Here is a 50,198-nt window from a genome sequence, read left to right on the forward strand (position 1 = left end):
GAAGCTCACCAAACCCCCTGTCCCGTGGCGCGACTATGCGTGGTTCGTGGAACCCTCCGCCGAAGAACGTGATGCGGGCACGCTCACCCATTCTCTGGAGAAGCTTCGCGCACTTCATGCCATCGTGCAGCTGGAGGCGGCCCGGTTATCGGGGGCCACCTTTGCTGGGCTTGCTGTGATAGACGATGATCCCCACCTAGCAAGCGATCCGCTCACGATCATCGCGGACTACCCGGATCTTGCGCCGTACCAACCCGTCGTCGTCGCCCCTCATACCGTGATCACACTTCAAAGTGACACGGAAACGTCCGAACTCCTGGCGAGGCTCGGGCTTACTCCCGGCTCCGAATCCGCCGGCTCCACCCTCCGTTTTTCGACGGACGCGGTGGAACCCGGCAGGATCATCAATGCGCTCTTTGCCGGTCAACGCCACCGGCTCGTATTTGCCACCGTCAGCGCCGCCAGCAACACGCCCATGCCGGCAGTCAATACCGTCATGGACCTCTCCTCAGCCACGGGGCCCGCCTATGAAGGATTGCGCGCAGATGCGCTAGCCCAACAGGACAGCGTAGTGCCCGTACACTTCTGGACAATCACGGCACTATACGACGCCATGGTCACGGATGCTCGCGTCTTGGAGGCCAAGCACGCCACCGTGTGGGGGCTCACCCGAGAAGGGGATTCCCATCTGGTGCGCGGGCTCGATCACGTGCTGGATTACCGCCAACGCAAACACATGGCTGAGGTGGGCCAAGGGGTGGCCGCCACGTCCCTTTCGGAGATCAACACAAGCACGCTCAACGCGCTGCAGGACAGAGCAACCACCGCTCGGATCTGGCGGAACTACACGCCATTACCTGACGTCACTCCGCAACTCCTGATCGAGGAGCCTCAGGAGATCCGTGGCGTCAAACTCAATCAGAGCGTGAACTTCGCCGTCACCGTCCTCTTCGTGATTCTCGCGGCCCTCGTGGTTCGCTTTGCGGCGCTACTTTCCCACGAAGGCCTGACAACCGGCAACATGCTGGGCGCCGGCATACCCTTGATCATCATCGTGGTGAACTACCGCATCATATCGGACATCGTGCAGACGGTGAGAACGTCCGCATCCCCCACCGCCCCGTTCGTGGCAATGTTTCGAGCGCTCGAAGAAAACGCTGGCAACCTTGGCCGCGCCTTCGCTCTGCCCTTCACCCACCAGCTCCGGATCCACTCGATCACGTGGGTGAAAGGCGAATCGGAGAAAATCGAGGTCACTATTTCCGATCGAGAGACTGCCGATTGCTCACAGATCCTCGCCACGATGAACGAGGTACTCGCCCCTCCCAGCCCATCTACACGCTGGGTGCTCGAAGCGGGGCGCGCAGATTTCACCGTGGGCCGGAGCCTCGTCTGGCTAGCAACGCTGTTCTTTTCCCGAAGCGCGCCCCAATACTTCGCCGTACCCGATGCGCTCACCAGACCCGAGGAGGCGGAGCAATTCGCTCAATCGTGGCGCGAACTCGTTGGACCCTGCCGCCTCAAGGAAGCGCCAGAAGTGCTCACTGGAAGTGCTCCGCTGGCGGCGCGCCTGCGAGAGCTGGCCTAGGAACTACCGCAAGATCGCGATACTGAACGGGTAGCGATAGGGTTCACCGCGCGAATGCCCGATAGCGGCGCGGATGGGGTGATAGATCGAGAAGATGAACACCCCGATCCAGATCACCACGGACACTGGAATCAGCACCAGCGTGAGGACAAGCACCCACGCAATAATGCTCATGATGGTCATGCCAAGCTGGAAGTTGAACGCACGCGCTGACTGTTCGCGAAGGAACGGGCTTCGGTTCCTGTAGATCAGCCACACGATGAGCGGGCCAGCGAAGCCGAGCCACCCGGCGGAGAACAGCATGCCTGCAGGTCCTGAGAGAGCCCCCACCATGGCAAACGTGCGATCGTCAGACGCAGAAATCTCTCCCTGTCCCGGGTAGGCGTCGAAAGCGCCCCGGGGAGGCACACCGGAATTGTCCTCAGGAAATCCCCATGCGTTACCAGAATCGTTGTATGCCATGGCTCGATTATGCCCCAGGGCACTGCTCGATCTCCAGCGTGTCACCTATGAGCTAACGTGCCTGACCGCATTCGCCGGGCCTGACCAATTCTCACGATCGCCCGCTCAAGGGCAAAACCGGCGCTGCGCGAACCACCTTTGACATCCGCATCAGCTGCCGCAATGGCCAATATCGCTTGGGCGAGCCCCTCTTGGCTCCATTGCCGGACGTCATCACGGGCCCGCCGCATTTGCCACGGCGCCAACTTGATCTCCTTGGGATCCACGTTGCCCCGCGACGCTAGTGCCAGCCCCATGGCCCTCAGCTTGGACGCGATGGCAGCCACGATGGGAACGGCCTGCGTTCCCGTGGCCATGGCGTGGCGCGCCAACGTGACGGCTTCGGCGGTTCGCCCGGCAACAACGGCGTCCGCTACGGCGAACGGCGTTGCCTCGTTCCGCCCGGCATAGTACGTGTGCACGGCTTTCGCATCGATGGTTCCCTCGATATCGTCCAGCAGCTGATTGACGGCCGAGAGCAGCTCGCGCACGTCGTTTCCCAAACCGTCTACCAGATCCTGCACCGCATCTCTGGTCATCGAACGCTTTCGTGCCTTGACGTGGGCGGCCACCAGATCCGCTTTTTCGCTATCGCGCTTAATCGCGGGGATCTCCGTGCACTGAAAACCACCGGCAACGATCGTATCGTAGAGCTTCTTACCGCGCGGCTTAGATGTTGAATGGCGCACTACCAGCACCACATCCGGTTCCGGGGCAGCTACATACGCCAGCGCATCGGCAAGGAACGCATCATTCATTGATTCAGCGCGGGGCACAACGATCATTCGAGCTTCACCAAACAACGAGGGACTGGCCAGCATAGGCAGCCTCCCAGCAGTGTATGTGGCCGCGTCGAGGCGCGTGATCTCGGTACTCGGATCGCGTTCCTGAGCCAGAGCAACGAGGCGATGCTCTGCCTGATCTCCCAACACGTCTTCACCCGACCTGATGAGGATAACTGGAGCCAGTTCCAGCCGATCCCACGCCACGGTGGTTTTTCCTCGCGCCACGAGTTTCCTTCCGGTTGCGATGTCCGTTGATCCGGTAGCGATGTCCGTTTTTTCGACGACGACGAACGCCCCGCGACCTCATTGTCTCACGGCTCTCCACCGGGCCCGCACGCTGAGCTCGCAGCACCGCTGCCGTCAATTGAGATAGTCCCGCACTCTTGCGTATCAAAGATCTGAGAGTCCCCGTAGATCTTCAGGGCTGAGGGGTCCGGGTGCCCGTATGTATTCTCGCCCACAGATATCAGGGTGAGAACTGGATGAAGCTTCTGTGCCAGACGCGCAGATTGGTCCCCGCTGCCGTGGTGAGCCATGATGACGATTCGTGCAGTCTGGGCGTGGGCGACAAGGCGCTCTTGCGAGGTTGCGGGCAAATCAGCCAGAGCTACCACTCCCCCAGCAACGTCTAGGTGGACAGCGAGGGATTGAGCATTTGCCTCGCCCTCTCGTTGGTTGGGCACCGTGGGCCACAGCAGCCGGACGAATCCAGCGCTCTGGCCGGCCTCCGCAGTACTCCATGGGACGTCCTTCTGGGTAAGGGTGGCATGGATCCATTCGGTATTGGCCACAGGGTCGGGATTGGGAGATAGCCATACCTGTTCCACCGAAACGGCATCCAACACCTCTGGTAGCCCGCCAATGTGGTCAGAATGCCCGTGGGAAAGGATGAGGAGATCTAGGCGGTCTATACCGGCGCCCTTCACGCACTGAGCGGCGGCGTCGCCTTCCGGGCCCACATCAATCATGACGGTCTGCCCGTCTTTTCGGGCGATCAGAGCAGATCCTTGACCCACATCGCACTGAACAACAGCCCAATCTTCTGGCACTTCTGCCTGCGGGCCGGAGGAGCGCGAGACAATAAGGAGCATGAGGCAAACCGCGCACGTTCCGATGGCGAGCATCGGCCAACGTGGAGCCATGAGAGCTAGCGCGAGCATGGCAAGGCATGCCACGCCAGCCCATACAAGGGGAATGCCAGAACCCGGTGCTCGCGCCAATGCCAGCGCCACCGCGTCAATCCACCACGTACACATCACAGCTGGTAAAACCGCGCACAGTGCCAGCGGCGCACAGATGGGACCGAATAGGGCAACGATCAACCCCGTGACCGTCAGCGGCGCAACGATGGGCGCTACGAGGGCATTCGCCACCACAGCCCACACCGAACCGTCCTCGCTGAACAGCATGAGAATGGGGATACAGGAGATCTGGGCCGCCAGTGGAATGGCAATCGCCTGCGCGAGCATATCGGGCATGATACGGCTCAGGTGCTCGGTTAGAGGTGTTCCCATCGTGACAATTCCAGCCGTGGCAGCTGCTGAGAGCCAGAACCCGTAGCCCATGGCAATCCATGGGAACGCCCAACACGTTGCCATCACGGCGATACTGAGTGCAGGGACGGCGCCGGTGCCCCGTCCACATGCCATCGCGGCAAGAACAACTACGCTCATCCCCACCGCTCTGATGACAGAGGCGTGGGGGCCCACCAGCAGGACCAGCCCGATCAGGGAAACAGCGCACAGACCTGCCGCCACGAGGTTTGAACGCCGGCCAACAATCGTCACGACAATCGCCACGACTATCGAAATATGCCCACCAGAAACCGCGATCAAGTGAGTTAAGCCAGTGATTCTCATGGCATCGGATAGCTCGGGTGACACCCGCGAATCATCGCCCAGTGCCACCCCTGGAATGAGTCCCTGAGCGTGTTCAGGCAGATCATTCAAGAGGTCGGATAGCGAGCGATCGATGCGGTCAACAACCCGCTCGCTCGCCGTGCCACGGCCGGCTACGTCGATGGAGGCCGGGACAACCCGTAGCACCGAACGCTCACGAGCCCGCGTTTCACGCGCTTTCCCCTCCAGCGCAACATGTTGGCCGGGAAGAGTGTCACACGGGATGTCCAACACCGTCACGATCACGAGTGCGTACTCCCGCGACGTCCCGTCAACAGTAGCCCCCGAGAGCCGCACATCCGCGTTGCAGGTGGGTTCGCCCCACGGTGCCACGCGCGGGCTGACGCGTGAGGAGATCGTCCCCTCCGCAGCGATCCGATCCCCCTTGAGCGCGGCAGCAGCCAGCTCCGCCGGGTGCGTGATGGCTCCATGGCACAATCCGAGGCCAATGCTTGCGAGCAGCATCGCTCCTACGGCGATCAGATGGCTCCGCCTTCGGAGCGCCGCGAATCCCAGCAGGATCGCCACCGCAATGCTGAGAGTCCCCGGAAAGAAGCTCTCGGATCCGCCACCGAGTCCCAGCCACGTTCCGATCACGGCAGTTCCTGTCAGTGGCACAAGCCGGAAGTCTTGACGAGGAACGGGGAGCTTATATCGTGGCGAAATCTCGGAGCTGCTCAAGCTTGCCATTCCCAATGCCCGATACGTCCAGAAGATCGTCAACGCTGGAAAAGCTGCCGTTGGCGTCCCGCCATTCCACAACAGCCTGAGCAAGCTTTGGTCCGATACCCGGCAGCTGCTGAAGTTCCTCCACACCCGCTGAGTTGATGTTGATCAGCCCCGAACCCGCACTATCAGTTTCCCCGGCGCCGCCAAGTCCCCCGCCAGAGTCCGGCTGTTCTCCGGGAGCTGGCACATGCACGTGTAGGCCGTCCTCAAGGGGCGAGGCGAGGTTAATTGAGGCGCTATCCGCTTCCTTGGTCAGGCCACCAGCTGCATCCACGGCATCGTTGACACGAGAGGAGGACGCGAGCGTATACACACCCGGTTCCTTGACATGCCCAGAGACGTACACCACGATCTCCGTGGTTCCGTCCGTCTCAGCCGGCGTCATCTCTGCTGCGCCCCCAGTGCCTTCATCCGCCTCACCGCTCATCTGGATCGATTCTGCGGCTGCCACCGAGTGTTCATCGGTGAGCTGGTGTGGAGTGGCAAATGCGAGGGAGGCCCACACAGCTCCAATAAGCGCCAGACAGGCAATGATCACGGCACGCAGGGCCGGTCCATCGAGCCGAAACCTAGGACGGGGCCCGCGATGCTCAAGCGCAGCAACGTCCTCTCCGGTACCAGAGGCCAAAGCTAGCGAGGCGAAGCTGCGGGGTTCTGCCCGTGGGCGAGTGCCAGTATGCGGGAGCTTCGAACGTGGAGGAGGAACAGACATAGCACCATGATGTGCCCGCCTGAACGGCATCCGCACGCCGCGATTTCCTCCTGTGGATGAGTTCTACACGAACCAGTTTGGGGAAACGCCCAGAACTTAGCCGCGGTAGCTCAACGTGAGCGTCAGCCCCTTCTCGTGACCAGGTGCCAACTTGATCGCGTTGGCGGAATCGGCCCGATTAAAGGCGTCCGATAGCGCAGAGGTAGGCTCAAAAGCAATCGCTTTACGAGAATCGCGCTCCAAGAAGTCGCCTGTATACACGTGCAAAGCGGGAGCCTCCGTCGGCTCCTGCGTGAGGAGGATCTCGCGCCCGCTTGCCGGATCAACCAACCGAGAAACCACAACCCCATCCTCGCTGGGAACGAGTTCCGTGTACGTGCGATCGATGCGTTGTTGTCCCACATAATCCACCCGTGCCGGTGCATTGATTCCGGCCATGGCGGCGTCACCGGGTAGCGGGATGAGGTTGGGATCGGACAGAATCTTCCCGCGGGCCGGTACGGTGAGCGAGAGATTGGAAACGCCCTCCATACCCGGCATCGTGAGGTAGGGATGCCAGCCGATCGAAACCGGGACATCTTCTTGCGAAGCATTCACAACGGTGATGGAGACGGACAGATGCTCGAGCCCCGATGCCCCGCTTTCTAGTGAGAACACCACGGAGATGTCAAGCTGCCATGGGTAACCGGAGCTTGGAGCCAGCGTGCCCGCCAACACCAGCGCATCTCCGGCCTTCTTGCGGGAGAAGTCAACGCGTCCCGCCTTACCGCCGTGCTCAAGAAGATCCTCGTCCTGTTCCGACGTCAGGTGCTTGCTGCCGAAGGAGTATTGTCCCCCAGCGATCCTTCCGCACCACGGGACCATGACAAGCGAACGCTTACCATCTTGGGCCTGAAGCTCTGCGGCATCCCGGTATCCGGCGATGAGTTCCTTCCCTCCCGCAGGTTGCCACGAGAGCAGAGTTGCTCCACGAGCGGCGATAAAAGCGGTTGAACCATCAGGCCCTGTCATGCGCCACGCGGGCTGACCGTCAAAGTCCTCGTCTTCGATGAGAGTTACGCTTGCCATCCTCCATACCTTTCTACGGAACGATGTTCACGAGCTTCGGAGCGCGCACGATAACCTTTCGTGGTTCTCCGTCCACGTACTTTGCCACCTTGGGAGATGCCAGAGCCAAGGCGCTCAGATCCGCCTCGGAAATATCGGCGGGCACCTCCAACCGGTCGCGCAGCTTGCCCTTCACCTGCACAACACAGGTGACCGTATCGTCCACGAGAAGTGATTCGTCCGTGACAACCGGGAACGGCTCACGTGCCAAGCTTTCGGCGTGTCCCAGCTTTTCCCAGAGCTCTTCGGCAATGTGGGGGGCAACGGGAGCCGTCATGAGAATCAGGTCCTCAATCGCCTTGCGCGGCACCCGGTCCAACCCCGTCAGATGGTTATTCAGCACGGTCATCTTAGAGATGGCCGTATTGATCCGCATCCCGTCATAATCCGATGTCACATCGGCAATGGTGCGCGCCAGCACCTTAGCTGTTTCGGTATCGGGCTCATCATCGGAAACGGTCACCTGCCCCGTGGCCTCGTCGATCACGTTGCGCCACAAGCGCTGCAGGAATCGCTGAGAACCAACCACTGCGCGGGTTTCCCATGGCCGGGACACATCCAGAGGTCCCATGGACATTTCGTACAGACGGAACGTATCCGCACCGTACTCCTCGCACATGGCGTCAGGCGTCACGATATTCTTGAGCGATTTGCCCATCTTGCCGTACTCACGATTGACCGGTTGGCCATTCCATGTGAAGGCAACTTCACCGTCAGACCCAACGATTTCCTCCACATCGTCAGCAGGCACGTATTGCCCGCGTGCGTCAGTGAAGGCGTAGGCCTGAACGTAGCCCTGATTGAAGAGCTTGTGGAAGGGCTCGGAGGAGGACAGGTATCCCAGATCGAACAGAACCTTGTGCCAGAACCGGGCGTACAGCAGGTGCAGCACGGCATGCTCCACACCGCCCACGTACAGATCCGTTCCGCCAGATACATTGCCCTGATCGGGCCGCGGCCCCATCCAATACTCCTCATTTTCAGGGGAGCAGAAGGCATCGTTGTTCAGCGGATCCGCGTAGCGGAGTTCGTACCAGCACGAACCAGCCCACTGCGGCATCGTGTTGGTATCGCGCTTGTAGGACTTGAGCCCATCGCCCAGATCCAGCTCGACGTTCACCCATTCGGTGGCGCGCCCAAGTGGCGGCTCCGGGGAGGATGTCGCATCGTCCGATTCATACACCTTCGGCGAATAGTCGGACACCTCTGGAAGGTCGAGCGGCAGCGATTCCTCGGGAATCGAATGGGCCTCACCGTTCTCATCCCAAACAATCGGGAACGGTTCACCCCAGTAGCGCTGGCGTGAGAACAGCCAGTCACGCAACCGGTAGGTAACCTGTGCGTGGCCCTTACCGATGGATTCCAGCCACTGCGTCATCTTCGCCTTCGCGGCGTCCTTGGCCAGCCCGTCCAGCGCGATATCCGCGTTGGACGAATCCACCGCAACACCATCACCCACATAGGCTTCCACGCCCAAATCTGGACCGTATGGATCGTCCGCCGGGCCGATAGTGCGCACGATGTCCAGATCGTACTTGGTGGCGAACTCCCAATCGCGCTGATCGTGGGCGGGAACGGCCATGATGGCACCCGTTCCGTACCCTGTCAGCACGTAGTCAGCCACGAAGATCGGCACGCTGTTGCCGTTCACAGGATTAGTTCCGAAGTATCCGGAGAACACACCCGTCTTGGTGCGTGCTTCATCGGTGCGTTCGATTTCTGACTTGTGGGCGGCCTGTGCGCGGTAGGCCGCAACAGCTTCGGCCGGGCTTGCCGCCCCACCGGTCCACTGTTCGCGCGTACCTTCCGGCCACGTGTCCGGCACGGTCAGCGCGGCCTGATCGGCCTCCACGCCAGCATCGCTACCACCCAGAATCGGATGCTCTGGCGCAACAGCCATGAACGTGGCACCGAATAAGGTGTCCGGACGCGTGGTGTATACCTCCAGAGAGGCGGTTTCTCCGTCAGGGCCAACAGCTCCCGGAACGTCGAACGTCACGTTGGCGCCCTCGGAACGCCCGATCCAGTTGCGCTGCATAGAGCGCACCTTCTCCGGCCAATCGATCGTGTCCAGATCCTCGACCAGCCGATCAGCGTACGCGGTAATCCGCATCATCCACTGGCTCAAGCTGCGGCGGAACACGGGATAGTTTCCGCGTTCGGAACGGCCATCGGCCGTGACTTCCTCGTTGGCCAGCACGGTGCCAAGCCCGGGGCACCAGTTGACGGGCGCCTCACTGACGTACACGAGGCGGTAGCCGTCAATGACCTTCGCGCGTTCGGCCGCGCTCAGATCAGCCCATTGGCGCCCGTCACCAACGGCGCGCTTGCCAGATTCAAACTCAGCGCGCAGCTCAGTGATTGGACGCGCTGCGCCCAGTCCGCGCCCATCGCGTCGCTCAGCGGCTGGATCGAACCATGAGTTGAAGATTTGCAGGAAGATCCACTGTGTCCACTTGACGTAATCGGAATCCGTTGTGGAGAACGAGCGCCGCGAATCGTGAGACAGCCCGATTCGATGCAGCTGGCGGCGCATGTTTGCCACGTTTTCTTCTGTGGTGATCCGCGGATGCTGCCCGGTTTGCACTGCGTACTGTTCGGCCGGCAGGCCAAACGCATCGTAACCCATGGTATACAGGACGTTCTTGCCCTTCATCCGCTGGTAACGCGCCACGGTATCCGTGGCGATGTAGCCGAGCGGGTGGCCCACGTGCAGTCCCTTGCCGGAAGGGTACGGGAACATGTCCAGGAGGTAGAACTTCTCAGGGGGAACCTCGCCTGCAAGCGCACCAGCAGGATTGGGCGCGTTGAACGTGCCTTCCTCATCCCAGCGTTCCTGCCAAGATTCTTCGATCTGGTTCGCCAACTCCGCCGTGTAACGGTAGGTTGTAGCGCCCGGCTCCTGAGCTGTCATGACACTCCTTCACGTTAAGTCTGCGTTCAAGACTATCGCAGCCCTGCGGCTCCAGATCCCGTTGTCCAGTGTGAGACTCGGCCTAGAATAGGGCTATGAGCGTGTTTACAGAGATCATTGCAGGTAACATTCCGGGTCGCTTCGTCTGGCAGGACGATGTGTGCGTAGCATTCGGCACCCACGAACCTATGACAGACGGACACACACTGGTTGTGCCCCGGCGTGAAGTTTCCAAGTTCACCGATCTGGACGAGCAGACGTTCGCCCACTTGTCCACTGTTGCTCAGAGGATCGGCAGGGCACAGGAAGCCGCCTTTGGTGTACCGCGCGCCATGCTAATGATTGCCGGAATGGAAGTGCCTCACGTGCACCTTCACGTGATTCCAGCTACGTCCGAAGCCGATATCCGGTTTGAAAACGCCCGCTCGGGGCTCCCGGCCGATCAGCTGGATTCCTCCATTGAGAAGGTACGTCAGGGACTAGTAGATTTGGGCTTTGCGGAGTTTGTTCCGAGCGATATTCACGCGCTTTAACGACGACGAATCACGCATGCTTCCTAGAAGACCAGACCCCACTGGTCCCAGAAGGCAACAACAATAATCGCAATCAGTACCGTGTAAACGGCTGCCACGATGTACCACCGGGCCGCGGTCAGCCACCCGGCAAACGTGGTGGGAAGCGGCAGGTGGCCGGCCTGCGCTGAGCGCGCCCACGTGTTGACGATCAGCGGGATCGTGACAACCCAGATGACAAGGCAGTAGGGGCACAGTGAGCGTTCCACGGTGATCGAAGTCCACTGGAACCACACGAGCCACGCCGCTGCGGGGATCATCACGGCATCCAAGCATAGCCAGAGCCACCGTCCGAACCGTCCACCGGAGGCCAGCACCATGCCCAAGGCAAAGATCCCGGAGAAGAATGCCAGCCCAAACACTGAATTGGACGTGCCGAATAGTAGGGCGTTCTGCTCAGATGTGAGGAACTTACCGCAGCCAATCAGCGGGTTGAGATCGCAGGTCAGGCTCGCGGATGGATCAACGAGCAGCTGCTTTTCTGATCGAAGAAGCTCGATGGATGCGAGCATTCCCAAGATGCCCACCACAACCATGAGCACGCCGAAGGAACGGGGAGCTCCTCCGTCAAGCTGTTCCTTGCTCGCCCGATTGTGTGGCGCCGTGAGAAACTGCTCCAACTCTTCGTCCGAAAGCGCATCAATGTTGACCTTCTGACGATCCATACCCGTCCCCTTGCTCGCATGGTTAGTGTCCGTACGGAGGGATTCTATTCTCTTCTCGCTAGGAGTTAGCTGAGTGTGTTCGCTCTAACGGTGTAATCCTCAACGAACTGGGCGGTATCTTCCCAACCTTCAACGGCGTGGGTATCAATTCCTAGGCGCTTCACGGGGTAATCATTGCCACCCTCATCCAGGCGGTCACCAATGAATAGCATCTGCGAGATGGCGATGCCTGTTTGTTTGGACAGCTCACCGATTCCGTAAGCCTTATCGATCCCCTTTCGGGTGATATCGATGGAGGTCGAGCCACCGGAACGCACCTCGAGCGCGGGAAGGAGCGGAGCTACAGCAGCCCGCAGCTTTTCCTTCTTCGAGCGGTCTGGGTCCCACGCCTGCTTGGCCTGCACAGGAGCGGCCTGTCCCAAGGCAGAGAAGGTGATCTGGGATCCGCGATCCTCAAGAATCGGGCCCCACGTTTGCGCTTCCCACAAACCGAGCCTGCGAGCCTCTTCCTCAACCACCGATAGGGCTTCAGCCCGTTCGGCTTCCGAGAGGTTGCGAGCGTACACATCCCTCCATTGACCATCGCGGTACACCAGATAACGTGTGCCACATGTGGGCATCAGGTGGAGGTTCGTGAGGGCGTCAGGCCCGGCATTCAGATTCGTGAGAAGCTGTGATTCGAATTGCCCGAACTGCCCCCCTGAAATCACACAGACTTGTGTGACGTTCAGGAGGGCATCAAGCGCCCGTGCCATCCGATCAGGCAACGGAGATTTTGATGGCGCCAGCGTATCGTCAAGATCAAACGCCAGCAGCTCAAAATGTTTCACTTGTTGGTGGCTCATGCCGCGGCCGAGTTATCCCCTTCGTCCTTCACGGTAGTTTCGAGGATCACGCGTGTCAGGCCCAAGATGAACAGGGCGAACACGACGTCACGCACGAACTCGAAGATCGACGTGAAGATCTGCATCGTGCTGGCGTAATCGTAGGTCAGCACGGTGATGAAGTTGAAGAGCGCAGCAACTGCAATCGCCCCAGCGACGATGAACGCGAAGATCATGACCAGCTTGGCAATCTTGGAGCCGAACTTCTTCGAGAAGTCCAGCGAGAAGAACGCGCCAAGGCCACCGCCCTGACTTTGCGGCGTCTGGTATCCGTACTGGCCGTATGCTGGCTGACCGTACGCCTGCTGTTGGGCGTAAGCCTGCTGGTCAGCGCCGGGCTGGCCGTATCCCTGTTGACCGTATGGCTGCTGGCCATAGCCGGCCGTACCAGAAGCTGAATAGGCAGACGGTGCCGACTGCTGGCCCTGAAAACCCTGCTGGGGCTGCTGTGGCTGTTCCGGTTGCTGATTCTCAGGCGAAGTAGGCTGAGTCATATTCGTTCCTTTTCCTAGGTGTAGGGCAATTGTCTCTATATTGGCACATAAGTTTCCAACCGCCTCCACATTATCCGGGACTAAAGTGACTTGTCACCACCCACTTTTCCGCACAAACTCCGGTTCAAACACCCTTTGTGTATGACTCAGGGAGCCCCGGAACTCGCGTGTCTTTTCGTCCACAATCCGGATACTCTTGGTAAACGACGTTATCGTTTCTAAGGAGAAACTCGTGGCAACACCACACATTTCGGCCGAGCCGGGGGATTTTGCTCCGGCCGTTCTCATGCCCGGAGATCCCAAGCGAGCAGCGCGGATTGCGGAGCAACTACTCGATGAGCCCCGCCTTGTCAGTGACGTCCGCGGGATCGGTGGCTATACGGGGCTTCATCAGGGCAAGCCACTCTCCGTCATGGCCTCGGGCATGGGACAACCCTCCTTGTCCATCTATGCCACGGAACTGTTTACCCAATTTGGCGTGGAGCGCATCATCCGTGTAGGAACCGCAGGCGGTCTCGCCGCGGACACGAGAGCTGGTGACGTGGTGATCGCCATTGGTGCGCACACCGATTCCTCGATCAACGAGAAGCTATGCCCGGGAATCAACTTTTCCGCCACGGCCTCGTGGGCTTTGCTCTCTGCCGCAGTCAAGGCTGCCGGGGACGATCCCCGCGTTAAGGTTGGCCCAGTTGTCTCACGCGATCTCTTCTATGGGAACACTCCCGAACAGGTGAAGCGGCTTGCTGAACTGGGAACGTTGGGCGTTGAAATGGAGGCCGCCGCACTCTACGGAATCGCCGCAAACCTTCATAAGGAAGCGCTGGCCGTGCTCACCATTTCCGATCACCTCTTCGATTCCTCTCAGGATATGAGTCCCGCCGAGCGGGAGACAAACTTCCAGAAATCCTTGGAACTAGCCGTGGCAGCCGCGCTGTCCTAAGAACATGCCACTCAGCACCTCAAACGAGGATTACCTCAAAACCATCTGGAACATTAACGAGTGGCAGGAAACTCCAGTCACATCAGGCCAGTTGGTCAAGACGCTCGGGCTCTCCCCCTCCACCGTGTCGGAGGGAGTAGCTAGGCTGTCGGCACTCGGGCTGGTGCGCCATGCTCCTTACGGTGCCGTCAGGCTCACCGGGGAAGGCCAACAGGAGGCGGCCCGGATGGTGCGTGCCCACCGTTTGCTCGAAACGGGACTGGTGCAGCTATTCGGATACTCGTGGGACGAGGTCCACGATGAGGCCGAACGGCTGGAGCACGCCGTGTCCGATCTGTTCATTGAACGGCTCGATCACAAGCTAGGACACCCCGCCCGCGATCCACACGGCGATATTATCCCTGCACCCAATCAGTCCGAGGTACCACGCCAGATTCCCGTCACCCTTGCCACGGCAGAACCTGGAACCACCGTGCACGTTAAGCGCGTGTCCGATAACGATTCGGACGTCCTCGTGTACCTCGAGGGCGCTGGAATTGTGCCCGGCATCGCGGTGACCGTTGAGAAGAGTCAGAGTGATCCTCAGCTACTGGCGATCACTCTGGGCGATGTGCATGCCATCATTCCCTTGGCGGCGGCACGCGCGGTTGTCACTGGTACCGCTGACGCATGAGCCACACAATATTCGCGTGAATACGCGGGAGCACCAGATCGGCCTCTGCTTCCACTAATAGGTCCACCGCGTCGATATCACATTCGCCATCCATAGAACAATTGTTCCATTCGGCTCCCACATGTTCCGCGTACGCCACGCCACATCATGACACCGCTCCCAATAACCCACTTACCCGTGGTTTAATTTCGTTAAACGCCATAAGGTGGAATCAGTTTGAACTTACGAGTACTGGCGTGGTTGGCTAGTAACTGTTTCATCAAGAGCAGCTGAGAGACGTGGTTCGTTGACGCTGCAGCAACCCGCGTTGGCGGGTGCTTCTGCCACGATCGATGGAGGTGATTGATGTGATCGAGCTACAGGATGTCAGTAAGATCTATCCGCGGCGGGGCGAAGATCCCGTTGTGGCTCTCGAAGATATCTCATTGCGTATCGAATCCGGAGAAATCCACGGGATCGTTGGCGAATCCGGGGCTGGCAAGTCCACGCTGATCCGTTGCCTGACGGCTCTCGAGCGTCCGACAAGCGGTTCGATCTTCGTGGACGGCAAAGACCTCTCCTCACTTCCGGCTGGCCAGCTCCGTGACGCCCGCCGAACAATCGGCATGGTGTTCCAAGGCGGTAACCTTCTGGATCAGCGCACCGCCGCCGGTAACATCGCCTATCCCCTACGCATCGCTGGCCAAGGCAAATCTCTCACGCGCACGCGAGTCACTGAGATGCTTGAGCTCGTTGGTCTAGCGGACCGCGCTCGCGCCTTCCCGTCAGAACTCTCCGGTGGCCAGCGCCAACGCGTTGGAATTGCCCGCGCCATGGCAGATCGGCCAAGCGTTCTGCTCTGCGACGAACCTACCTCCGCTCTGGATTCCGAAACTACGGACCAGATCCTCGACCTCTTACGCGATGTGCGAGACACATACGGTGTGACCGTGCTGATCATTACCCACGAAATGGAAGTGGTCCGAAAGATCTGTTCCAATGTGACGCTGCTGGATCACGGCGGCATTTCCTCCACCGGCAAGGTTTCCGAGATCATGGAGGATGTTGATTCACCACTGGCTCACAGGATCGTGCCGGGTCCGGACTTTGACCCCGCTGCGGTTCCACGCAGCTCCGTACTCGTTGACGTTTCCTTCACGGCACGCCATGGCGAACCCACAGGTTCGCGGGTCCTCGCACTGGCTTCGCAATATGGAGCCGATATTGGCTCAGGAACGTTCGAAACGTTGGGCGAAATTCAGGTAGCACGGTTGGCCTTGACCATTGCCGAAGAGGATCATTCGGATCTCATGGCGGGACTTGACCGGCTTGGCGTTTCAGCTAAGGAGCGTGCACTGTGAACACCATCATCCTCGCTGCCGATGACACGTGGCTGAACAATCCCGTTGTAAAGGGCGAACTCTGGAACGCCACCACAGAGACCCTTCTCATGACCGCATGGGCAACCGTGCTTGCGGCTATTTTTGGGCTGATCTTCGGCGTTGTCCTCACGGCCACGCGGCAGGACGGCATTCTGCCCAATCGCCCAACCAACGCGATCCTCGGATTCATCGTCAACGTTGGCCGAGCGATCCCGTTCATCATTCTGATGGTGATGATGATCAACATCACCCGCATGATCATTGGCCAAGCCACCGGCTGGCGAGGCGCAATGATTCCACTCGCCATCTCGGCAATCCCTTACTTCGCGCGTATGGTCGAATCGAACCTGACGAACGTTGACCGGGGAAAGATCGAAGCAGCCCAAATGATGGGGGCTTCGAGGTACCGGATACTCACGGGAGTCATCGTTCGCGAGGCCGTGCCCACTCTCATTCAGTCACTCACGATCCTGTGCATCACCATCATTGGATATACCGCGATGGCCGGAGCAGTTGGTGCCGGTGGCCTTGGTGCCCTAGCTATCAATCAGGGCTACTACCGTACCCAGATGGACGTCCTCCTCATCATCGTTGTGGTGATCGTTGTGATTGTCAGCATCGTCCAGTTCGTTGGTGACATGCTTAGCCGGCTAGTAGATCACCGCTGAGAACTACCAGCCGGGTTTCATCCCTCAGCCCACATTGTCCGTAATTTACCGCCAGAACCATCACCAAAGGATTAACCATGAAGCGATTCCGCTCCCTCGCCGCCCTTGGCGCGGCAGCCGCACTCACGCTCTCCGCGTGCGGCGGCAATGACGATTCCTCCTCGGAAACCACCGAAGGGGCATCCGGCACCACCAAGATCACCGTTGGTGCCTCCCCCGTTCCCCATTCTCAGATCCTCGAATTCGTTCAGGAGAATCTGGCAGAAGATGCTGGGATTGAGATCGAGATCAGCGAGTATCAGGATTACGTGCTGCCCAACACCGCGCTGCAGGCCGGTGAAATCGATGCAAACTTCTTCCAGCACATTCCGTATTACGACGAAGCCGTTGCGGATAACGGTTTCACGTTTGAGCGCGGCGAGGGCGTACACATCGAGCCCTTCGGCGTGTACTCCAACACGATCGACGATATTGCTGACCTTCCCGATGGGGCCAAGGTAGCCGTAACCAACGATCCGTCCAATCAGTCCCGAGCACTCTATCTTCTCGAAGATCTGGACCTGCTCACGCTGGAGGACGTGGATGATCCCACCATCTACGATGTGGCCGATAATCCCAATAACCTTGAGCTAGTGGAAGCTGAGGCGCCCGCCGTACCCAAGCTGCTCCCGGATGTGGATATCGCGATCATCAACGGCAACTTCGCGCTGCAGAACGATCTCGTGCCGTCTGAGGATGCCATCTACCTCGAAGAGGGCGAAGGCAACCCCTACTCCAACATTCTCGCGTGGAACAGCGAATCGGATCCGGAGATCGTCGAAGCGGCACAGACCCTCGATGAGCTCCTGCACTCTCAAGAAGTTGCCGATTTCATCACCGAGACCTGGCCTGATGGAGAGGTCATCCCCTCCTTCTAAGATGTTGTGAAGGCAAGGTTGTTCCGTGAGGGGCGCGTGGCGGTTTTCCGCTTCGCGCCCCTCATTCCACCTCGAGGGTTCCCCTCGCACCGCGTTCGGCATAGCTCATCATGTGATTGACGATCGTGTAGTGGCCTGCCGCCGTGGGCACGAACTCCACGAACCCTCCCTCGGCGGGAAGCAGCGGGAGCACTTGCGCTCCGCCTGACCCACCCTTCAGCACGTAGCTGCCTTCGTTCCAGACGGTATCGAACTGGGTACCCACCACGTGGAAGCTCAGCGGCAGGTTCGGTCCGGCGTTGAGCACCCATATCCGTATGCGCTCGTCTGGTTGTGCACTCAACGGGGCGTGCTCATACTGGAACGGGTACCCGTTAAAGGTCACAACGCTCGGGTCAGCCCGATTGACCGCGTCCGGATCATTGCCCGCCTCCGGATCAGATCCCCAGTATTGTTCGCCTTGAATCATGATGTATTCGCGATCCACGCGATCGAGATCCGGTGGATCAATAATCACCGCTCCGAACATCCCATTGGCAATATGCAATGACATGGGACTGGTGGAGCAGTGATACATCCATATACCCGAACGGTTGGCAGTGAATTCATAGGTGAGGCTCTCCCCCGGCTCAATCGTGCGCATCACATCATCGGGAGAGCGATCACCGGCGTGGAAATCGATCGAGTGTCCCATACTCCCTTCATTCTTGAGGGTGATGATGAACGTATCGCCGATCTTGCCGCGAAGCACAGGGCCGGGAGTTTGCCCGTTGAACGTCCAGACCGTCTGCGTGCGCCCCGGCGCCACCTCCTTTTCCGTCTCTTCGACAAGCAGATCAAGCCGATGAACTGAATCGTCCGATGCCTGTGAGAGCTCTGGCTTCCACGGCTCAAAACCTTCGCCTGGCTCCGCCGCCAGTTCGGCCATCGTGGGAAGCATCGTCTCATGGCGAGCTTGTTCGCCCGTTGCCGTATCGCCCCCACCAATCACACGAATATCCAGAGTCATTCCCATCTGGCGGTGGCCAACAAGAGAGCACCACGCATCCGTGTTGTCCTCGATCACTCCCGCATCCAGCTCAGTCTGCTCCCCAGTTGACACGGGACCCGTCTCCCGTCCGTTGGCAAGCACCAGATCATGGCGCTGATCGCCCGTGTTCTCGAAATCAATGATGAGGCGATTACCCTTGGGCACGTCGATCGAAGCAGGCACGAATGCCATACCGTCAACGCTGACCGATACTCGCGTGATGGGACGATCAGAGGCCGACACCTCGCTAGCTCCCATGTGTCCGTTGAGAACAAGACCTATGCCGCTGGTGACGGCTAGGACGGTCGCTGCAACAACGGCACCAATCCTCAGGTTCGTTCTGGGAAGGGGACGAGGCCCTGAGCCTTCTGCGCGTTCTGACGGCTCGATCGGTCGTGAACGCTGGCGCGCCACGCACGCCAGCAGCAGCACGAAGCTGGTCACAGCCGTCAATCCGGCTACCCCGAGCGCCGCGTACCTAAAGCCCTGACCCAACGGAAGAAGCGCAAGAGCAACGGCGCCGTTCAGCACGAAGAACCGAACGCCTGCGCTCTTCTCCAGTGCCGCAATACTCGCCCGCAAGCGCGCGGGACCGCCGCCTGCAACAACCGGAAGCAGGTACATGAGCGAGCCAAGAATGAGCTGGAGTACGCCGCCTGCCAGCATCACGGCGTACACGCCCCCAGAAGCGGAACGCGCTGCTTGTATATCCGAAGCAAAGAGTAGCTGTATGGACCACACGCTGGCTGCTGCTTCCAGCCAAAGGATAGCTGCTCCTATGAACCAGCCGTCAGTCACGCCAATCATGGACCCGCTCCACGTACGGAACATCGGGACCAAAATCCCCACAATGCTGGCCACCACCCACACCGCTGCGGCCATTCCCGCTGCCTGAACGCTACCGACGGCCGAGGCAGCCGCACCTACCACCACGCCACCAACGAGAAGTGGCAATATGCGGCGCGAACGTCCTAGCGCGGCGGTGCCCATTCGCGCTCTGGCAACGGTAGGTCCGAAGGTAACCAGTGTTCCCAGTATTGTCAGGCCAAGGAAACCCAAGACCATGAGGAACACATGCGCTATCGCCATTGCGTCATGGTGAAGATACAGTCCAGGCCACCATGCCAACACCAACTCGTAGCTACTCACATCGATCGTCAGGATGATCCCAACGAGAGCCCCGAACACAAAAACCAAGGATGCAGCGTGATGGTAACGGAGGGTGACCGCTCCGGGGGAAACGAAGCTTCCGCTCATCGCACGGCGCAAGTCAACGCTGTGCCAGATCAGAACTCCGGAAACAATGCCTCCCCCGGCAGCCCCGCACGCAATGGCCGGCAGACCAGTAGTTGCGAGGGCAACGCCCAACACGATCGTGCCCGCCGATAACGTGAGGATTCGGATCAGCTGCCGGAATTGAGACTGCTTTGTTCTGGTCAGTGCGTCCGCGAAGTGCCACGTCCATATCAAGATGGATGTTCCCGCTACTCCTAGCCCCGCAATATGGATGAGATACCACGTGGGATTGGGAAGGACCGCTTGTGCTGCAACAGCAAGCACAAGTGCCACTACCCAAAACGATGTGACCAGCCACGTCACCCTGTGCCAGCGTGCTCGCGGAACGCCACCGTCATTCTTTTTCACGGTATCTATCGTATTAAATGTGAGTGCCGCGGATCTGGGACATTGGGGACTGATTCGCCGTCGTCGTCCCTATCCTCACACAACCGTTCCACAAAGTGGACATATCCAACTCATGATTCAGAACTATTCCATCATTCTTATATGACCATTCACTACGCTTCGCGCCCTAGTCCAACCCTCGTAGGTGGGGAACTGGCCGCTCGAATGCGCGTGTACTCGATGATGAATATGCAGGAGGTCGCGCCGGCACTGGCGGTGCGCCGGTGAGCATACCCGCAAACTCAATTTGCCGTGGGTCTCGCACGCTCTCATTTGAGGTGATGCCACCACGAAAACCGGAATCCGCCCCCCAATTCTGGAGCAACGTTTCTGAACTGCTGGAATCGCAACCCGATTTCCTCTCCGTAACCTACGGCGCCGCCGGCCAGGACCGCAGCACCGCACGCCACGTAGTTCGCCAGCTGGTTCGTGATACGCCCATCCAGCCGATTGCCCATATGACGTGCGTTCAGGCGTCCCGTGACGAGGTAGTGTCAGTGGTTTCCGACTATCTGGAATCCGGGGTGCGGACCTTCCTCGCCCTGCGCGGTGATCCACCGGCCAACGATCCCACGTGGCGTCCGGCCTCGGACGGCGTTGCCTCCGCAACCGAACTGGTCAACCTCATTCGGACGCTGGAACAGCACCGTAACGTAGTCCAGCCCGGCGCCGCGCTCCGCGCAGCCTTCAAACCGCTCACGATTGCCGTGGCTACCTTTCCCTCAGGTAATCCTGAGGTAGGCACCACACCAGAGCAGGAAATCGAACGGTTGCTGCTCAAGCAGGTGGCCGGGGCGGATTTCGCCATTACGCAACTGTTCTTCGAAGCCGAGGATTACATGTCCTTCACGGAGAAGGCAAGAGCCTACGGCGTGACGATTCCGATCGTGGCTGGCATTTTGGTGCCAACCGATCCGCGGCGGCTTGCACGCGTGGCCAAGCTGACGAAAGTGCTGGCCCCTGAACGCCTTGTACAGGATCTTTCTCAAGCGAGCGATGAGGCCGATCTTTATTACCGCGGGCTTGATCACGGCGCCACGCTAGCCCGAGAGATTCTGGATTCAGGAGCTCCCGGCATCCACTTCTATACGTTCAATAAGGCCCGCCCGGCGCTGGACCTTCTTGAAAGACTTCCCGAACTAACCCCTTCGAACTGAGGAACAACACCATGGCAACTGCATTTCCCACAGCCACCATTCTGGGATACCCACGAATCGGCCGCCGCCGCGAACTCAAGCGCGCACTTGAGGCCTATTGGGCAGGCCGCTCCAGCGGCGAGGAACTGGCCACCGCCTTCACGTCCCTGCGGCACGCAACCTTCGATCGGCTAGCCGAACTTGGCTATTCGCGCGAGGATGCAGCCATCCCCGACAATTCGTCCCTCTACGATCAGGTACTCGACATCACGCGGTTACTGGGTGCTACCCCTGAGCGTTTTGCTGGCAAGAACGGGCTGGACCTGTACTTTGCGCTGGCCCGCGGCGATGAAAGCGTCCCTCCCCTCGAGATGACCAAGTGGTTCGATACGAACTATCACTACCTTGTCCCGGAGATCGGGCCTGAGACGCCCATTTCCTTCGCGGATGATCATCTGGTCCAGCGTTTCGTCGAGGCGAATGCGGCCGGCACGGTCACGCGCCCCGTGGTGGTTGGACCCGTGACGTACTTGGCGCTGGCCAAGGCTGCCGAATCTGCGCCAGATGGCTGGCAGCCTGTGGAGCGAATCGGGGATGTTGTGGCGGCCTACCGAGAGTTCTTCGAAGCTCTTGGCGCGGCGGGCGCCCCGTGGGTTCAGGTGGATGAGCCAGCGCTGGTAAGCGACAACCTTGGAACACGTAGGACGGAGCTGGCGGAACTTGCCGGGCGCGTGTGGGCCGATCTGGCTTCGAGCGGTGCCCGACCCAGCATTTTGTTGACACTGCCCTACGGCGATGGCAACACGGCGCTTCCGGCCGTAGCTGGCAGCGGCGTTGACGCCATCTCACTTGATCTTGTCCGTGGAGCTGCTCCTGAGGCCGGGGCCGTCGATCTTTCCGGCGTGCATCTTGTTGCCGGGCTTATTGACGGGCGTAACATCTGGCGCGCCGATCTTGCGGCGGGGCGTGACGCCCTCGAATCGCTGAAGGCGCTTGGCGCTGCCGGGTTGTCCGTTGGCACCACCAACTCCCTCCAGCATGTTCCTCACGACACCGCGGATGAGACGTGGGCTGATCCCACGCTGGATGCCCACCTACACGAGTGGCTGGCATTCGCGGACCAGAAGGTTTCAGAAACAGTTACCTTGGCCAACGGATTGGAGCAGGGGTGGGACAGTGTTGCCCAGCAAATTGCTGACGCAACCACTGCTCTGGCAGCGCGCGCGATCGCGCCCGGCGTACGCCGCGAGGACGTGCGGAGCCGAACTGGGGCCCTCACGGAAGCTGAGCGTACCCGCGTTCCCTTTACGGAACGCGAACCCATTCAGGCCGAAAAGCTCGCGCTCCCCATTCTGCCCACCACCACAATTGGCTCCTTCCCGCAGACCCCAGAGATTCGCAACGCACGAGCCTCCCTGCTGCGCGGCGATATCGATCAGGCGGGATACACGGAGCAGATTCGCGGCGAAGTGGCCAAGGTGATCAAGCTTCAGGAAGACTTGGACATTGACGTACTGGTGCACGGAGAACCCGAGCGCAACGATATGGTCCAGTACTTTGCCGAGCAGTTCGATGGCTTCGCAGCCACGCGCAACGGATGGGTGCAGTCCTACGGTTCGCGGTGCACGCGCCCGTCCATCCAATGGGGTGACGTGGCGCGGCCTGCTCCCATGACGGTGGAGTGGACCTCCTACGCACAGTCGCTGACGCAGCGCCCGGTCAAGGGCATGCTCACCGGACCCGTGACCATCTTGGCATGGTCCTTCCCCCGCATCGATATTTCGCTCGGGGAATCCGCCGATCAGATTGCACTGGCTTTGCGCGACGAAGTGGCGGATCTTGAGGCCGCTGGAACCGCGATTATTCAGGTGGATGAGCCTGCACTTCGCGAACTGTTGCCGCTGGACGCCGGGCGCCATGCCGATTATCTCGCATGGTCCGTCGGATCCTTCCGGGCTGCGACGGCCGGGGTTCGCCCGGACACGCAGATCCATACGCACCTGTGCTATTCAGAGTTCGGGCAGATCATCGACGCTATCGCTGGGTTGGATGCGGATGTCACATCCATCGAAGCTGCGCGTTCGAAAATGGAGGTACTCCCCGAACTTGCTGCCAACGGCTTCTTCCGTGGAGTTGGGCCCGGCGTGTGGGACATCCATTCCCCACGTGTTCCGGCAACCGATGAGCTGGTTGAGCTGATCCGGGCGGCTGCCGCCTCAGTGCCGGCCAATCGCCTATGGATCAACCCCGATTGCGGGTTGAAGACTCGTGCCTACCCGGAGACGATTGCAACGCTCACGAACCTCGTGGAGGCGGCACAAGCTGTTCGCGGCGAGCTGGCCTCCTAGTTCGTTCGGGCTAGTTCGTTCAGGCTAGATCGTGTAGTGCGGCGCTGAGTCCCTCGAACATGACGTCCATATCCCCTCTGCTCATCATGAGCGGAGGGGATAGCCGTACCGTGTGGCCGTGTGTATCTTTGGCGAGCACCCCGTGCGCTGCCAACCGCTCGCACAGCTCTCGACCGCTTCCGCTATCGATCGTCACCCCGCTCCACAACCCCACGTGGGTAAAGTTCACTACTCCGATTCCTGCGTCAGCCAATTCCTGCAATCCTGCGTGCATGCGCGGAGCCAATTCGCGCACATTTGCCTGACAGTCCCCCTCATTGAGCATCTGTACCACTTCGCGGCCCACAGCCGCGGACAGTGGATTGCCGCCAAACGTTGAGCCGTGTTGGCCGGGTTCGAGCACTCCCAGTACATCGGCGCGCCCAACCACGGCGGACACGGGCACAATTCCGCCGCCTAGGGCCTTACCGAGCGTCATGAGATCTGGTGTAACTGCCCAAAGATCGCACGCAAAGTTCGTGCCGGTGCGGCCAAGGCCGGACTGTATCTCGTCAGCAATGAGCAAGATGTTGTTTTCGGTGCATAGCTGGCGCACACCGGGGAGGAAGGATGGGGGCGGAATGATGACGCCGGCCTCTCCCTGTATTGGTTCCGTAAGAACGGCAACGGTGTTGTCATCCATCAGATCGCGTACGGCTCCAAGATCTCCAAATGGCGCCATGCGGAAGCCTGCGGTGTAGGGACCAAAGTCAGATCGTGCATCATCATCATCCGAGAACGAGATGACTGTGGTGGTACGGCCGTGGAAGTTGGAGCCCATCACAATGATATTCGCGCGGTTCTCGGGGACTGCCTTGACGCGGTAGCCCCACGCACGCGCTGTCTTGATCGCTGTTTCCACGGCCTCGGCGCCCGTATTCATCGGCAACACCATCTCTGCCCCAGCAAATTCGGCCAGCTCCCGAGCAAATGGGCCTAGCTGATCATTGCGGAAGGCACGTGACGTCATGGTGATGGTGTCCAGCTGAGCCTTAGCGGCCCGAACAAGACGCCTGTTCGTATGTCCGAAGTTCAGCGCAGAATACCCTGCCAGACAGTCAAGGTATCGCCACCCCTGGACATCTTCCACCCACGCCCCGTGTCCGGCGTGGATCACGATATCGAGAGGGTGATAGTTATGTGCGAGCCATGTGCCTTCTTGGTCCATACCTCATGGTATCGCCGAAGCTCCGCCTTTAGATCTTCTTTCGAAATTCGCCCTGCAAGCCAGTTCGTTCAAATCCCAAATGAGCATTGATATCCACTAGATGCTCATTGGCCGGATCAACACCAGTGGTGATCGTTTCTACTTGGGCATGCCCATCGATGACGTTCAAAATATTCGCAGCCTTGAGCGTGATACCCAGATTCTGACCTCGATGCTCCGGCCGTACGATGGTTCCCGCCTGCACGGGATGCTCAGGGGAATCAACGTTCGAGACAATGGAGCTAAAACCAACAACCTCGCCACGGTCATCCATAGCTGCGGTCACGTACTGCGTTTGGCCAACCGCGGCGTTGTACTCATCCTCATTCGCCAGGCTCCCAGCCGTCCAATACTCTGTACGGGCCACCTCCGGAGAACCCTGCTGCTCGTCCATCGTGAATTGACGCCGGAACCGTGCAAGCGATTGAAGAAGCTCTGGCGGCGTGACGCCCCGCCACGAACGAAGCTGGTAATTGCCCGGTTGAATGAGGTGCTGCATGCGTTCACGAATGGCATCGTGATCAGACACGTCCCACCAATAATCTTCAAACGTGTTGGTCAGAGCGAACCCGTGGCGGGTCAGGAAAGCGCTGGCAGGCTGATCGAGAAATAGTTGGGGTATCGGAGCGTCGATCATTGCTGGATATGGCATGTAGACCCTGCACGTCAGCCACTTGGCGCCGCGCTTCTTCGCAGCGTTCCGCACAACGTCAAACAGATAATCTTCGTAGCCCTTCCCCCAGCTATCGGGGTGAATAACCACATCGAAACTGGCAACGCTGCGCTCCTTGTGCTCCTGAGCCAGCCGGAGATACCCATATCCGAGAATCTTCGCGGGCCGGCCGGGAGCGAGCAACGCGATCGGCGCGTCAAAGTTTCGCTCAGCCGGATCAGTCAAAAGGTAGAAGTGGCGCTCGTAAACCGAATCGCGCGTATATGCCGTAGACATTTCACGCGCAGAGTCCAACGTCACCAGCCGGGACTGGCCATCTTCATACCGCGCCCTCGCAAGCGCCTCAACCGCTTCGAACTGGTTGAACGGATCTTCCCCTGGATAGGCCGGAACTGGAATCTCAGTTGTTTGCATACGTCACCTCTCCTACCCGTTGGACCCGCGAGCCCAATCTGACACTCCCAAGATTCTAGCGATCATCACGCCGCACCATACTGGGCGCTTACATTGTGAGGACGCACACCTGTTGTACGAAGAAGGGACCCTTTCGGGTCCCTTCTTGTGTGTGAGATCTGAACGGTGTGGCTATGCGCCAGTCTTGACCTGACGGCGCAGTCCAGAGAGCACACGCTCCTTGTTCACTGCGGCAACCGCAGAAAGCGGAATGTTCTCCGGGCACACCTTCGCGCACTCGCCATAGTTCGAGCAGGGTCCGAAGGTGGACTCTGCTGCGGAAACCATGGACTTGGCGCGCTGGTCGCGTTCCTGACGCGGCACTGGCAGCATGCTCAGATGCGCAAGCTTCGCACCGAGATACAAATGCGCAGCACCGTTCGGGCACGCTGCTACACATGCGCCGCAGCCGATGCAGGCCGCGAAGTCCATCGCCAATTCCAGCTTCTCGTGGTTGATCAGCTGGGTATCGGCATCAGGTGCGGTGCCCGCGTCAACGGCCACATGGCCACCAGCGGTCACGATGCGATCCAAGGCGCTGCGATCAACAATCAGATCGCGGACAACCGGGTACGAGGCAGAACGCATTGGTTCAATCCTCACCGTGTCCCCGTCCTTGAAATGACGCAAACGCTGATGGCAGGCCGGCAGGTTGTTCTCAGGCCCATGCGGCAAACCGTTGACGGTTAGGCCGCAGGCGCCGCAGATACCCTCGCGGCAGTCTGATTCGAACGCAACCTGTTCGCGCCCCTGCGAGATGAGTTGTTCGTTCAATGCATCAAGCATCTCCAGAATACTCATCGCTGGTTCGAGCCCATCTAGTTCATGACGCTCCCAAGTACCTTGGGCATTGGTTGAGGGCTGGCGCCAAACTTCGAGTGTTAGTTTCACTTGTAGCTCCTCGTTGCCATGGGAACCGCGCTAAACTCCAACGGCTCCACGTTTCGTGTAAAGGTCAGAGGATCCGAGCTGGTTGCTGGGCCCTCGCCACCTTCAGTCTGCCATGCAGAAGCGAAGGTCCAGTGCTCATCATCACGCGCGGCCTCGCCATCAATCTGATGCTCAACCCTGAAGTGAGCTCCACAGGACTCCTCGCGGTCCAGAGCATCAACGCACAACAACTCGGACAGCTCGAGGAAGTCCGCAACGCGGCCCGCCTTCTCAAGAGTCTGGTTGACCTGCGACCCAGTGCCTGGCACTGCGACGTTGCTCCAGAATTCCTTACGTAGCGCTTGGATCTTGTCACGGGCCGCGATGAGGCCTTCCTTCGAGCGATCCACGCCGCAGCCTTCATACATGATGTCGCCGAGCTCGCGGTGGAAGGCCGTTGGGCTCTTCGTACCGCCAACGCTCAGAAGCGCATCGGTACGCGCGTTCACGCGTTCCAGAGCCTCTTGCACGGGAGCCGAATCCAGCGATGGAAGCTCTTCACCCAAGTGATCCGCCAGGTAGTTCGGAATCGAGAATGGAAGGGTGAACCAGCCGTCAACGCAGGCCGAGAGGAGCGAGTTTGCTCCCAAGCGGTTGGCGCCGTGGTAGGACCAACCGGCCTCGCCACCAACGAACATGCCAGGGATCGAACTCATCTGATTGAAGTCCGTCCACAGGCCGCCCATGGTGAAGTGGGCGCCCGGGGCAATTCGCATCGGAACCTCAAACGGGTTCTCGCCCGTTGCACGCTCATACATTTCGAAGAGGTTGCCGTAGCGCTCCTTAATGGTGGGAGCACCAACGCGTGCGATCGCATCCTTGAAATCGAGGTACACCGAGTTCTTCAGCGGTCCCACACCGTGGCCGGAATCCAGCTGCTCCTTGGCGGCACGGGACGCAATATCACGTGGGCACAGGTTCCCGAACGCCGGGTACTTCCGCTCGAGGTAGTAATCGCGCTCGTCCTCGGGGATCGTATTAGGATCACGATCGTCCCCGGCCTTCTTTGGCACCCAGATACGCCCGTCATTACGGAGGGACTCGGACATCAAGATCGTCTTGGACTGGAACTCTGACTGAACGGGAAGCGCCGTTGGATGGAACTGAACCCAGCTCACGTGGGACATGTTTGCTCCGCGCCGATGGGCGCGCCACGCCGCAGAAGCATTGCAGTTAATCGCCAATGTTGAGTAGTAGTACAACGAACCGTAACCGCCGGTGGCCAGAACAACTGCGTGTGCCGGGATGGCCGTGACTTCGCCTGTGATCAGGTTACGGACCACAACACCGCGAGCAACGCCATCCTCCATGATGAGGTCCAGCATCTCGGAACGTGTGTGAAGCGTGACGGTGCCGCGCTTGACCTGACGCAGGAGCGCCTGAGCTCCGGCGAGCTGCAACTGCTGGCCCGTCTGACCACGCGTGTAATACGTTCGAGAGACCTGCACTCCACCGAAGGAACGAGTGGCGAGTGTTCCGCCGTACTCGCGAGCAAACGGCGCACCGATCGAGTTCATGTGGTCGATGACGCGCACGGACTCTTCGCCAAGCCGGAAGGCTTCGGCCTCACGGGAGCGGAAATCTCCACCCTTGACGGTGTCCTTGACGAACCGGTAGATGGAATCGCCATCCACCTTCCGGGCACGTGCGGCATTGATGCCACCCTGCGCGGCAACCGAATGCGCGCGGCGCGGTGCATCGTGGTAGGTAACGGAATGAACGTTGTAGCCCTGTTCGGCCAACGCTGCCGCGCAACCGCTACCGGCAAGCCCGGTACCGATAACAACAACGGTGAACTTGCGCTTATTCAGCGCACCAACAAGCTTGTATTCGTCCCGGCGCTTGTGCCATGCCTCGGCGGGATCCCCATCGGGCACCTTGCCATCAAGAACCTTGCCGTTCGATGCGCCCGCAACTGTGACTCGCGGTGCAACGAATGGGGAGGATGTTGGATCTGCAGTATCTGTGGCTGCGCTCTTTCTAAAGATGTTACTCACGTTAATACTCCGAACTGGACTGCGAGCGGGATGGCGGCGTTACCGAGAAGAATGACGAGGGCCATAACGCCCCCCACTACGGTGGCTACCAAACGCACTCTCTTACCCATTGCACCCAGATCCTGCACGGCGGTGGAAATGCCGTGAGCGACGTGGATGGAGATGAGAACCATCATGACGACGTAAATCGCCGCCATCCATGGGCGATCAAAGGAGGCAACAAGATTCGCATAGGCCGATGGACGGGTGCCTACCGGATGCTCGAATGTATCGGAAGCAATCGGTCTGGTACCCAGCGTGAGGTCCATGATGTGGATGACGATGAACAGGAAGATGGATAGGCCCGTAAACGGCATCAGGCGAGCGGAAAAGCCTTGGAAACCCGTTCGGGATGCCTTCACCTTGGCCCGGTTGGGGCCACGCGCCTTGCGGCCTCGTGCCCAAAGGGTGACGCCGCCGTAGATATGGACGCCAACCGCGGCAAGCAACCCAAGCCGGAACACCCACAGCAACAAGCCCTCGGGTAGGAAGGGAACGAATGCTGTCCTCAACCATTGCGCATAATCATCGAAGTGCTCCGCGCCTGTGAACACCTTTAAGTTACCAAATAAATGAATAAGCAAGAAGGCCGCGAGAACCATGCCTGAAATGGCCATCGCAACCTTGATCGCCCAGGAACTAGGCCGGGGCGGTGCTTTCTCTGTCGTTGTTGACATCTGTGTCCTCCTCTTCCACGAGGCTACTGCATATCGCGGAGAAGTTTCGCCTCCCAATGCACCCGCACGCGGGGCGCGTGTGGAGCTTGGATCACAAAAGATTACTAATTCGTACTTTAGTCCCAGAGGCCACCAATCGGTACAAGAATTAAGTAACTATTTCCTTGTGAAATAGCCACTCCTACGCCAAACACATCGCAGGAACGCCCGGTCCATTTGCTCCATTTTCTCACCGTTGGAAACTCAGCTGAACGGATGAGACCGCGCAACGACTACAGTAGAGAAATGGACGTCCTAAGCTTCCTTTACCAAGCATTGACCACTCTGCTGCTCGCGGCAATATTCTCGGTTGTTGTCAGGAGGCTACTTCCCCCTGTTGGTTGGATCCGAGCGCTGAGCGTGTCCACCATTGTGATCGTCCTACTCATCCCCGTGTCCGTCTGGGCGGGGACGGGATTAGGTATTTTCTCCCCAGAAGGCACTCTGCAAACAGGAGTAGGAACCGCTCTGGTGACTGGGGCATTACTTGTCCTGTGGATGTTCGCGATGGCCCTCTTGTCTCTGGTTGTCCTCGAGTTGATCGTGCCCAGCGGCAGATTTGGAGGGCCAATCGAAGGGGCACGGGAAAGCAGGCTCGGATTCCGGCGTTTGCGCCGATATCTGCAGCTCGTGTGGATCGTGCTGCGATCAGGCTTAGCCAGAGCGCTGCGCTACGGGCCAGAATCCTCAGAGTTTGTTGACGCCCTCATCCGAACGATCAATCAAGCTGGCGTCAGCTTCGTGAAATTCGGCCAACTCATGGCCACCCGCTCAGACCTTCTCCCAGAGCCGTTGATCACCGCCCTATCCTCCCTTCAGAGCTCAGCTACCCCCTCTCCCTCCAGCGATATCAGGGAACGGCTGCGTGAAGAATGGGGCGAGGAACCCGAATCGGTGCTCGGCAGCTTCGAAATCGATCCATTCGCCGCTGCCTCTGTAGCGCAGGTTCACAACGGCACGCTGCATGATGGACGAGAGGTTGTCATCAAGGTCCAGCGCCCGGCTGCCGCCGAGCAGGTCAGGGTGGACTGCGATATCCTCCTACGCTTTGCTTCCACGGCCCAAAAGCGTTTCGAGTGGGCACGCAAACTGGGACTGTCTTCTCTTGTTGAAGGACTCGTGGGTTCTCTGACTGAGGAGCTCGATTACCACATCGAGGCGCGTAACACTCGTGCCGTCGCAAGCGCGCTGAGCGTCTACCCGAATATCGCCACTCCAGAGATCGTTCCTGAGCTGTCCACACAACGGGTGCTCGTCATGAGCCGGCTCAATGGCTCCCCCGTACCTGCTGCGTCAGCACACATGACACCAGATAACCGCGACAGGCTGGCCAAGGTTCTCTTCGAGGCCACAGCCGAATCCATACTGGTCCACGGCGTGTTTCATGCCGATCTACACCCTGGCAATATCATGCTGCTTGACGATGGCAGGATCGGTTTACTAGATTTCGGTGCTATTGGCGTGATCGATTCAGAAACCCGACAGCTCTTGGCTGCTCTGCTCCTCGCGATCTTCACGGACGATAACGTGAATGCGGTGGCTTCCATCAACATGGCCTTTTCGGTGGATCCGGATGTGGATCGCGGCGCACTGCAGCGCGATCTGGGTAAAGTGCTCACCCTTCTGACCAAGTCTCAACAAGCGGATTCCTCCGTGTTTAACCGAGTGTTTGCCGTGCTGCGAACCTACGGAATCGCGGTACCCGGCGATGTGGCGGGGGCTTTGCGCACACTCACGTCCCTTGACCCCACCCTCCGGGCACTCCGTTCGGACTACGGGCTATTTCAGGCGGCTCAGGACGCCCTCCCGGCAATCGCAGTGAAACTCAGCGCGCCCGACCGCCTAGCGAAGATTGCCACGACCTCAGCGCTCACGTCAGCGATCGCCGCACGCAGGCTGCCCGCGAGAACTGAGAGGCTGCTCACGCAACTTGAACGTGGTGAACTGACAGTCCGAGCGCGCTCTTTCGGCGCCCCCTCTGACCGTGCCTGGCTAGGTTCACTGGTTGATGATGTTCTGTCAGGGGTGTTTGCGTGCATCGCAATTGTGATGGCGCTTGTGTTCCTGCTCGTGCCGGGAGGTGCGCCTGTCACCTCCGTGCTGACTCTTCATCACCTCATGGCTGGCGCACTTGGATTTATTGGCTTGACACTCGCCCTGCGGCTCACGATCAGGCTGTTTACACGCAGGAACTCACACGTGTAGAGCCTCCCGCGCATCTTCCTCAGCGAGCGTGATGTCCTCAGCTAAAATGCCTTCCTCAGGCAACTCATAGCTGGTAGCTGGGAGATTCACTTCATCCGTATCCTCGGCGAAAGGAACCTCGCGGATTCCCGCATCCTGCGGCAAGCCACGCTTGGCGATGATCCACGATGGGATGAGGAGCAGGGTTGCCCCCATCCACGCAAGTGGGTTGGCAAGAACGATTCCTTCGAATCCCAGAGATTGGCCCAACACAACAGCAGCGGCCACACGCATGGAGAGCTCAAACGTCCCGGCAAGAGTTGGGATGAGCGTTCGGCCCAGTCCCTGAAGAGCACTGCGCGTAACAAAGAGCAGCCCCAGAAGCACGTACATCGTTCCGTTCACCACGAGGTATTCATGGGCCATGGACACCACGTGCTCCTGCCCTCCGCCTACGAAGCTACGGACGATGAAGTCACCGAATCCCACCAGCATGATCCCCAGCAGAAGTGACACGCATACGGACATGATCGCTGCCTGACGGACTCCCACACGAATGCGTGAGGATAGCCCGGCGCCCTTGTTCTGTGCGGTAAACGTAGAAACGGCGAGCCCCAACGACATCAGGAAGGCAACGGCAATCCCGTCCACCCGGTTCGCCGTGGTGTAGGCGGCAACGGCGGTCGCCCCCAGCGAATTCAGAGAAACCTGAACGGCGATGGCACCAATCGCGATGATCGACTGCTGGAACCCCATGGGCACACCGATCTTCAGCTGGTGGGCCAACGCCCGTCCTCCCACTTTCCAGTCGCTCCGCCCCACGTGGAGGACCTCGATCGAGTGAATCAGATACGCCAAGCACATAAGCGCAGAAATAGCCTGCGAGATCACGGTTGCCAGAGCCGCACCGGCGATTCCGAGCCCCAAGAATTGGACGAACACGATAACCAGCGCAATATTCACAAGGCACGCAAGGATCAGGAACACCAGCGGCGTACGCGAATCACCGGTGGCGCGGATAATGGCCGAGAGGTAATCGAAGAACATCAGGGCCGCCACACCCAGAAAGTTGACGGTGGCAAAAGTTGCTGCCATATCGATCAGTTCGTCCGGTGTGCGCATGAGGCCAAGGAACGCCTTGATCACAAGCGGAGCAACAATCATCAAGATGAGGCTTGAGCAGGCCGTGAGGATCGAGCCGGCGGCCACAGAACGTCTGAGGGCTTTCATGTTTCCAGCCCCATACGCCTGCGCAGTGGGGATAGCGAACCCCTGCGTCATTCCTTGGGCGAATCCGATGAGGAGGAAGAGAATACTATTCGTTGCACCAACAGCAGCCAAAGCATCCACCCCCAGGTGTTGCCCCACCACGATGGCATCAACCATGTGGTACATCTGCTGTACAACATTCCCAATAAGAAGAGGCATGGCGAATCGGGCCATGACCCGCCATGGGGTGCCCGAAGTCAGGGCATTTGGCATGTTGCAGAGCTCCTTTTAGTTCGTAGACCGAAGCAGCAGCCACTCTGCAAAAGAGCGCAGTGAGGCTACCATCTCAGGCACGTGTTTGTGGTGAAAAGCCCTCTGGCACGTACTGCTTGGCCGCGAGAGCGGACTCAATCTTACGTACCCGAGGCCCCCGTCCGTCCAGCACGAAATTGGTGACGTCACACTCACTTGGGTCCTTGGCCCTTTTCTTTGCTCTGGCGCGGCCTTTCCGCCCTTTGGTTAGCTCACACACACCCCGATTGACCATCAAATCTTACACTTGTAATATTTCACCGGAAACAACATGAGTGCATGCACGACAGGAAGAACACGATGGCATATATCGAACTGGTGAATTCCACTAAAAGCTATGAAATGGGTGGCACCACGATCTACGCGAATGACCACCTCTCCTTCGATATTGACGAAGGTCAGTTGGCTATCGTGCTCGGAGCCTCTGGCGCCGGCAAGTCCACCGTGTTGAACATTCTGGGCGGGATGGATACGAACGATGGTGGGGAGGTTATCGTTGATGGTCACGACATTTCCCACTACACCTCCAAGGAACTGACAACGTACCGGCGCAACAACGTTGGTTTCGTCTTTCAGGGGTACAACCTCGTGGCCAATTTGACCGCCAAGGAAAACGTGGAGCTTGCTTCGGAGATCGTGGATGATTCCATGGATCCTGAGCAAGTTCTCATCAATGTTGGACTTGAGGGCCGCATCAACAATTTTCCGTCACAGCTCTCCGGAGGAGAACAGCAACGCGTTGCGATCGCCAGAGCCATCGCGAAGAAGCCCAAACTTCTTTTGTGTGACGAACCAACCGGTGCTCTTGATTTCACTACCGGAAAGCAGGTGCTGGAAGTACTTGCGGACATGAGTAGGAAGCAGGGCGCCACGGTGATAATCGTGACGCACAACAGCGCCATCGCTTCTATCGGTGATCGCGTGATTGAGCTGCAGGACGGCAAGATCACATCCAATACTCTCAACGATGATCCGCAGAAGATCTCTGAGATCGAGTGGTGAGCCACGTGAGTAGGACTGCTTGGAAGGAAACTCTCCGTACCATCACGGGCTCGTGGGCCCGCTTTGTCTCCATAGCCGCACTGATGTTACTTGGCGCATTTGCCCTCGTGGGCTTGAAGGTCACTGGACCGGACATGCGCGAAACCGGCGCAGAGTTTTTCGAAGAAACAAACCTCGCCGATCTCACAGTGACGTCACCGCTCGGATTAACCAGTGATGATGAGGACGCCATCGGTTCGATCGACCGCTCGGACGCCGAATTCGGCTACATGACCGATGCCCTCGTCGCGGATTCACATCAGACACTACGCGTCATGTCCTCACCTGAGGAGATCTCCACATTTCCCTCGTTTCTGGAGATATGCCGTCCGAACCAGATCAGATTGCTCTCACCGAGGAAATGAACGGCGAGTACTCCGTTGGCGATCAATTGACGCTCAACGAAGGCGCGGAATCGAATCAGCTCGCGGCAAGCACGTTCACAGTCACGGGCTTCGTGCGTTCGAGCGAATTCTTGGACCGAGAGCAACTTGGCCAAACCACGTTGGGAACGGGGCAGCTCGACGGATTTGCGGCTGTGAGTCCTGACGCCTTCGATAGTGACGTCTATTCGATTGCACGGCTAACCTTTTCGGGCAACTCGGAATACGATCCCTACGATCAGGCACTCTTCTCACGTTTCGATACCCAAAAAGAGAAGATAGAAGATCTCGGAACCAACTATACGGTTGAGGATCGGCGCGACTTTTCAGGTTACATAGCCTACGGTGACAGCCCCGATCGCATCGACGCGATCTCCGAAGTGTTCCCGATCTTGCTGTTCGCCATCGCGTCATTGGTCTCCCTGACCACGATGACACGAATGGTACAGGAGCAACGGACCACCAACGGCACCTTCGCTGCGCTGGGATATTCGCCGCGCACCATCCGCAGGAAGTACGTGCTGTACGGGACTCTGGCCAGCTCAATTGGGGCTGTTCTGGGCGTAGCTCTCGGCCACACGCTCCTCCCGATCGTCATCTTCCGGGCTTACAAGGGAATCTTCGCCTTCGATGATCTGACGCTCGGTTTCTACCCCGTCGTCTCTCTCATCGCCATCGGTATCGCCATTCTGTGCACGGCGCTGGTCGCTGCGATTGTGGCCACCAACGAGTTGAAGGAATCTCCAAGCCGCCTCCTCCAACCCAAACCACCAGCAGCTGGCAACCGCATCTTCCTCGAACGCATCACGCCGCTGTGGAAGCGAATGGGCTTCACCCAGAAGGTCACCGCACGCAATCTCTTCCGTTATAAGAAGAGGATGTTCATGACGATATTCGGGATCGCCGGATGTACCGGCCTGCTGATTCTGGCCTTCGGGCTCCGTGATTCCATCAGCGGCTTGGTTGAGAGCCAGTTTGAGGAGATAGTTCATTACGATCTTGTGGCCGTAGATGGTTCGTCCGATAAGAGGGACGACGACGAAGCACTCAGCGGAGTCGATGCTGCCACTACCGTGCGATTCGAACAGCTCTCGGTTCGCGCTGGTGCGGACGATATGGATCAAGAGATCAGCTACATTGCCCCGGTTTCCGGAGCAGATCTGGATGGCTATGTTGAGCCGCGCGATCGTGGATCGGGCAATCCCATCGCTCTGCCTTCTGACGGCGTGATCCTCTCCGAAAAGCTTGCCACGCTTCTTGACGTGGGCAGCGGCGATACGATCACCGTGCAGGATTCCGATGGCAATGACCTCTCGATGAACGTTGATGCCATCACCGAGATGTATGCGGGTCATTACATTCTCACCAGTGACACAGGAGATGCAAAGATCTTCGGAGATCAGGCCATTCCGAACGCGCAGCTGATCCGATTGGCACCGGGTGCAAGCATGGACGCCGTTTCAGCGGCGCTCATGGATCAGCCGGGAACTGTGGCCACTGTGCAAACATCCTCGACAGTTGACACGATCAATTCCGCGATCGATGGCATTGACACCGTGATCTGGGTCTTGATTGTGTGCGCGGTCCTGCTCGCCGTCGTCGTCATCTTTAATCTCACGAATATCAACGTATCGGAACGGATCCGCGAACTCTCCACGATCAAAGTTCTCGGGTTCTACCCACGCGAGGTGACCATGTACATCTTCCGTGAAACGCTCCTCCTCACGATCCTTGGAATACTGGCTGGCTACGCGCTTGGCGTCCCCCTTCTGGGATTCGTGATTCAGTCGATTCCGCCAGATAACCTCATGTTCAAGCCGGACGTTTTGTTGACGAACTACGCCATGTCCGCCGGTATCACGTTCGCCGTTTCGCTTATCATCATGATGGTCATGCACGTCCGACTGAAGAACATTGACATGCTCGACGCTCTGAAGGCACAGGACTGATGGCTGGAAGCCGACAGAAGATGATTGAGGCCGCCACCGCGCTGCTGGATGATGGTGGTGACCTGACTGTTGCATCGGTGACCCGGGCTGCCGAAGTAACCCGCCCAACGTATTATCAACATTTCGAGGACATGGCCGCGCTGATCCAAGAGGCGGCTCTGCAGCGGATCTCGCTAGTACTTGGTGAGCCGAGGGGTCTACGCGCTAACGAACCGTCGCTGCGGGAGCATGTCCGCAGGATCCTTGCCGAGCTGCACAACCACACGCGGTTCTACCTCCGTGCAGTGCATGGACCCGGTTGCTTTGGTTTGCTCCAAGCGGTCATTGACTACGTGACGTGTTATCTGTTGTCGGTAGACGATGTGCGAGGCATCATCGAACGTTCTGCCGGCAGGGAGAACGAAGCCAGAGCGCACTTCATCGCCGCTGGCGCCGTATGGTTCGTTGTGGACTGGCTGGCGCGCGAGGAAGAGGATACGAATCCTCATGAGGGACTTGACATTACTGCCCGCCAGATCATCACCCTCATCGCATCGTCCTCCGGTGCGAGTGAGGGTGAGATCATCGCGCTTCTTTCCTAAAGCTCTGGTACTACCGAGACCTTGAGAGCCTCTCCGCTCTGGACGCGATCTAGGGCGGCGAACAGATCATCCAACGCGTAGGTGTCCGTGTGCAACGCTTTCGCGTTCACGGCGCCCTCGCCAATCAGCCGCAGGGCCTTCTCGTAGTTCGCGCGCGAGGTGTTGGACCCACCTGTGACAACCAGTTCGTTGTAATGAATGAGGTTGGGATCCACCTCAGCCAAGCTTCCCTTGGCGAAGCCCGCGAAGGCGCTCACGTGCCCCTTGGGTCGCGTGCACTCCAACGCTTGCTGGAACAATTCATTGCGACCAATGCACACCACGGTCACATCTGCTCCGCGCCCTTGGGTCAAAGAACGCACGTATTCCTTCACGTCGGTGTTCCTCGGGTCAACGGTCGCGGTAGCACCCAGTTCACGTGCTTGGGCGAGCCTGTCCTCCCCCGTGTTCGACACAATAATCTGGGAAGCGCCCAGATACTTGTTCACCATGACGTGGAGGAGGCCGATCGGACCGGCACCGATAATGAGGACGGTATCGCCCATCTTCGGCTGGTAGTTGGCTACGCCGTTCAGCACACAGCCCAGTGGCTCGCCCAGAGAAACTTCCGCTGGTGTCAGATGATCGGCCGCCTTGTACAGCGCGCGCCGGGCCACCGCCGCCTGAGGAATCAGAACATATTCGGCCAAGCCACCGTCAATCTTATAGCCGAACAGTTCGGCGTTCTCGCACAGGTGCTCGGCGCCACCGCGGCAATAGAAACAGGTTCCACAGGACACCGTGGGGTTGATGCCCACCAAATCTCCCTCAGAATAGCCTTCCACGCCCGCGCCGATCTCATGGACATAGCCGGCGATCTCGTGGCCCAGAATGACTCCGGGGCGAACTCCTGCGGACTTCTCCCCCTTCATAATGCGCACGTCTGTACCGCACACGGTGTTGGAGCCCGTCTTCAGCACGATCTCCCCCGCACCCGCGTGAGGGGTGGGGACATCGCGCAATTCCAGTTGGCCGGGGCCTACAAAAACAGCTGCTTTCATTGTGTATCTCCTTGGGTTCGTGGGGTCATATCTAGTTGCCGTCCGGGCTGATCGCTACCTTGATTCCCTCTCCGGTCTGAGCAAATTCAATGCCTTCCACCACGTCATCCAGCGCGAAGGTGTGCGTGTGGAGTGATTTTACGTCAACCTTGCCCTCGCCGATAAGGCGCAGCGCCCGCTTGTGGGAGGCGCGTGAGGCGTTCGATGCTCCGGTGATTCGGAGCTCACCGTAGTGGATGAGGTTTGGATCCACCTCGGACATGGAGGCTTTCGAGAAACCGGCAAAGGCGTTCACCGCACCGGTTTTGCGGGTCACTTGCATGGCTTGCTGGAGCAGTGTTGGTTGTCCGATGCAGACCACCGTCACGTGGGCGCCCAGCCCATCGGTCAAGGAGCGTACATACTCTTCAAGGTCAGTTGCCGTGGGGTCCACCGTGTGCGTGGCGCCAAACTTCTCCGCTATGGCCCGGCGCGGCTCGGAGGGATCCGACACGATAACCTGCGAGGCACCGAGAAGTAGGTTGACCTGCGTGTGCAGCAAACCGATCGGGCCGGCACCGATGATCAGAACCGTATCGCCCACCTGTGTCTGGTATTGGCTGGCGCCATTGAGCACGCAGCCGAGCGGTTCCGCCAGCGATACTTCGGCGGGGGTCAGATGGGAGGCCGCGTGGAACACGCAGCGGCGATCCAGAGCCTCCCGTGGGAACTTCATGTACTCGGCAAGTCCGCCATTCTTCCGGTAACCGATAATGGTGGCGTCCGTGCACAGGTGCTCCTTGCCGTGCTGGCAGTAGTAGCACCGAAGGCACGGGATGGTGGGGACTCCGCCGATCAGCTCGCCCTCATGGAAGTCCCCAACACCCTCACCTACTTCAGTAACATATCCGGAGAATTCATGGCCGAGCACCACTCCCCGGTCTATTCCTTTGCTCTTTTCGCCGCGGAGAATACGGCCGTCCGTTCCGCACACCGTATTGGCGCCCACACGAACTACCACCTCGCCCGGTCCAGCATGAGGATCTGGAATCTCTTGCAACTCGAGTTGGCCTGGACCAACGAAAATAGCAGCCTTCATGTGTGCTCTACTCTCCTACAGCGATCGTTGTGATACGTGTTAGCGGTTCTGGATCTCGGTCAATGTGTGGACCATCGGCGCTGAACCCGGGTACAGATCCAAGTACACCTGGAACATCTCCTTGTAGAGTTCCTCGTTATCCGGATTTGGTTCGATCTCGCGTGCCGCTTCGTTCCATGTGTCCGTTGGCGAAACCGCGCCGATTGCCATCGCCGCGAGTTGAGCATCGCCGTAGGCCGCGCCGATCGTGACCTTCGGGATGTACTGCTTAATGCCGATGATGTCAGACATGATCTGCGGCCACAGGCCACCCGTGGTGCCACCTCCCACGGCCCAATACTCGGTGGCTTTTCCGCCGCAATTGGCGATGGTCTCAAGAATGTGGCGGGAGCCGTACCCAGTTGCCTCCAAAACGGAGCGGTAGATGTCACCTTCGTTATGCGTCAAGTTAAGGCCTGCAATCACGCCGCGGGCGGCCGGATCAGAGATCGGCGTGCGCTCACCCGAGAAGTAGGGAAGCGTGATCAAACCGTTAGAGCCCGGAGAGGACTTGGCGGCCTTGGCGGATAGTTCGTCATACCCCTGTCCCGTCAAGTCCGAGACCCACGTGGTGAGCGATCCGGTTGTGGACATACCACCCGAGAGGTTGTAGGTGCCCTCGATCAGTCCAGAACAGGACCAGAGCGAAGGACCAATGAGGGCCTTGTCCGTCACTTGCACGCCCACCATCGTGGAACCGTACATGATGAGAACCTGACCGGGCTGCGATACACCGGAAGAAAGCGCTTCAACGAAGGCATCGATGGAACCAACAGCCACCGGTGTACCTTCCTTGAGGCCCGTGATGCGTGAGGCGCTATCTGTGATGTAACCTGCCACTTCGTTGGACCACATGAGGCGGGGCATCGGAAGGTCCTCACAGACTTCTTCTACCCACTCAGGCACCCAATCGCGCGTGAACGGCGAATACAGCGGTTCGCACATTGAGGCGGCCAGATGATCCATCACGTAGGCGCCGGTCAGGTGGAACACACAGTAGGTATGTGCCATCAGGAAGCGCTCCGTGCGCGCCCATACCTCTGGTTCATTCTTCTTGAGCCATTCGATCTTCGGACCAACCGATTGTGCCGTAAGACCGTTACCGCATGTCTTGAGGATCTCTTCCTCGCCATAGCGCTCGGTCAGCTCATCAATCTCAACCGCTGCACGCGTATCAACGCCGTAGAGGATAGCCGGGCGTAGCGGCACTCCCCTATCCGTTGCCGGGAGGAACACCGGGCCGATGCCCGAGATACACACTCCGGCTACATCGCCCTTAGCGTATGCCGTGAGCTTACGGCATACTTCCACCACGTCTTTCCACCAGACCGTGTCAGCATCATGTTCAGCCCAGCCCGGCTGAGGGAACGAAGTCTCGTGGCGTACAACCTCACTGAACAGGACGTTTCCATCCGTATCGGCAAGAACGCCCTTCGTTGAACCGGTACCAATATCGATACCAATTACCAAATCGGCCATCTCTTCATCTCCTTCGATAAAGGGCATGTTGCCACATCCCACGGGTGACTCTCACCCGTACACTCTCTAGGAATGGCTACCCTGGTATTCAGTTATTACCCACGTATTACCCACGATCCAGCGTGTTACGCAGATCACTTTCATGCGATGGATTGTACCCCGGACGCTAGTGACGGAGCTGGCCACCACTGACATCCACCGTTGCACCCGTCATGTAATTCGAGCTCTCGGATACGAGGAACGCCGCCACGTTTGCCACTTCTTGTGCAGTGGCGAGCCGCCCAATAGGAATGCGCTCCTCATAGAACTCGCGGCGGGTCGCTAGTGCTTCGGCGATCATAGGGGATTCCATGGTCCCTATAGCCAACGCGTTGACCGTGATGCCGTTAGCACCCATCTCATTAGCAAGCGATCGCGTCATCGCCACCATCCCAGCCTTGGCAATCGCGTAGGGAATGTGGCCGGTTGACGAGCCGAGGAATGCCGCTTGAGAGGTAACGTTGAGGATTCTTCCGCTCCTACCCTCTTCACGTGCGGCCACGATGAAGCGCTGGGAGAGCTTGAGGGCCGAGTAGATGTTGACATCCATTGACCTGTCCCAATCGCTATCCGTGATCTCACCGATCTTGCACGTCAGCCACAACCCAGCATTATTCACCAGGATGTCTAGCCCGCCGAATGCCTGAACAGCCTGATCGAACAGGGCGTCCATTTCACTACGCACAGCCAGATCCGCCCTGATCGCCACGGCGTTGTCCGGCCCCAACTCGTCAATCAGCTCCTTGGCCTCGTCCTGGCGGCTGCGGTAGTTGATGACAACCTTGGCGCCTTCGTTCACCAGTGTGCGGACGAGCTGGGCACCAAGTCCCGATGCCCCACCTGTGACGAGAACTCGTTGACCGTTTAAGCCTAGGTCCATGGGTTTCCTTCCCTTCGGTTAGAGGAACTCACGCAGGAGGCGTTCGCTGAGTAGACGCGGAGTCTTGCGGAACGCATCTTGGGTTGACCCTGCCAGATGAGATGTAATGGTGGCGTTCTCCAAGGACATCCACGGCGAATCAGCCGGGAGCGGCTCATCGTCAAACGTGTCAATCGCTGCTCCCATGATCGCGCCCCCTCCAAGCGCAGCCAGAAGTGCCTGTTCATCAACCAGTCCAGAACGCGCGGTGTTGACGAGTATGGCATTCGGCTTGAGCAACCCGATGCGGCGCGCATCAATAAGGTGGTGATTCTCGGCCGTCAATCGGGAATGGATTGTCACAATATCGGACTGAGCGAGCAGATCGTCAAGTTCCTCCACCTTGTCGCCGTACTCGGATTCCTGCGTGAAGGGATCAAAGAAGATGCACGTGGCATCGAACCCGGAAAGGAACTTCATCACAAGCTGCCCAATCGCGCCCGCACCAATAACACCTACCGTGCGGCCCTCAAGTTCGGGAATATCCGCAGAATTTGGGAAGTCCTTGAGCCACACGTGCTGGCGCATGGCGGCGTGAGTGCGCGCGATGTTGCGGCTTTCCGCCAGTATCAAACCCACCGCGAATTCGGCAACCGCGCGAGCATTGCGTCCCTGCGTGTTGAAGACGGGGACCCCAGCCTCCTTTGCAGCATCCGAATCCACGTTCTCTGTGCCACCACGCATCACGCCGATCGCTTGAAGGTTCGGAGAAGATCCAATGAGCGCAGCCGATATCGGGGCGAACTGGGTGATAACAACTTCTGCCGCCCGCACTTTGTCCTGAAGGTCAGCGGGCAGGTCCACCCCGTTTGGGCCCTTTAGTTCCACCTGAAGGTTGATCTCTTGCAGGTCCTCAATCACGTCAGGTCCCCAAGAGACCACATCCACATCGTGGCCGGCCTCAACAAGAGCTTGTGTCCCCTCCGTCAACATATCGGCAGGAATGTAGGCATCGGCAATTGCTAGAACTCTCATCATGACTCCTTTGCAGCAATCCACTGCGTTTCAGAAATGGGTGCACCAAGGCTTGCGAGGTGCTCCTCGAAGCGAGCGAACCGCTTTTGGAACAAGTCCGCGAACTCAGGATTCGGATAAACGGTCTCGCGGGTCTTCCCCGCCATGTGTTCAACGGCGGTCGGGATATCGGGATGAATACCCGCAGCAACTGCCGAACACATCGCCGATCCGAGCGTTCCCGATTCTTCAGCATCAACGATATCCAACGGCAGCCCGATCGCATCGGCAAACATCTGCGCCCAGATCTGCGAGTTAGCCGCACCACCGGTAAAGCGAACGTGGCCTGTCAGATCGATGTAGCCGCGCAGCTGCTTGATGTGGTGCATGTGCGAGAAGATGACTCCCTCATACACGGCCCGCACCATATGGCGCATGTCGTGATAACTCGTCATTCCAACAAACCCGGCGCGGCCGTCAGGGATGATGGACGTGCCATTGATGAAGGGCAGGAAGAACGGGTCCTGCACTTCTGGAGTGAAATCGTGGATCAGCTTCTCGCAGAGGGCAAACACTTCCCCGTCGGTCATCTCCCGATCACCGAACACGTCCAAGTACCTGCGCACCACGTTGCGGATGTACCAATCAAGGTTGGACACGCCATTCGGGCTACCTTCAAGAATCAGCCACGTGTCGGGAATCGGATACACATCCGTCAGGAACACCCGATTCTCTAGTTGGAGATCCGTGGAAATAACTTGGTTAATGGACCATGTCCCCGTGATCACTGAAAGCTCATCTTTTTTCGTCAGGCCCGAGGCCAGCGCGCCGGCAACGATATCCATCGTCCCACCCGCCACCGGAGTTCCTGCAGCCAGACCCGTGGCGGAAGCGACTTCTTCGGTCACGTATCCGCCAAACTCCGTGGAATCCACAACGGGCGGCATCTTTTCGACCCACCGGGAAATACCGAAGAAGTCGAACAGATCCGAATCCACCTCGCGAGTCAGAATGTTCGCCAAACACACACCACATGCGTCCGTGGTTTCGAGTGTGGCCGTGCCCGTCAAACGCAGCCGAATATAGTCCTTACACGAGAGAATATAATCGGTTTCTTCGAATACCTCGGGTTCGTTATCATCCAACCACGCCAGCAGCGCTGGCGGCTGGCCAGCCCACACAGTTGATCCCGTCTTTGACTGAACGCGCTCCTTGTAGTCCGGCTGTTCCAACCAGCGATCAACGTAGCTCTGGGCCCGCGCGTCCGTGGAGATGATGCCGTTGCGTGAGGCCGAACCATCCTTCTTGGCTAGGTAGAGGCCGTTGCCGTGCCCAGTAATTGCGAGGGCCGCGATATCCTTCGGATCGATACTGACTTGATCAAGGCAGCGGCGGATCGCCCGAATGTTCGCTTGCCAGAGATCCTCACAGTCCCGCTCCGTGAAGAGTGGCTGTGGCACTAACGTGTCCATGTGGCTCTGCGCCAAAGCATGGATCGTACCCTCGCTGTCATAGATAGCGGCCTTAATCACCGTGCCGCCATTATCGATACCCATTACAAACTTCTCGCTCATCAATCCTCCTCGATTGGACGTGGGCGGTGCTGAGCCCACGCGAGCTAGCTAACTAAAACGTCATCTTCCACAACTCGGGCGTACTTGTCGTAATGGCCTCGTAGCCCAGATCAAACAGGTCATCCGCCTCATCGCGAGTACGGACCATCCCTCCCGCAATCAGCGCGCTCGAATCGCTCCACTGCTCGAACAGATCGTAGTAGCGGCTGGCAAGAGCTCCTGGAAGAACCTCGATTCCATCGGGTCGTGCTTCACCTAGGCTGGCAAGGCTTCGGTCCAAGGATCGCGAGTCCATAATGAATACGCGCTGGATGGCGAGCAGTTTGGCTTTCTTCGCCGCGGACACAACGTGTGCGCTCTGCGAAAGAACGCCATCCACGTGGAACATGTTGCGCAGCAGCTTGATACCATCGCGATCCGCTTTGAACCCACCAATGAGGTCCGCATGGACCAGAACCATCTTGCCGGCATCGGCAAGCACCGCGGCAAGTGGCTCCAAGTTGCCAATGTGGACCTCGGAGAGCAGCACAAAATCCGATGGGCACTGCGCTGCGAGGTCCAGATCCTTCAACCGCCGAACCGACGGAATGATGGTTGGCCTATCGAATTCGATCATGAATCCAGTGAATCGTAGATCGCCATCGCATCCTTGGCACTGGCGCCTTCGTGAACCAAGGCATTGAGGGCGGAAACTACCGCGAGCGGCTTCGGATCCTGTGTGATGTTACGGCCTACCGCCACGCCCTTCGCTCCACATTCGATAACGTGCTGGACGAAAGCAAAGTAAGTTTCGTGATCCGATTTCGGGCCACCCAGAGCGATAACGGGAACGGTACAATTCTCAACGATCTTTCGATCTGCATCGGTCCCGGCAAAACGGGTCTTGATGATGTCCGCTCCAAGCTCCTCCGAGAACCGCGAGGCCACCGCCACAACTTCCGGATCAGCGGATTCTGGTGTTGTCACCGGGTAGCCATAAGGAAGGGTCTCACACATGAACGGAACGTTCCATTCATCGCATTGCTGGGCCAACATGGCCGCAAAGGCATTGGTTGACCGCTCATTGTGTGCACCGGGGAAGTTCATGATGACAACTCCGTCTGCACCAACCTTCAGCGCGTCCGTCACGTCAAAAGCTGGCATGTTATCGGGAACGCTGGCGTCAAATACACCCGTTGTGACATCCACTCGCAGGCACATACCTACGTTAGTGAAGTATTCGGCAAAGTTCTTTGCCTGCCCGTAGGTGACCAGAACGTTGTCCAGCCCGTGTTTGGCCATTTCGGGAACGGTGCGAGCCGCGTGATCAACTCCGGCGGTACTCGCCGAGAACCCGAAACCATCCAACGCGAGAGTGACCGTTTTGCCGTCCTCCGCAAAGATATTGCCTAATCTACGTGTCTTCTCCACAGTTCTTCTCCCTCGAAGTTTTGACTTCTTAACAACAAGCAAGGCTCACACAGATCAACGATCTTGTGTGAGCCTTCATAACCATCTCATGTATGTTTTGTTATACAGGTCACCCTATCGGCAGTCGTGGTCCACACGCAACGCACGGACACGTGTCTGCCATCACAATTTAGGACCGAAGTCATGCCTTCAGTTGGGGAGTCCCAACGCGCCCCTGACATCCACAATCCCGATCGCGCACATGAGGGCATACATGTTTGTTGGACCAACGAATGCGAAACCACGTGCCTTAAGATCCTTCGCTAACGCGGCGGATTCGGTTGATTGGGTGGGCAGCATACCCTCCGAATCAAGCTGGACAGATTCTTCCAACCGATACGACCAGACGAGCTCCGAGAGGTCGCCAGTCTCTCGCAAAGCCACGGAAGCCCTCGCATTCGTGATGGCAGCATCGATCTTTCGCCGGTTCCTGACGATGGCGGACTCCCCCATCAACCTCACGATATCCGCAGCCCCGTACCGGCCAACAACCTCCGGATCGAAGCCATCAAACGCTTCCCGGAAAGCCTCACGCTTCTTCAGAATGGTCAACCAAGACAGCCCCGATTGAAACACTTCCAAGCACAAACGCTCGAACACTGGCTGCTCCCCGTATACCTCCCTTCCCCATTCGTTTACCATGTACTCCTGCATCAGCGGGTCGGTCCCCACCCACGCTGGCACGTTCTCCATTGTTCACATCTCCTCGGGTACTCACCTGGTCTCTATCCCACCACGACGATGCCGTACCTCGCATGCCCGTGCAGCCGTTATCCACACCCTTGTCTTTGGGGAAACGCCCGCGCCGTGACCAGCCGCCGAAGGGACGAAGGTCCACACTCGCGACACCGTGCTCAGCGTAGCGTAGTTCAGACTCATGTAACGGACACGCGTTCAATAGTTCCACGGTCTATTTCTCGTGGTGATGGGAGATACCTATGAGTACCTTCAAGGCTGCAAACCCTACCCGGCGGAGCTTCCTCAAGTGGTCAGGAATAGCGGGCGGAGCCGCAACTCTCGCAGCGGCAAGCACCCCCACACGTGGTGTGTTGATTCCGGCGGCAAATGCAGATGGAACGCCATCCGCGGACAAGACAGTGTGGAACGCATGTACCGTCAACTGTGGCTCGCGATGCCCGTTGCGTCTTCAGGTGAAGGACGGCGTCGTGGTGCGCATCCTGCCAGATAACAGCGGCGACGATTCGGACTTCGGCAATCACAACATCCGCGCATGCGTTCGCGGGCGCTCCATCCGCGAGAAGATCTATTCGCCCCATCGCCTCAAGAAGCCTCTCAAGCGCAAGGCTGGAACCAAGCGCGGGGACGGCGAATACGAGGAGATCAGCTGGAATCAGGCCTTCGATGAGATCGCCGATGCCATGCGCCACACGATTGACACCTACGGGAACGAGGCGCTGTACGCCAACAACGGCACCGGCACTACCGGTGGAAACATGCTGCACCGCCGCCTTGTCTGGCGGTTCTTTGATGCCGCAGGTGGTTGCCTACAGCCCCTGCGGAACTACTCCAACGCCGCGGCAATTGTTGCCGGCACCTACCAGTACGGCGGCGCATACACCTCCAACTCCACCGTTGATGCCCAGAACTCGAAGCTCCAAGTGATGTTCGGACTGAACCAAGCTGAGACCCGAATGTCTGGTGGCGGCGAACTCTACAACATCCTCCAGATCAAGAAGAAGTACGGAGTCAAGACTATTGTCATTGATCCGCGCTACTCCGAAACGGCCTTAACGATCGGCGATGAGTGGATCGCCCTACGTCCCGGAACGGACGCTGCGCTCGTCGCCGGACTGGTTCACGTGATGGTTGCCGAAGGCCTACACGATCAAGACTTCCTCGATACGCACTGCGTTGGTTTCGATGATGACCACCTTCCCGATGGAGCTCCATCCGGATCCTCATACCGCGCCTATCTTGAAGGCGATGGTCCGGACGGAATCGAGAAAACCCCTGAATGGGCTGCGGAGATCACCGGTGTTCCCGCCGATCGTATCCGCCAGCTAGCCCGTGAAATCGCTACCGCCAAACCCTGTGCCATCACAGCCGGCTGGGGCCTGCAACGGAGGGCGAACGGAGAAAACCAGTCGCGTTCTATCTTCACGCTCGCGGCAGTCACTGGAAACATCGGTGTCCCCGGCGGCGGCACGGGTGGCTGGACCACGTCCTATGCTATGCCGCTTCCCACCTTCCCCGATCTAGCCGAGAAGCCCATTACCGTGGGCATCCCAGTATTTAAGTGGTCGGACGCCGTGGATCACGGCGAGAAGTTCACTGCGAAGAGGGACGGCGTCGAGGGTGCCGACCGTCTACACGTAGGCATCAAGTTCATGATCAGCTACGCGGCTAACACGATCATGAATCAGCACGCCGATCCCGATCGAATCCGGGAGATTCTGGCCGACGAATCCAAACTGGAAACTCTCGTAGTGATCGATACGCTGATGACTGCCTCGGCCAAGATGGCCGATTACATCCTCCCGGACGCGATGAGCGTTGAACAGCCTGACTTGGTCAAGAACGAGGATTCTGGCGAAACTGGTTATGCCATCTACGCCCAGCCCGCCATTGATCCGCCAGGAGATGCCAAGCCTGTCTATGAGATACTTTGCGAGATTCTCGAGCGGCTCGATCCTGCAGCCCTAGAGCGGTTCACCGAAGGTCACACGCAACAAGAGTGGGTGTCCCAGATGTACAGCGAAGGACGTTCGGAGCATCCCGAGTATCCAACCGAAGAGGAGTTCGCACAACAGGGTGTGATTCGCGAGATCAATCCAGATGGCTTTACGGTTCCGTTCAAGGATTTCCGCGATGATCCGCAGGCCAATCCCCTAGAGACTCCTTCTGGAAAGATTGAGATCTACTCCGAGCAACTGGCCACCATGGCCGAGGAATGGGAGTTCGATCCAGACCTGACCGGCGATCGCATCACGGCACTTCCTGAGTACGTCGAGTCGTGGGAGGGAAGCGAAGAGGCAGCAGCCTCCAGCGAGTATCCGCTCCAATGCATCGATCACCACACGAAGGGCCGTACCCACTCCAGTTATTGGGAGCAGCCGTGGATCATGGAGGCTCACCCGCAGCACGTGTGGATGAATCCAGTTGATGCAGAAGCACGTGGGCTTTCCACCGACGAGCGGATTCAGGTGACTTCGCGGCGCGGCGCCATCCGCAGCCTCGCTTTCGTAACGGGGAGGATTGCACCCGGGGTCATTTCCATTCCACAGGGAGCGTGGTATTCACCCGGAGATGATGGGGTCGACGACGGCGCCTGCGCGTCAACCCTCGCCAGCCTCAACGCAACCCCTGTGGCCAAGGGCAACACACAACAGCAGATCATCGCTCAGGTGAAGAGGATTTAGCCGAACCCGTGCCAGCTCCCCATCCCGCGCGTAGGCTTGACCCACAACCAACAAGGGAGTTGACATGTCTGAATTTCAAGAGAGGTTCTCGCTAGAGGGCAAAAGGGTCTTGCTGACTGGCGCATCGAAAGGAATCGGTGCGGCGATCGCTGACGTGTTGGCGGACGCTGGCGCTGACCTGATTCTCTCGGCACGAGACGAGGGCCAGCTACTGGAAACCGCAAAGGTGGTCGAAGCCAAGGGGCGCACTGCGCATATCGTTTCTGCGGACCTGACCACCGCAGCCGGCGCACGCGAGCTCGGCAAGCAGGCCCTAGAAATATACGATGCAATCGATATCTTGGTGAACTGCGCCGGAGTTGCCCGCGTGGCTCCTTTCGAAGAGCTGACACAGGAGATGTGGGACCAGACGATGGCCGTGAATCTGACGGCACCTTTCGCCCTTACTCAGGAGATCGTCCCCTCGATGATCAAGCAGGGTAAGGGGAAGATCGTCAACATCGCCTCGCAAACCGGCGTAATCGGAGCCGATGATCATGCTGCCTACGCAGCATCAAAGGGTGGGCTCATCTCGCTAACCCGTGTACTCGCCGGCGAGCTGGGCCCGCACAACATCCAAGTCAACTCCGTGTGCCCCACGGTGATTCTTACACCGATGGGTGAGAAGGTATGGGGACCACCTGAAAAGGGCGATCCGATGAAGGCCAAGATCCCGCTCGGCCGTTTTGGTCAGCCAGTCGAGGTTGCCGATCTCGTGCTCTATTTGGCGTCTTCGGCCTCCGATTTTATGAGCGGTGGGACGGTCATGTTGGATGGCGGGTATACGGCCTTGTAGACCACGTGTGTCTACCGGGCTTGACCCTAACGCCGCGTCAGGCATCATCCTGAATGGGTGAGAGAGAATGGTTCCATGACGCATACGCCAAACC

Annotated in this window: 42 protein-coding genes and 1 riboswitch; of the genes, 17 read left to right on the forward strand and 25 right to left on the reverse strand. The window is 58.8% G+C overall.

From position 1 onward, the window contains the following. Positions 1 to 1,588 (forward strand): hypothetical protein (locus tag ACTHV6_RS06675; protein WP_441386506.1); only part of this gene is annotated, 1,588 nt, incomplete at its 5' end. Positions 1,589 to 1,591: 3 nt separating this feature from the next. On the opposite strand, the gene ACTHV6_RS06680 is transcribed toward ACTHV6_RS06675, so the two are convergent. The 6 genes from ACTHV6_RS06680 to ACTHV6_RS06705 all read right to left on the reverse strand — a co-directional run bounded on the left by ACTHV6_RS06680 (position 1,592) and on the right by ACTHV6_RS06705 (position 10,234). Next, positions 1,592 to 2,050 (reverse strand): DUF4870 domain-containing protein, encoded by a 459-nt coding sequence (locus tag ACTHV6_RS06680; protein ID WP_441386507.1) that lies wholly within the window; start codon positions 2,048 to 2,050, stop codon positions 1,592 to 1,594. A 41-nt stretch (positions 2,051 to 2,091) separates the two neighbouring features. Next, positions 2,092 to 3,099 (reverse strand): DNA polymerase III subunit delta, encoded by a 1,008-nt coding sequence (holA, locus tag ACTHV6_RS06685; RefSeq protein ID WP_441386508.1) that lies wholly within the window; start codon positions 3,097 to 3,099, stop codon positions 2,092 to 2,094. A gap of 86 nt (positions 3,100 to 3,185) precedes the next feature. After that, positions 3,186 to 5,390, reverse strand: a complete 2,205-nt coding sequence (locus ACTHV6_RS06690) for a ComEC/Rec2 family competence protein (protein ID WP_441386509.1) — start codon at positions 5,388 to 5,390, stop codon at positions 3,186 to 3,188. A gap of 31 nt (positions 5,391 to 5,421) precedes the next feature. Further along, on the reverse strand, positions 5,422 to 6,213 hold the full coding sequence (locus tag ACTHV6_RS06695) for a helix-hairpin-helix domain-containing protein (protein ID WP_441386510.1): 792 nt from the start codon (positions 6,211 to 6,213) through the stop codon (positions 5,422 to 5,424). 96 nt (positions 6,214 to 6,309) lie between these two features. Further along, entirely contained in the window at positions 6,310 to 7,281 is a 972-nt protein-coding gene (locus tag ACTHV6_RS06700; RefSeq protein ID WP_441386511.1) for an aldose 1-epimerase, read from the reverse strand. A gap of 13 nt (positions 7,282 to 7,294) precedes the next feature. Continuing rightward, positions 7,295 to 10,234: a leucine--tRNA ligase gene (locus ACTHV6_RS06705; RefSeq protein ID WP_441386512.1), complete on the reverse strand. Its 2,940-nt coding sequence runs from the start codon at positions 10,232 to 10,234 to the stop codon at positions 7,295 to 7,297. 95 nt (positions 10,235 to 10,329) lie between these two features. Between ACTHV6_RS06705 and ACTHV6_RS06710 the strand changes: the two genes are divergently transcribed. Continuing rightward, positions 10,330 to 10,767 carry an HIT family protein gene (locus ACTHV6_RS06710; protein WP_441386513.1) on the forward strand — a complete coding sequence of 146 codons (438 nt, stop codon included), beginning with the start codon at positions 10,330 to 10,332 and terminating at the stop codon, positions 10,765 to 10,767. Between the two features lie 23 nt (positions 10,768 to 10,790). On the opposite strand, the gene ACTHV6_RS06715 is transcribed toward ACTHV6_RS06710, so the two are convergent. From ACTHV6_RS06715 to ACTHV6_RS06725, 3 genes are all read right to left on the reverse strand, one after another. Then, positions 10,791 to 11,471 (reverse strand): vitamin K epoxide reductase family protein, encoded by a 681-nt coding sequence (locus ACTHV6_RS06715; RefSeq protein WP_441386514.1) that lies wholly within the window; start codon positions 11,469 to 11,471, stop codon positions 10,791 to 10,793. Positions 11,472 to 11,536: 65 nt separating this feature from the next. Then, positions 11,537 to 12,316 (reverse strand): HAD-IIB family hydrolase, encoded by a 780-nt coding sequence (locus ACTHV6_RS06720; protein ID WP_441386515.1) that lies wholly within the window; start codon positions 12,314 to 12,316, stop codon positions 11,537 to 11,539. After that, positions 12,313 to 12,849 (reverse strand): hypothetical protein, encoded by a 537-nt coding sequence (locus tag ACTHV6_RS06725; RefSeq protein WP_441386516.1) that lies wholly within the window; start codon positions 12,847 to 12,849, stop codon positions 12,313 to 12,315. Before ACTHV6_RS06725 ends, ACTHV6_RS06720 begins: the two co-directional genes overlap by 4 nt. A 232-nt stretch (positions 12,850 to 13,081) precedes the next feature. Here ACTHV6_RS06725 and ACTHV6_RS06730 point away from each other — a divergent pair, with 232 nt between their 5' ends. The 5 genes from ACTHV6_RS06730 (at position 13,082) to ACTHV6_RS06750 (ending at position 17,408) form a co-directional block, all read left to right on the forward strand. Continuing rightward, entirely contained in the window at positions 13,082 to 13,789 is a 708-nt protein-coding gene (locus ACTHV6_RS06730; protein ID WP_441386517.1) for a DeoD-type purine-nucleoside phosphorylase, read from the forward strand. 4 nt (positions 13,790 to 13,793) lie between these two features. After that, on the forward strand, positions 13,794 to 14,462 hold the full coding sequence (locus ACTHV6_RS06735; RefSeq protein ID WP_441386518.1) for a metal-dependent transcriptional regulator: 669 nt from the start codon (positions 13,794 to 13,796) through the stop codon (positions 14,460 to 14,462). Positions 14,463 to 14,715: 253 nt separating this feature from the next. Beyond that, a riboswitch (SAM riboswitch) is annotated at positions 14,716 to 14,801 on the forward strand. An 8-nt stretch (positions 14,802 to 14,809) separates the two neighbouring features. Beyond that, on the forward strand, positions 14,810 to 15,802 hold the full coding sequence (locus ACTHV6_RS06740) for a methionine ABC transporter ATP-binding protein (RefSeq protein WP_441386519.1): 993 nt from the start codon (positions 14,810 to 14,812) through the stop codon (positions 15,800 to 15,802). Continuing rightward, complete coding sequence (locus tag ACTHV6_RS06745) at positions 15,799 to 16,491, forward strand: methionine ABC transporter permease (RefSeq protein ID WP_441386520.1); 693 nt, start codon at positions 15,799 to 15,801, stop codon at positions 16,489 to 16,491. The genes ACTHV6_RS06740 and ACTHV6_RS06745 overlap by 4 nt, the downstream gene beginning before the upstream one ends. A 77-nt stretch (positions 16,492 to 16,568) precedes the next feature. Further along, a complete protein-coding gene (locus ACTHV6_RS06750; protein WP_441386521.1) occupies positions 16,569 to 17,408 on the forward strand; it encodes a MetQ/NlpA family ABC transporter substrate-binding protein in 840 nt (279 codons plus the stop codon). Positions 17,409 to 17,469: 61 nt separating this feature from the next. Here the strand turns inward: ACTHV6_RS06750 and ACTHV6_RS06755 are convergent, their stop codons facing one another. Continuing rightward, positions 17,470 to 20,082 carry a multicopper oxidase domain-containing protein gene (locus ACTHV6_RS06755; RefSeq protein WP_441386522.1) on the reverse strand — a complete coding sequence of 871 codons (2,613 nt, stop codon included), beginning with the start codon at positions 20,080 to 20,082 and terminating at the stop codon, positions 17,470 to 17,472. 141 nt (positions 20,083 to 20,223) lie between these two features. On the opposite strand from ACTHV6_RS06755, the gene ACTHV6_RS06760 reads away from it, so the two are divergent. From ACTHV6_RS06760 to metE, 3 genes are read left to right on the forward strand one after another with little or no spacing between them, the layout of a single operon-like run. Next, positions 20,224 to 20,349, forward strand: coding sequence for a hypothetical protein (locus ACTHV6_RS06760; protein ID WP_441386523.1), 126 nt, complete (start codon positions 20,224 to 20,226; stop codon positions 20,347 to 20,349). A gap of 53 nt (positions 20,350 to 20,402) precedes the next feature. Further along, positions 20,403 to 21,278: a methylenetetrahydrofolate reductase gene (locus ACTHV6_RS06765; protein ID WP_441386524.1), complete on the forward strand. Its 876-nt coding sequence runs from the start codon at positions 20,403 to 20,405 to the stop codon at positions 21,276 to 21,278. A gap of 11 nt (positions 21,279 to 21,289) precedes the next feature. Next, positions 21,290 to 23,605, forward strand: a complete 2,316-nt coding sequence (gene metE, locus ACTHV6_RS06770; RefSeq protein WP_441386525.1) for a 5-methyltetrahydropteroyltriglutamate--homocysteine S-methyltransferase — start codon at positions 21,290 to 21,292, stop codon at positions 23,603 to 23,605. Positions 23,606 to 23,624: 19 nt separating this feature from the next. Here metE and rocD read toward each other — a convergent pair whose 3' ends face one another. The 5 genes from rocD to ACTHV6_RS06795 all read right to left on the reverse strand — a co-directional run bounded on the left by rocD (position 23,625) and on the right by ACTHV6_RS06795 (position 29,620). Further along, complete coding sequence (gene rocD, locus ACTHV6_RS06775) at positions 23,625 to 24,812, reverse strand: ornithine--oxo-acid transaminase (RefSeq protein ID WP_441386526.1); 1,188 nt, start codon at positions 24,810 to 24,812, stop codon at positions 23,625 to 23,627. 28 nt (positions 24,813 to 24,840) lie between these two features. Beyond that, on the reverse strand, positions 24,841 to 25,938 hold the full coding sequence (locus ACTHV6_RS06780; protein WP_441386527.1) for a hypothetical protein: 1,098 nt from the start codon (positions 25,936 to 25,938) through the stop codon (positions 24,841 to 24,843). A 171-nt stretch (positions 25,939 to 26,109) separates the two neighbouring features. Next, complete coding sequence (locus tag ACTHV6_RS06785) at positions 26,110 to 26,868, reverse strand: succinate dehydrogenase/fumarate reductase iron-sulfur subunit (RefSeq protein ID WP_441386528.1); 759 nt, start codon at positions 26,866 to 26,868, stop codon at positions 26,110 to 26,112. Further along, positions 26,865 to 28,784 carry a fumarate reductase/succinate dehydrogenase flavoprotein subunit gene (locus ACTHV6_RS06790; RefSeq protein WP_441386547.1) on the reverse strand — a complete coding sequence of 640 codons (1,920 nt, stop codon included), beginning with the start codon at positions 28,782 to 28,784 and terminating at the stop codon, positions 26,865 to 26,867. The genes ACTHV6_RS06785 and ACTHV6_RS06790 overlap by 4 nt, the downstream gene beginning before the upstream one ends. 116 nt (positions 28,785 to 28,900) lie before the next feature. Then, positions 28,901 to 29,620: a succinate dehydrogenase cytochrome b subunit gene (locus ACTHV6_RS06795; protein ID WP_441386529.1), complete on the reverse strand. Its 720-nt coding sequence runs from the start codon at positions 29,618 to 29,620 to the stop codon at positions 28,901 to 28,903. 285 nt (positions 29,621 to 29,905) lie between these two features. Between ACTHV6_RS06795 and ACTHV6_RS06800 the strand changes: the two genes are divergently transcribed. Then, a complete protein-coding gene (locus ACTHV6_RS06800) occupies positions 29,906 to 31,864 on the forward strand; it encodes an ABC1 kinase family protein (RefSeq protein WP_441386530.1) in 1,959 nt (652 codons plus the stop codon). On the opposite strand, the gene ACTHV6_RS06805 is transcribed toward ACTHV6_RS06800, so the two are convergent. Next, complete coding sequence (locus ACTHV6_RS06805; RefSeq protein ID WP_441386531.1) at positions 31,853 to 33,325, reverse strand: MATE family efflux transporter; 1,473 nt, start codon at positions 33,323 to 33,325, stop codon at positions 31,853 to 31,855. The two genes, ACTHV6_RS06800 and ACTHV6_RS06805, sit on opposite strands and share 12 nt — an antisense overlap. Positions 33,326 to 33,643: 318 nt before the next feature. Here ACTHV6_RS06805 and ACTHV6_RS06810 point away from each other — a divergent pair, with 318 nt between their 5' ends. From ACTHV6_RS06810 to ACTHV6_RS06825, 4 genes are read left to right on the forward strand one after another with little or no spacing between them, the layout of a single operon-like run. Beyond that, positions 33,644 to 34,366 carry an ABC transporter ATP-binding protein gene (locus ACTHV6_RS06810; protein ID WP_441386532.1) on the forward strand — a complete coding sequence of 241 codons (723 nt, stop codon included), beginning with the start codon at positions 33,644 to 33,646 and terminating at the stop codon, positions 34,364 to 34,366. Between the two features lie 5 nt (positions 34,367 to 34,371). Continuing rightward, a complete protein-coding gene (locus ACTHV6_RS06815; RefSeq protein WP_441386533.1) occupies positions 34,372 to 34,770 on the forward strand; it encodes a hypothetical protein in 399 nt (132 codons plus the stop codon). After that, complete coding sequence (locus ACTHV6_RS06820) at positions 34,728 to 36,737, forward strand: ABC transporter permease (protein ID WP_441386534.1); 2,010 nt, start codon at positions 34,728 to 34,730, stop codon at positions 36,735 to 36,737. The genes ACTHV6_RS06815 and ACTHV6_RS06820 overlap by 43 nt, the downstream gene beginning before the upstream one ends. Next, positions 36,737 to 37,318, forward strand: a complete 582-nt coding sequence (locus ACTHV6_RS06825; protein WP_441386535.1) for a TetR/AcrR family transcriptional regulator — start codon at positions 36,737 to 36,739, stop codon at positions 37,316 to 37,318. Before ACTHV6_RS06820 ends, ACTHV6_RS06825 begins: the two co-directional genes overlap by 1 nt. On the opposite strand, the gene ACTHV6_RS06830 is transcribed toward ACTHV6_RS06825, so the two are convergent. The 9 genes from ACTHV6_RS06830 to ACTHV6_RS06870 all read right to left on the reverse strand — a co-directional run bounded on the left by ACTHV6_RS06830 (position 37,315) and on the right by ACTHV6_RS06870 (position 46,582). Further along, on the reverse strand, positions 37,315 to 38,358 hold the full coding sequence (locus ACTHV6_RS06830; RefSeq protein ID WP_441386536.1) for a zinc-binding dehydrogenase: 1,044 nt from the start codon (positions 38,356 to 38,358) through the stop codon (positions 37,315 to 37,317). The genes ACTHV6_RS06825 and ACTHV6_RS06830 overlap by 4 nt on opposite strands. Before the next feature lie 31 nt (positions 38,359 to 38,389). Then, positions 38,390 to 39,436 (reverse strand): zinc-binding dehydrogenase, encoded by a 1,047-nt coding sequence (locus ACTHV6_RS06835; RefSeq protein WP_441386537.1) that lies wholly within the window; start codon positions 39,434 to 39,436, stop codon positions 38,390 to 38,392. A gap of 39 nt (positions 39,437 to 39,475) precedes the next feature. Next, complete coding sequence (locus ACTHV6_RS06840; RefSeq protein WP_441386538.1) at positions 39,476 to 40,954, reverse strand: FGGY-family carbohydrate kinase; 1,479 nt, start codon at positions 40,952 to 40,954, stop codon at positions 39,476 to 39,478. A 166-nt stretch (positions 40,955 to 41,120) separates the two neighbouring features. Continuing rightward, on the reverse strand, positions 41,121 to 41,873 hold the full coding sequence (locus ACTHV6_RS06845) for an SDR family NAD(P)-dependent oxidoreductase (RefSeq protein ID WP_441386539.1): 753 nt from the start codon (positions 41,871 to 41,873) through the stop codon (positions 41,121 to 41,123). Between the two features lie 18 nt (positions 41,874 to 41,891). Continuing rightward, complete coding sequence (locus ACTHV6_RS06850) at positions 41,892 to 42,890, reverse strand: 2-hydroxyacid dehydrogenase (protein ID WP_441386540.1); 999 nt, start codon at positions 42,888 to 42,890, stop codon at positions 41,892 to 41,894. Continuing rightward, positions 42,887 to 44,440: an FGGY-family carbohydrate kinase gene (locus ACTHV6_RS06855; RefSeq protein WP_441386541.1), complete on the reverse strand. Its 1,554-nt coding sequence runs from the start codon at positions 44,438 to 44,440 to the stop codon at positions 42,887 to 42,889. The genes ACTHV6_RS06850 and ACTHV6_RS06855 overlap by 4 nt, the downstream gene beginning before the upstream one ends. Positions 44,441 to 44,492: 52 nt before the next feature. Then, positions 44,493 to 45,056, reverse strand: coding sequence for a glycerol-3-phosphate responsive antiterminator (locus ACTHV6_RS06860; protein WP_441386542.1), 564 nt, complete (start codon positions 45,054 to 45,056; stop codon positions 44,493 to 44,495). Then, positions 45,053 to 45,850 carry a class I fructose-bisphosphate aldolase gene (locus ACTHV6_RS06865; RefSeq protein ID WP_441386543.1) on the reverse strand — a complete coding sequence of 266 codons (798 nt, stop codon included), beginning with the start codon at positions 45,848 to 45,850 and terminating at the stop codon, positions 45,053 to 45,055. Before ACTHV6_RS06865 ends, ACTHV6_RS06860 begins: the two co-directional genes overlap by 4 nt. A 189-nt stretch (positions 45,851 to 46,039) precedes the next feature. Next, on the reverse strand, positions 46,040 to 46,582 hold the full coding sequence (locus tag ACTHV6_RS06870) for a DNA-3-methyladenine glycosylase I (RefSeq protein ID WP_441386544.1): 543 nt from the start codon (positions 46,580 to 46,582) through the stop codon (positions 46,040 to 46,042). Positions 46,583 to 46,827: 245 nt separating this feature from the next. Between ACTHV6_RS06870 and ACTHV6_RS06875 the strand changes: the two genes are divergently transcribed. Both ACTHV6_RS06875 and ACTHV6_RS06880 read left to right on the forward strand, forming a co-directional pair. Continuing rightward, positions 46,828 to 49,269, forward strand: coding sequence for a DMSO/selenate family reductase complex A subunit (locus ACTHV6_RS06875; RefSeq protein ID WP_441386545.1), 2,442 nt, complete (start codon positions 46,828 to 46,830; stop codon positions 49,267 to 49,269). A gap of 64 nt (positions 49,270 to 49,333) precedes the next feature. Then, the gene (locus ACTHV6_RS06880) at positions 49,334 to 50,104 is read left to right on the forward strand and encodes an SDR family NAD(P)-dependent oxidoreductase (RefSeq protein ID WP_441386546.1); all 771 of its coding nucleotides are present in this window, start codon (positions 49,334 to 49,336) and stop codon (positions 50,102 to 50,104) included. Positions 50,105 to 50,198: the final 94 nt, after the last annotated feature.

The sequence above is a fragment of the Ancrocorticia sp. genome (assembly GCF_052089425.1).
Classification (GTDB): Bacteria; Actinomycetota; Actinomycetes; order Actinomycetales; family Actinomycetaceae; genus Ancrocorticia.

What these genes read in the sequence shown, in the direction of transcription:
- ACTHV6_RS06725 (WP_441386516.1), bottom strand. Translation starts at nt 12,849, where the DNA reads ATGACTCAGCCTACTTCGCCTGAGAATCAGCAACCGGAACAGCCACAG.
- ACTHV6_RS06880 (WP_441386546.1), top strand. Translation starts at nt 49,334, where the DNA reads ATGTCTGAATTTCAAGAGAGGTTCTCGCTAGAGGGCAAAAGGGTCTTG.
- ACTHV6_RS06845 (WP_441386539.1), bottom strand. Translation starts at nt 41,873, where the DNA reads ATGGACCTAGGCTTAAACGGTCAACGAGTTCTCGTCACAGGTGGGGCA.
- ACTHV6_RS06710 (WP_441386513.1), top strand. Translation starts at nt 10,330, where the DNA reads ATGAGCGTGTTTACAGAGATCATTGCAGGTAACATTCCGGGTCGCTTC.
- ACTHV6_RS06750 (WP_441386521.1), top strand. Translation starts at nt 16,569, where the DNA reads ATGAAGCGATTCCGCTCCCTCGCCGCCCTTGGCGCGGCAGCCGCACTC.
- ACTHV6_RS06810 (WP_441386532.1), top strand. Translation starts at nt 33,644, where the DNA reads ATGCACGACAGGAAGAACACGATGGCATATATCGAACTGGTGAATTCC.
- ACTHV6_RS06830 (WP_441386536.1), bottom strand. Translation starts at nt 38,358, where the DNA reads ATGAAAGCAGCTGTTTTTGTAGGCCCCGGCCAACTGGAATTGCGCGAT.
- ACTHV6_RS06870 (WP_441386544.1), bottom strand. Translation starts at nt 46,582, where the DNA reads ATGGAGAACGTGCCAGCGTGGGTGGGGACCGACCCGCTGATGCAGGAG.
- ACTHV6_RS06765 (WP_441386524.1), top strand. Translation starts at nt 20,403, where the DNA reads ATGCCACCACGAAAACCGGAATCCGCCCCCCAATTCTGGAGCAACGTT.
- ACTHV6_RS06805 (WP_441386531.1), bottom strand. Translation starts at nt 33,325, where the DNA reads ATGCCAAATGCCCTGACTTCGGGCACCCCATGGCGGGTCATGGCCCGA.
- ACTHV6_RS06715 (WP_441386514.1), bottom strand. Translation starts at nt 11,471, where the DNA reads ATGGATCGTCAGAAGGTCAACATTGATGCGCTTTCGGACGAAGAGTTG.
- ACTHV6_RS06840 (WP_441386538.1), bottom strand. Translation starts at nt 40,954, where the DNA reads ATGGCCGATTTGGTAATTGGTATCGATATTGGTACCGGTTCAACGAAG.
- ACTHV6_RS06835 (WP_441386537.1), bottom strand. Translation starts at nt 39,436, where the DNA reads ATGAAGGCTGCTATTTTCGTTGGTCCAGGCCAACTCGAGTTGCAAGAG.
- ACTHV6_RS06795 (WP_441386529.1), bottom strand. Translation starts at nt 29,620, where the DNA reads ATGTCAACAACGACAGAGAAAGCACCGCCCCGGCCTAGTTCCTGGGCG.
- ACTHV6_RS06875 (WP_441386545.1), top strand. Translation starts at nt 46,828, where the DNA reads ATGAGTACCTTCAAGGCTGCAAACCCTACCCGGCGGAGCTTCCTCAAG.
- rocD (WP_441386526.1), bottom strand. Translation starts at nt 24,812, where the DNA reads ATGGACCAAGAAGGCACATGGCTCGCACATAACTATCACCCTCTCGAT.
- ACTHV6_RS06780 (WP_441386527.1), bottom strand. Translation starts at nt 25,938, where the DNA reads ATGCAAACAACTGAGATTCCAGTTCCGGCCTATCCAGGGGAAGATCCG.
- ACTHV6_RS06760 (WP_441386523.1), top strand. Translation starts at nt 20,224, where the DNA reads ATGACCATTCACTACGCTTCGCGCCCTAGTCCAACCCTCGTAGGTGGG.
- ACTHV6_RS06860 (WP_441386542.1), bottom strand. Translation starts at nt 45,056, where the DNA reads ATGATCGAATTCGATAGGCCAACCATCATTCCGTCGGTTCGGCGGTTG.
- ACTHV6_RS06825 (WP_441386535.1), top strand. Translation starts at nt 36,737, where the DNA reads ATGGCTGGAAGCCGACAGAAGATGATTGAGGCCGCCACCGCGCTGCTG.
- ACTHV6_RS06705 (WP_441386512.1), bottom strand. Translation starts at nt 10,234, where the DNA reads ATGACAGCTCAGGAGCCGGGCGCTACAACCTACCGTTACACGGCGGAG.
- metE (WP_441386525.1), top strand. Translation starts at nt 21,290, where the DNA reads ATGGCAACTGCATTTCCCACAGCCACCATTCTGGGATACCCACGAATC.
- ACTHV6_RS06735 (WP_441386518.1), top strand. Translation starts at nt 13,794, where the DNA reads ATGCCACTCAGCACCTCAAACGAGGATTACCTCAAAACCATCTGGAAC.
- ACTHV6_RS06855 (WP_441386541.1), bottom strand. Translation starts at nt 44,440, where the DNA reads ATGAGCGAGAAGTTTGTAATGGGTATCGATAATGGCGGCACGGTGATT.
- ACTHV6_RS06850 (WP_441386540.1), bottom strand. Translation starts at nt 42,890, where the DNA reads ATGATGAGAGTTCTAGCAATTGCCGATGCCTACATTCCTGCCGATATG.
- ACTHV6_RS06695 (WP_441386510.1), bottom strand. Translation starts at nt 6,213, where the DNA reads ATGTCTGTTCCTCCTCCACGTTCGAAGCTCCCGCATACTGGCACTCGC.
- ACTHV6_RS06800 (WP_441386530.1), top strand. Translation starts at nt 29,906, where the DNA reads ATGGACGTCCTAAGCTTCCTTTACCAAGCATTGACCACTCTGCTGCTC.
- ACTHV6_RS06720 (WP_441386515.1), bottom strand. Translation starts at nt 12,316, where the DNA reads ATGAGCCACCAACAAGTGAAACATTTTGAGCTGCTGGCGTTTGATCTT.
- ACTHV6_RS06820 (WP_441386534.1), top strand. Translation starts at nt 34,728, where the DNA reads ATGCCGTCCGAACCAGATCAGATTGCTCTCACCGAGGAAATGAACGGC.
- ACTHV6_RS06700 (WP_441386511.1), bottom strand. Translation starts at nt 7,281, where the DNA reads ATGGCAAGCGTAACTCTCATCGAAGACGAGGACTTTGACGGTCAGCCC.
- ACTHV6_RS06680 (WP_441386507.1), bottom strand. Translation starts at nt 2,050, where the DNA reads ATGGCATACAACGATTCTGGTAACGCATGGGGATTTCCTGAGGACAAT.